The following is a 57,671-nucleotide window of genomic DNA, read 5'->3' as shown; positions in this document are numbered from 1 at the left end:
CAGCAGCCGATCCCGGCGAAGACGTTGATGTAGGCGACCGGAAGGAAGTTGCCGAAGAAGCCGAGCGGACGGCGGGCCTGGATCAGGCCCTGGACGTTCACGTTGCTCATGGGGGGTCACACGCATAGCCCGCTCCTGAACTATGTTGTCCCGCCACATGTGTGCCCGACGCACTAGTTCCTACGGTGTGCCGACACATATCTGTCGTCCCCACCGCACACGAGGAAGTGGCACACATGGCCTCAGCATCATCCGCTCCCCCACCAGCAGCCAACCTCAAGCGCATTGTCACCGCCAGCCTCATCGGCACGACCATCGAGTGGTACGACAACTCATCCGATCAGAGCTACGACCTGTGGTTTTGCAGCCATTGACCCTCCGACGTCAGCACCAATCCAGCACCGGAAAATCTCGTGCTGGGTGGGGAACGAGGACATGCCCGATCGGGCTGACTGCGGTCCTGGCGACGGGTACCAGAGATCGTCACTCACCGTAGTGCCTCGCGCCGCATCAGCGCTACGCAAACTGGCTGACTACCGACCGCCGCAGCGAGTCTTGGGCGGCCAAGCCAAACGGGTGGTGCCCGCAGCCAGTCGTCTGGCTGCGGGCACCACCCGTTCAACAGATTTTCGTTCAGGCCGCCTCGACCACTGCCTCGAACTCGAGAGGCAGGTCGAGCTCGGTCTGCAGCGTGAAGACGGCATCCATGAGAGACCTCAGTCGCTCCGGAGCATCGGGCATCACATGCGCGTAGGTCTGATGGGTGATCCACGGGTCACGATGCCCCAGCCACTCCGCCATGTCCGTTACCGGAACTCCCTTCGACAGGCCGGCAGAGGCGAAGAAGTGGCGCAGCCAGTGCGTGGTGATCCTTCGCGAGATGCCCGCCGCCTTCTTGGCGTTACGCCAAAGCCGGTCGACGAGGGAGTACATGAGGATGTTGGTGCGCCCGATGTCGGAGAAGGGGTAGTCCCCCTCCAGGCGGTTGAGACCCTCCTCTACGCGAAAGGTGCCGTACAGGCGGACATGCTCCTGCACCTTCGCGGCGATGGTGGGCGGCACGGGTACCACTCGACCCTCGTCAGATCACGCCACTTGAGGTGGCGGATGCAGTGGGCACGCCCCCTGCCTTTCGTAATGGTCTTCTGGACTGCGGTCTTGGGCTCCTCGTTCTCCCCGTCCTACGTGACCTGGCGGTCGACGTACAGAGTTCCGCTCTCGAAGTCGAACTGCTGCAGCGTTATGGCGCACGCCTCACCGATGCGCAGTCTGCACCCAGCCATGAGCCACACGAGCAGCTTGTATGGTCCGCTCGATCGCCTCAATCTCCGCCGGGTCGGCAGAGAGCCCGGCCGTTCCCCGTCATGGCCGGGCGGCTCCACCGCGCCCGGAGGGACAACACCGTGATCATGACAGCCGCCAGATCTACCGCCACAGGTGCGCCGGGCTACAGCGAAACCATGCCGTGTGAGCCGGAGTCGGCACACCACGCCCGCCAGCTCGTCGCCATCGCCCTCAGCACCTGGGGCATAGGGGAGTTGGCTGACATCGGAAAGCTGATCGTCTCCGAACTGGTCAACAACTCTGTCAACCACACCAATTGCCGCACGATCCGCGTGCTCATCCGTTGGGAGGCGCGCGACATGGGTCGCATCGGTGTTGCCGACAGGAGCCGGGACGTTCCCGTGCTGGGCAAGCCCGACGACGAGGCGGAGGAGGGGCGCGGCCTGCTTCTGATTGACGCCATGAGCCAGAAATGGGGCTACGACAGGAAGCACTGGGGCAAGGTTGTCTGGGCCCAATTGCGCGCCACACCCGCTGGCACGGCTTCCGCGAACAGGAGTGCCTGATCGCCCGCCACGCGAAGCGCAGCCGCTTCTTCCTCACCTTTCGCGCCCGGCCCACTGCCGGCGGCCAAACCGATTCGTCTGACCGATCGCCGAGTGCCGGGCGCAGCGTGCGACCACCAGCCGGTCGACTTGGTCACCGCCGCCCTGGAGAAGACGGACGACGACCTCCTTCGCCAGTTCCTTGGAGCCCTGCGGCGCTGGCAGGTAGTAGAGGAGTCGGACGAGCCGGTTCGCATCACCCGCGAGACGGTCCGCACCACGGCCGACTACGTACTCAGTAGCCACTTCGATGCGGTGACCGACGCCGAAACCGGGCACACGGTCACCACCCTGCGCGGATTCCTGGCTGCACTGGCCGACGCCGCCGAGGCCGATCTCGATACCGGCCGGGTTGTGGTCCGTGAGGTGATCCGGCGCGCACGATCCGTCTCCAGCACGGACTTCCACGCATCGAAGGCGAACGCGCGACATGCGGCTGAGACTGCGCGCGACATATTCGCCCTCCTGGAGCGGGAGGGCTGGAGCGCCACACCGGAGGTAGCGAAGGAGGCCGCCAGTGCCTGAGCGAACCCTCGCCCATCCCAGCGTGATCCCGTACGTCGCCGCATGGGACAGCGAATCCGCGGGGCCGGTGAGCGACCTGACCTACGAATACCACCGAGGCCGCCCTCGGCTGGCCGACAAAGGCCCGCCCCGTGACGAGGACCGAGACACCAGCGGGGTTCTACGGGCGCGCGTATCGCGCTCCCCTTACGTCGGTGAACCCGTTCTCGGTTACATGCACTCCGGCCGCCAGTACGAGTGCATGTTCGCCTTGAAGTGCCAGATTTGCCCTTGCCCCGCGAGCAAGAACGACAACGGCTACCTGTACCGGGGTGTTCGGTTCGCTGCGCCAGCTCTCGGCGAGGGCACCGATGTCCACCACGTCGTAGCCGAGGATGTCCAGCAGCCGGGCCGTCTCCGCCTTCGCGGCCGTGTCGTCCACTGCGATGCGCAGTGCGCTGCGGTCGGGGGCGCCGGAAGGTCGGGCGAGGGGCAACAGCAGGTTGAAGCCGATTCTGTTGGCAGCTTTGACCACGCGGGAGGCGGTCAGATGTCGCTGTACCCTTCGACAGCGGCGGCCGGTCGTAGGGGGCCGAAGGTTCGTCGCCGATGAGCGTGACCCTCGCCGGGTACGCGCGCTTCGCCACGCGGCTCAACCACGTCCTGCAACGCGTCGGGCTCGCGCTCGCCGTAGCTCCGTTTCCTGTCGGACTTCCGACGCTGTGGTTCAGCCCTGTGCGGCGCGGGAGACATGTTCCCAGTCGGCCCAGGTCTGCAGCCGCTGCGCATACAGGCCCTTGACGATGTCGACGGGCTGGCTGCCGAACAGGACGCGCAGCGGCGGCTGTTCCGCGTCGACGATCTGCAGGAGAGCCCGGCCGGCAGCAGCTGGGTCTGCGGGCTGCCTGGTGTCGCGAAGGGCCTCTAGGGCCGTGTGGAGTTGCTTGTAGGCGGGGTTGGGCGTGGCCTGTACGGCGGAGCTATCCACCCAGTCGGTGTCGAAGCTGCCTGGTTCCACGAGGGTGACCTTGATGCCCAATCCCTGGACTTCCTGGGCGAGGGACTCACTGAAGCCTTCCAGCGCCCACTTGGAGGCGTTGTAGCCACCGATGAACGGGAATGCGGTGATGCCGTTGACGCTGGAGATCTGGATGATGTGCCCCTGACCCTGCGCTCGCATGAGCGGCAGGACGGCCTGTGTGGCCCAGAACGCACCGAAGAAGTTGGTCTCCATCTGGGCGCGCAGTTGCTGCTCGGTCAGTTCCTCGATCATGCCGAAGAGGCCGTAGCCGGCGTTGTTGACGATCACGTCAAGACGACCGAAGTGCTCGTGTGCGGCGTTGACCGCTGCGGTGACTGCGGTCCTGTCAGTCACGTCGAGCGGTAGAGGCAGGACAGCGTCGCCATGCAGTTCGGCCAGGTCGTGGAGGGTCTGCGGGTGGCGAGCGGTGGCTGCGACCTGATCGCCACGACTGAGCGCGGCCTCGACGAACGAACGACCGAGGCCGCGGGATGAACCGGTGACGAACCAGACTTTGGTCATGGAGTTCTCCGTTTCTCGGGTTCCGGGCGGGCGGGCGCACGCCACGGTGTGAGGGCTCGATTCGTGTGGCCCGTCGGCTGCTGTCCTTCCGTGCGGTGGGCACCGACAGTGCCTCTTTCGGGGTCGTTGCCTGTGGGCGATTGGTCAAGCCGGGAAAGCCATACAGCGGGTACCGCTGTGGCGCTGTCGGCGTGCCGATGTCCACTGGTCGTAGCCGCCGATGTCGAGCGCAAGGGGGGCCCGCAGCTTCGCGGCGTCGTCCCCCGCGATGCGCGGTGTGTGGTGGTGAGGGTTCGCACGCGGGCGCCGGTATTGGTCCGCTCTTGCCCGCCAGAGCGACTGGGGATGGCCGCCGCGACCGCGGCGCCGGACCTCGGCCGCCTCTGTGGGCGTAGCCGCTCTGGCTCGGGGGCGCTGCTCGGTGACAGGCCCGGCGGGTTTCTGCGGGTCGGAGGAGTCGCTTGGAACGGACCCGCTGGGACCGTTGGCCAGCGACCTGACGGGCAGCCGTGTCAGGCCGCTCGCGGGATGCCGGTGGCGCGGGAGATGAAGGCGTCGAAGGCGCGGTCGGGGAGGATGCGACGGAGTGTGATCATGGGGCGGGCGCCGAAGCCGGTGGCGTAGCGGGTCTTGGGGCGGCGCGCGGTGGCGGCCTTGGCGATGGCATTGGCGATGACCTGGGGGGAGGACAGGCGCTTGGCGTTTGCCTCGGAGGTGAGGGAGTTGGCGACGGCGTCGGCCTGCTTGACGTAGGCGCCGTCGCTGGATGCCTTGCGCAGGGCGTCGGCGGCGATGGCCCCCCATTCGGTCTTGATACCGCCGGGTTCGATGACGACGACGTCGATGCCGAAGGGCTTGACCTCCATACGCAGGCAGTCGCTGAGGGCTTCGAGGGCGAACTTGGTGCCGTGGTACCAGCCCCCCAGCGGGGTGTGGATCTTCCCGCCCATGGAGGTGACGTTGATGATGGTGCCGGAGTGCTGGGTGCGCATATGGGGCAGGGCGAGTTGGGCCAGGCGCATGGCTCCGAAGACGTTGACCTCGAACTGGTAGCGGGCCTCGTCCATCGGTACGTCCTCGATGGCGCCGTAAGAGCCGTATCCGGCGTTGTTGACCAGGACGTCGAGGCGCCCGCTGTCGGCGACGACGCGGTCGATGCCCGAGCGCATGGAGTCGTCATCGGTGACGTCCATGGCCAGGGGACGAATGCCGCGGTCGGCCAGCTTCTGGAGGCGGTCTGTGCGGCGGGCCGCAGCGTAGACGGTGTAGCCGAGGGCGTGCAGCTTCAGGGCGGTGGCCTCGCCGATGCCTGAGGAGGCGCCGGTGACTAGGGCGGTCTTGGTGGTCATCATGTGTCCCGGTCTAGGTAAAGTGAACCTTGATTCAAGAACTACTATGAACCTAGGTTCAGGTTATGGCAAGTCCGGAGCCCCGGCATCTGCATCTGGAGAGTGAGTCCCCATGGCCCAGGCCCGCGCGCCGCGCGCCGACGCGGTCCGCAACCGCAAGAAAATCCTCGACGCCGCACGTGAACAGATCACCCTGCACGGGCCCGAAACAGGGATGGACGAGATCGCCACCGCCGCAGGCGTGGCCGTGGGCACCCTCTACCGGCACTTCCCCACCAAGACGGACCTCGTCGCCGCCGTCATCGCCGAATACACCGCCCTCGTCGCCGACGACGCCGAAGCCGCCCGCGAACGCGCCGCCAACGGCTCCAGAGCCCTGGACGAGATCATCGGCTTCCTCGGTCTCGTCGTCGAGGCCACCGCCACCAACCATGCTGTCAAGGCCGCCGCCCGCACCCTCGGCGCCCGCCCTGCCGACACCGCCACGGAAACACGCGCCAGCGCCGCACTCGCAGCCCTCATCCAGCTCGGCAAAGCCGAAGGAGACATCCACCACGATGTCACCATCGACGACATCTACCTCCTCATCTCCACCGCCCCAACCGACCAGCCACCCACCGCCCGCGCCCGCTGGCTCACCCTCGTTCTCACAGGCCTCACCACCCACACCCGCACCACAAGCACGCACCACGGCTGACGATCTGCACGGGGTCCGGGGGCCTGCTCACGGAAGGTCCGTCTCGGGCAGCCCAACACCGGGCAGACCAGGAGCACAGCGGCCGGCATCCCGCACATCGGGCACGGCACCGCCCCCTGCCGGTGGCGCACCGGCACCGGCGGGCGACTTGTGCAGGACTGATCACGCGACCTGCCTGATCGTCGCCGCCAAGTTCGAGGGAATCGTCAGTCAGGTTCGAGGCTGATTCTGCGGGATGCCAATAGCCCGGCTGATCAGGGCGTCAAAGGCGCGGTCCGAGACAATGCCGCGGAGGGCGATGAGGGGGCGGGCCCCGAAACCGGCGGCGTAGCGCGTCTTGGGCTTGCGTGCGCTGACGGCCGTGGCGATCGCGTCCGCGATGACGGATGGCGGGGACTCTCGCCGGGCGTTCGCCTCCGAGGTCAGTGCAGCGAGCACGGCTGCGGCTTGGGCGGCGTAGGGGCCTTCACCGGAGGCCTCCCGCAGTTTCTCGGCCGTCACGCTGCTGCCTTCCGTCCGGATGTTGCCGGGCTCGATGACGACGACATCGACCCCGAACGGCCTCGCCTCCATCCGCAGGCAGTCGCTCAGGGCTTCCAGGGCGAACTTGCCGGCGTGGTACCAGCCGCCCAGCGGCGAGTGGAATCGGCCACCCATGGAGGTGACGTTCACTATCTTTCCGCTGCGCTGCTCGCGCATGTACGGGAGGACCAGCTGGCTCAAGCGCATGGCGCCGAACACGTTGACCTCGGCCTGACGGCGAGCCTCGTCCAACGGGACGTCTTCCACGGCACCATAGGAGCCGTATCCGGCGTTGTTGACGAGGACGTCCATCCGACCCATCTCGGCAATGATCCGCCCGACGCCCGCCCGCATCGACTTGTCGTCTGTGACATCCATGGTCAGCGGGAGGACGCCGGCCCGGGCGACGCGAGAAAGCCGGTCGGGATGTCTCGCGGCGCCATAGACGGCGTAGCCGAGCTCCTGCAGCTTGAGGGCCACCGTTTCGCCGATGCCTGACGAAGCGCCGGTGACCAGAGCAGCCTTGGCACTCATAGCGACCTCGCAATAACGTGAACAATCACTCACATTTATCATGAACCGCGATTCACGTTTGTGCAAGTGCCGCCATGCTCAGAGGGAGGCGCGCGGCGGCCCGCGCCGAGCCGAATACACCGAGGAGAGTCCTCGCCGTCACCTGCCGACAAGCCGGCCACGGACGGTCGGAACGCGGGAACCGACTTCCAGGTCCGCTCCCCCGAGGAGGTCCGGCGATCCGCCCATGTAGCAGGCCTGGCAGTGCCTGCCCCGCCGAGGATCTGCGCAACCCGCGAGTAACCCTGGTTATCCTCTGCTCAGGAGGCAGTTCGGGATGCTTCGCCGCCCGCCGTCCGAGCTTCGCTCTCGACGGGCGTGGTGGAGCGCAGGTGCTGTCGCAGCCACTGTTCGGTGTTGCTGACGTGCAGGAGCGCGGCGGCCTGGCTGAGGGCGGAGTCCCGTGCGGACAGTGCCGCGTAGATCGCCTCGTGTTCCGCGAGTGTCCTCCCCGCGGCCTGGTCGTCGACGAGGCCGCGCCAGATACGGGCGCGGAGGGTCCGCCCGGAGATGCCTTCCAGGAGGGTGAGCAGCGATTCGTTGCCCGTGGCCGAGGCGACGGCTCGGTGGAATGCCGCGTCGTGCGAGTTCAGCCGCTCGACGTCGTCGCGCGCCTCCCGCATGGCGTCCAGATGACGCTTGACCTCGGCCAGCCCGCGGTCGGTGATCCGGGTGGCGGCCAGTGCGGCGACGGAGGGTTCGAGCAGCCGCCGTACCTCCATCAGGTCCAGCAGCGCACTTGAGTCGCTCTGGAGCAGCTCGACCGCACCCCCGAGAGCCTCCAGGAGCAGGCTCGGCTGAAGGCTGGTGACATAAGTGCCGTCGCCCCGCCTGACTTCCAGCACGCGGGCGACGGCCAGCGCCTTGACCGCCTCGCGGGCCAGATTGCGGGACAGGCCCAGCTGCACGGCGAGTTCTGGTTCGGGGGGCAGCTTCGAGCCCGGGGGCAGCGCGCCGGTGCGGATCAGCTCACGGATCTGCTCGATGGCCCTGTCCGTCAAAGACAACGCGAACTCCTTCCGTGAGCGTTCTACGCGGGCACGTCCGGCCTGATCAGGCCCTGGGCTCGAAGATCGTCCCAGAGGCCGTCAGGGATGTGCCGCTGGTGGAGCTCGACGTTCCGTGCGACCTGCTCCGGATTCCGCATCCCGAGAGTGACGTTGATGATACTGGGATGGCCGAACGGGAAGGCCACCGCGGCGGCCGACAGGGTGGTGCCGTGGCGTTCGCAGGTTTCCGTGATCGCCAGGGCCCGCGCGACGAGGTCCGGCGGCGCGTCCCGGTAGTCGTACTTCAGGCCCTCCTTGGGCCGGTCGCGGGAGAGCAGGCCCGAGTTGAAGACGCCGACCGCCACCACGCTCTTGCCCAGCTCCCGCGCGGCAGGCAGCACGTCGTCCAGCGCCGACTGGTCGAGGAGGGTGTAGCGGCCGGCCAGCATCACCACGTCAGCGGCGGTCTCACGGAGGAACCTCGCGAGCATGGCCGACTGGTTCATGCCGGCCCCGATGGCGCCGACGACCCCCTGGTCGCGCAGGTCCGCCAGAGCGGGCATGGCCTCGTCGGCGGCCTGCCGCCAGTGGTCGTCGGGGTCGTGCAGGTAGACGATGTCCAGGCGGTCCAGTCCGGTGCGCCCCAGTGTCTCCTCGATGGAGCGCAGCACTCCGTCGCGGCTGAAGTCCCACTGACGGCGCAGGTCGTCCCGTACTACGAAGCCCTCGCTGTCGACACCGCGCGGCCGCTCGTTGGGCACGAGCAGCCTGCCCACCTTGGAGGAGACGACATAGGCGTCCCGTGGGCGGTCGCGCAGGGCCGCGCCCAGGCGGCGCTCGGAGAGGCCCAGGCCGTAGTGGGGGGCGGTGTCGAAGTACCGGACCCCCGCGTCCCAGGCCGCGTCGACGGCGTCCGTCGCGTCGTGGGCCGGGGTGACCCGGTACAGGTTGCCGATGACGGAGGCGCCGAAACCCAGTTCGGTGAGCTCGACCGTGGTGTTCGTGATCTTCCGGTGACGCAAGACGTGCTCCTCGGGGAGGCGAGTGGTTCGTCGGCGGCTCAGCGTCTGACGGCGGCGCTCGCGCCGGCCATCAAGGCCTCGACCTCGTCGAGCGAGACCATGGACACGTCACCGGGGGTGGTCATGGTGAGCGCGCCGTGTGCGGTGCCGTAGGCGAGGGCGCGCTCCAGGCCGACGGCGGTGAGCAGCCCGTGGATCAGGCCCGCGGCGAATCCGTCGCCGGATCCGATGCGGTCCAGGACGTGCAGACCGGGCATCCGGGGGCCGGTGACGACGCCGGTCTCGGGCGACCAGGCCGCCGAGGACCAGTCGTTCACGCCGGCTGAGGGCACCTTCCGCAAGGTCGTCGCCAGCACCTTCGCCCCGGGCAGCCGCCCGGCCACCTCCGCGAGGGCGTCCGGTACCTCTTCGTCGCCGATGCGCGCCACACCGCCGGAGGACCTCCCGGCCAGGCCCAGGGCGCCCACCACCACGTCGGCGTGCCGGGCGAGCCGCAGGTCGGTCTCGCGGGCACGGTCGGCGCCGCCCCGGCCGTCCCAGAGGCTGGGACGGTAGTTGGGGTCGTAGGACACCGTCACTCCGTGGTGTCGGGCCGCGGCCATCGCCTCGTCAGCGATGTCGGCCGTGGTGTCCGACAGTCCGGCGAAGATGCCCCCGGTGTGGAACCAGCGGGGGCCGGCCGAGAACACGGCGTCCCAGTCGAGTTCTCCGGGCCGCAGCTGGGACACGGCGGTGTTCGCACGGTCGCTGACACCCAGCGCGCCCCGGATGCCGTAGCCGCGTTCGACGAAGTTCAGGCCGTTGCGGGCGGTGCGGCCGATGCCGTCGCCGGGGACCCATCGGATCAGAGAGGTGTCGACTCCGCCCTGCAGGATCAGGTCCTCGACGAGTCGGCCGACCGCGTTGTCGACGAGGGCGGTCACGACGGCGGTACGCAGTCCGAAGCAACGGCGCAGTCCCCGTGCGACGTTGTACTCGCCGCCGCCTTCCCACACCTGGAACGTGCGGGCGGTGCGGATGCGCCCCTCTCCAGGGTCGAAGCGGAGCATCACCTCGCCGAGGGCCATCACCTCAGGGCCGTGCGCGGTCACCGTGTGCTCCTCTCCATTGCCTCGGCGGTCAGCCGTCGGTTCTCGGCACAGTCGCCACATGCCAGGTGGGCGGCGCTCGCCATCCAGGTGCCGCCGACGGCGAGGAGCGCCGGGTGGGCGAAGTTGGCGGGCAGGTCGGCGGGCCCGACGCCACCGGTCGGCAGGAACCGGACCCAGGGCAAGGAGCCGCCAGCGCGCGAACGGCCTCGATGCCGCCGAGGGATGCCGCGGGGAAGAGCTTCACCGTGTCCAGCCCGACGCGGAGGGCGCGCATCAGCTCGGTGGCGGTGGCGATGCCGGGCACGACGGGAACGTCCAGCTCCCGGCATCTGTCGACCACTCCCTGGCCGTAGCCAGGCGACACGACGAAGCGGGCGTCCGCCGCCACCGCGCGCTCCGCCTGTTCGGACGTGAGGACTGTGCCGGCACCGATCGTCAGCCCGCCGTGTTCGGCCATCGCCTTGACCACTCGCTCGGCATCCGGCGTGCGGAAGGTGACTTCGGAGCACCGCGCACCGAGCACCGCCCTCCACGAGCGCCTCCGCCAGCGGTACGGCCGTGGCGGTGTCCGGCACGGTCAGTACCGGCAGGATCGGTGCGCCGTCCAGGACGCCGGCGCAGTCGGTCGTGGTCATCGGCCGAGCCATCCGCCGTCGACGGGCAGGACGGTGCCGTGGACGTAGGCGGCGGCGTCCGAGGCCAGGAACACGGTGGCGCCGGCCAGGTCGTCCGCGCTGCCCCAGCGTCCGGCGGGGATGCGCTCCAGGATCGCCTTGCTGCGCGCCGGATCGTCGCGCAGGGCCTGGGTGTTGTCGGTGGCGATGTAGCCGGGGGCGATGGCGTTGACGTTGACGCCGTGCGGGGCCCACTCGTTGGCCAGCGCCTTGGTCAGCCCGGCGATGCCGTGCTTGGCTGCCGTGTAACCCGGCACCGTGATCCCGCCCTGGAAACTCAGCAGCGACGCCGTGAAAATGATCTTTCCCCGGCCGCGGGCCACCATGCCCTCACCCACCGCCCGGGTGAGCGCGAACTGGGCATTGAGGTTGACCTGGAGGACCAGCTCCCAGTCCGCGTCACTGTGGTGGGCGGCCGGGGTACGGCGGATGGTGCCCGCGTTGTTGACCAGGATGTCCACCGGCCGCTCGCGCCCCGCGAGATCCGTGCCCAGAGCCCGTACGGCCTCGGGTTCGGCGAAGTCGGTGCGGATCGCCTCGAAGGCACGTCCTGCGGCGACGACGTCCCTCTCCACCTCGCTGCCGGACTCCTCCAGGCTCGCGCTGACGCCGATGACGTCCGCGCCGGCCTCGGCGAGCGCACGGGCCATCGCCCGGCCGATGCCCCGCCGGGCCCCGGTGACGACGGCGAGCCGCCCGGACAGGTCGAAGCCGTTCCTCGCGGTCATGCCGGGGCTCCCGTCGTGTCGTTGCCGCAGTCCACCAGGATCTTCATCACGTCGCCGCCCGCCTCCAGCGCCTCGAATGCGGAGGGTGCCTCGGTGAGCGGGACCACCTTGCTGATCAGCAGTTCGGCGGGGACCGTGCCGTCCGCCACCAGCGTCACAGCCCGCTCGAAGTCGGACCGGTCGTACAACCGGGCCCCGACCAGGGTGAGTTCACGCCAGAAGAAACGGTGCAGGTTCACCTCACGCGGCCGGGGGTGGATGGCCACCAGACAGAGTCGGCCGCGCACCCCCAGCACCTCGACGGCGGTATCGACACCCGCCGCCGCGCCGGACACCTCGAAGGCGACGTCCGCGCCCGCGTCGCCGGTCCATTCCTGCACCAGGTCCGGCACGCCGACGGCGGCCGGGTCCCAGGCGGTCAAGCCCGCCTCCTCTGCCAGCAGTCTGCGGTGGGCGCTCAGTTCCACGACACGTACGTCGGCCCCGGCGTCCCGCGCGACCAGCGCGATGAGGATGCCGACCGGGCCGCCGCCGACCACGACGACCCGTTCGCCGGCGCGCACCCCGGCCCGGCCGACGTCGTGCACGGCCACCGCCGTGGGCTCGACCAGCGCGGCCCGTTCCAGCGAGACGGACTCCGGCAGCCGTACGAGCGTCGAGGCGGGCACGGTCCAGCGCTGCTGCATCGCGCCCGGGGAGTCGATGCCGATGAAGTCGAGATGCCGGCAGATGTGCTGATGCCCGGCGTGGCAGGCGGGGCAGGTGTCGTCCCAGCGCAGCGGCATCACAGTCACCGCGTCGCCGGGCCGCCAGCCCTCCACGCCGTCCCCGACACGGGTGATCCGTCCGGACATCTCGTGTCCGAGGACGGCGGGCGTGGTCACCCGGGCGTCCATGTCGCCGTGGAAGATGTGCAGATCGGTGCCGCAGATACCCACGTAGGCGGGCGCCAGCTCGACCTCTCCAGGGCCGGGCGGCGAGTTCTTCGAGGGTGCCGTGTCCAGCGTGCGGGCGGCGATGTAACGGACGGCGAGTGTCATCGTGATCCCAAGGTCCCTTCAGCGCGGACGCCGATGGTGAGCAGCAGATTGGCGTAGGTGCGGATGTCGGCGGTGACGATCGCCAGCGCCAGGTCGGGTGAGCGGGCGGCGTCGTAGAAGTCGAAGCGGCCGAGCGTCTCGACCGGTACAGGCGCCAGCGACGAGCGGTACTCGGCGATGGCCGGGGGCTCCGGCTCGCCCTCGGGCGGCACCATCACGTGGGCTGTCTCCACGGGCAGCGCCCGGAGCAGGACGTCCAGCACGGTGGTGACGTCCAGCAGGCCCGGAGCCAGGTTGAGGTGCACGGTCCTGGCGTGCTCGCCGGTGGCCGTGCTCGCGGGGTAGTGGCCGTCGGCGAGCAGCACACGGGCGCCGTGGCCCGCCCCGGCCAGGGATTCGAGGATGCCGGGGTGCAGCAGTTCGGTCAGGAGCACGCGGCGGTTCCCTCCTCGGTCTCGTGGGCCTCGTGGGCCTCTTGGGTCCTGCCGGGCCCGGCCTCGCTCCCTGCCCCGGCCCCGGAGATCCGGTAGAAGGCGGTCGCCGTGCCGGCGAGGATCGCCTCGGTCTCGCTCTCGGAGCAGCCGTGCAGGAGTTCCTCGACGGTCGCTGCCCAGCGGTTCCAGCCGCCCGCGAGGACACAGACCGGCCAGTCCGAGCCGAACATCAGCCGCCCGGCGCCGAACCCGGAGAGCAGCACGTCCCACACGGGCCGGATGTCGTCGAGCGTCCACGCGTCGTGGTCGGCCTCGGTGACCAGCCCGGACACCTTGCACCGCACGTGCGGGTGGCCGGCGAGCGTCCTCACCTGCCTCTCCCAGTCGGCCAGGCCGCGGCCGGCGATGGGCGGCTTGCCGGCGTGGTCCAGGACCAGAGGCAGGTCGGGAAGGCGTTCGGCGAGGCGGATCGCCTGCGGGAGCTGGTGGTCGCGGATGAGGACGTCGTAGCCGAGGCCACGCTCCTGGACCGCGCGCAACCCCCGCTCCACTGGCGGCCGTTGCAGCCATTCAGGATCCGGCTCCCCCTGCACGAGGTGCCGCAGGGCTCGCAGATACCCGCCGCCGGGACCGTCCCGCAGCGCGTCGAGTACGTCCCCGATCGCTGGGGAGGTCAGGTCCGCCCAGCCGACCACGGCCCCGACCAGCGGGTCCTGTTCGGCCAGGGCAAGGAGTTCGCGGGTCTCGGGCTCCGACGGCACGCACTGGACGACCACCGTCCTGGTCAGTTCACGCCCGGCGATGGGCCGGGTCGCGGCCGAGCGCAGGTCGTCCGGGGTGAAGGTCCGCCGGATCCGTTCGTGTGCCGGTTCGTCGAGCCAGGGCTGGGGCCGGTGGTCAAGGTCCCACACGTGGTGGTGGGCGTCCACCAGCGTCCGGGGCTCAGACACGGGCGGTCCACACCGGGCCGTCGGGGTAGGCGTACTCCTTCAGGGACGCCGGGTGCATCTGCGCGCTGAGGCCGGGAAGGGCGGGCGCGAGATAGTGGCCGTCGGCGATGCGCACCGGGTCGGCGAAGTGCTCGTGCAGGTGGTCGACGTACTCGATGACCCGGTCCTCGACGGTGCCGGAGACCGCGACGTAGTCGAACATCGACAGGTGCTGGACCATCTCGCACAGGCCGACGCCGCCCGCGTGCGGGCAGACCGGCACGCCGAACTTCGCGGCGAGCAGCAGGATGGCGAGGTTCTCGTTGACGCCTCCGACCCGTGCCGAGTCGATCTGCACGATGTCCACGGCGCCGGACTGGAGGAGCTGCTTGAAGACGACCCGGTTGGCGATGTGCTCGCCGGTGGCGACCTTGATGGGGCTCAGCGCCTTGCGGACGGCGGCGTGGCCGAGGATGTCGTCCGGGGAGGTGGGCTCCTCGATCCAGTACGGGTCGTAGGGGGCCAGGGCGCGCATCCAGTCGATGGCGGGCTGGACGTCCCATCTCTGGTTGGCGTCGACGGCGATGCGGATGCCGTCGCCGACCGTCTCGCGGGCGGTGCGCATGCGCCGTACGTCATCGTCCAGGGACGCGCCCACCTTCAGCTTGATCTGGGTGAAGCCGTCCGCGACGGCCTCGCGGGCCAGGCGCGCCAGCTTATCGTCGGAGTAGCCGAGCCAGCCGGGGGTGGTGGTGTAGGCGGGGTAGCCGCGTTCCAGGAGGCGGGCGATGCGCTCCTCGCGGCCCGGTTCGGCGCGGCGCAGGATGTCCAGCGCCTCCTCGGGGGTGAGGGCGTCGCTGAGCCAGCGGAAGTCGACCTGGGCGACCAGTTCCTCAGGCGACATCTCCCCCAGGAAACGCCATACGGGCTTGCCGGCCCGCTTGGCCGCCAGGTCCCAGGCGGCGTTGACGACCGCTCCGGTCGCCATGTGGATGGCGCCCTTCTCCGGGCCCAGCCAGCGCAGTTGGGGATCGTGGACCAGGCTGCGGCTGAATGTTCCGAGGTCCCCGCACACCTCTTCCGCGGTCAGGCCGACCACGTACGGGGCGAGAGCCGCGATGGCTGCGGCCTGCACGTCGTTGCCGCGTCCAGTGGTGAAGGCCAGCGCGTGGCCCTCCAGTCCGTCGGAGGCGTCGGTGCGCAGGATCACATAGGCGGCCGAGTAGTCGGGTTCGGGGTTCATCGCATCGGACCCGTCCAGGTGCTCGGACGTCGGGAACCGCACGTCCAGCACGTCCAGGGCGGTGATGCGGGCGGACGCCGATGGCGGGGACACAACAGGCATGAGGGAACTCCTGTGAGGGGCAGGTGGGCGCACGGCCCACTGCGACGGAATCTACGAGGCTGCGGTCGGCGTTCCGGCACCGTCGCCGGTCGGTTCAGTCCTGGACCTTGCCGCCCGTGATGCGTGAGATGCAGAGGGCGACCAGGATGATCAGGCCGTTGAGGGCCCCGATCCACTGGGCGGGGACACCCGCGAGGGTGAGCACGTTCTGGATCATGAAGAGCAGCAGGATGCCGGTGAACGCTCCGAACATCGTGCCCTTGCCGCCATTCAGGCTGATCCCGCCGATGACGGCGGCGGCGAAGACGGTGAAGATGTAGCCGTTGCCCTGCGCGGAGGCGACGGAGGCCAGGCGGCCGGACAGCAGCAGCCCGGCGAGGGCGGCCAGCAGGCTGCCGGTGACGATGACGGTCCACAGCACCCGGTCGGTGCGGATACCGGCCGCCTTCGCCGCGTCGACGTTGCCGCCGATGGCGTACAGCGAGCGGCCGAAACTGGTCCAGCCGAGGACGACGATGGCGGCGGCGAAGAGGATCAGGCAGACCCAGATGGAGACGGGCATGCCGAGCCATTCGGCGGTGCCCAGGTAGAGCATGGACGGCGGCAGCTGGAAGAAGGTCTGGCCGCCGGAGATGCCGGTGAGGATCCCGCGCAGCACGATCAGCATGCCGAGGGTGACGATGAAGCCGTTGAGGCCGAAGCGGATGATCAGCAGAGCGTTGATCACCCCGATGAGCACGCCGACCGCGAGCGTCACAGGCACGGCCCATGCCCCGGGCAGCAGACCGAGTCCGTGTCCCGCCCCTGCGGGGACCACGAGCCAGGCGGCCACTCCGGGGGCGAGGCCCATGGTGGACTCCAGCGACAGGTCCATCTTCTTCACGATCAGGACCATCGTCTGGGCGAGGACCAGCAGGGCGATCTCGGACATGGTCTGCAGGACGTTGATGAGGTTGTCCGGCTGCAGGAAGATCGGGTTGACGATCTGTCCGACGATCGCGATGACCACGATGGCGGGGACCAGGGCGAAGTCCCGCAGCCGGGCCAGGGGTATCCGCCCGCCCAGCAGCCGGGGCCGCCCGTCCGGTGGCCCTGTCTGTGGGGCGGGGGCGTCCGCGAGGACGGTTTCAGGCATCGAGGTCCACTCCTTCCATCGCGGCCACGAGGTCGTGGTCGTGCCAGCCGCGGGCGATCTCAGTCGTCATGCGGCCCTGAAACATCACCAGGACCCGGTCGCACAGGCGTAGGTCGTCGAGTTCGTCGGAGGCGATGAGCACCCCGGTGCCGGCGTCGGCGGTGTCGTCGACCTTGCCGAGGAGGAACTCCTTGGAGCGCACGTCCACCCCGGCAGTGGGGTTGATCAGCACCAGCAGCCGTGGGTCGTCGGCCAGCGCGCGGGCCATGACCACCTTCTGCTGGTTACCGCCGGACAGCCCGGAGACGGCGAGTTCAGGGCCCGGCGTCTTGATCGCCAGGTTCTCGATCATGTTCTCGGCGAGCGTGTCGCGGCGGCGCCGGCTGATGAATCCGTTCGGTCCGATCCTGGCCGGCACGGACAGCGTGGCGTTGTCCGCGACCGACATGTCCGGTACGAAGCCCTGGTGGTGCCGGTCCTGCGGGACGAAACCGGCGCCGGCGGCGAGGGCACTGGGCACGCTGCCCGGCCGGGGCCGTGTGCCGGCGATCTCCACGTCCCCGGTGTCGGCAGCCCTGAGGCCCACGACGGTCTCGGCCACCTCGGTCCGCCCGCTGCCCGCGGCCCCGGCGAGCCCCACGATCTCCCCCGCGGCCACCTGGAAGCTGACGTCGCCGAAGGCGCTCGCGCTGCCCAGTCCACGGACGGTCAGGGCGGCCGGAGCGGTGGTGTCGGGGCCTCCGGCCCGCTGCGGCCGGTCGGACACGGCGGCCTCGCCGGTCATAGCAGCCACGAGTTGCGTACGAGGCAGTTCCCCGACCGGGGCGGTCACGATGTGCCGGGCGTCCCGGAACACCGTCACCATGTCGCAGATCTCGTAGACCTCCTGCAGGTGGTGGCTGATGAACAGGAAGGTCACGCCCTGCCGCTGCAGATCGCGGATGCGCTCGAACAGGCGGTTGATCGCCGCCGCGTCGAGCTGGGCCGTCGGCTCGTCGAGGATGATGAACCGGGCCCCGAAGGACAGCGCCCGGGCGATCTCGACGAACTGCCGCTGCTCGACGGAGAGATCACCGGCCGGGGCCTGCGGGTCCACGTCCACCGACCAGGTCGACAGTAGTTCCCGCGCGCGGCGGCGCAGGCTCTGCCAGCTGATCAGCCGGCCGCGTCCCCGGTCGTGACGGTTCAGGAAGAGGTTCTCCGCCACGGTCAGCGTGGGGATGATCGTCGACTTCTGGTAGACGCACGCCACGTGCTGCCGCCAGGCATCGCGGTCCGCGAGCCGCGGCGCGGGCCGTCCGGCGAACGTCACCGTGCCCTCGTCCGGGGCCTGCAGGCCGGTCAGGACGGACACCAGGGTCGACTTCCCGGCCCCGTTGCGGCCGACGAGGGCGTGCGTCTCCCCCGGTCTGACCGTGATCCCAGCGCCGTTGAGGGCCACCGTCGGCCCGAACCGCTTCACCACATCCGTCGCCTGGACGACGGGCGCGGCCTCGGCCGTCGGCCCGTCGTCCTTCCCTGCGGGCGCGGGGTACACCGCTCGGTCCCCGTCGCTCATCTCGACCACCCTTTCTTCCCCGCTCCCTGGTCCGCGGATGGTGCCTCCGGCACCACCGGTGCCGGATCAGTCAAGGTTGTTGCCCCACAGGGACTTGTCGTCGCTCTTGAGGCTGGGAACCCCGCCGTAGGTGCCGCCGTCCGCGGTCACCAGCGGCGCGGAGAGCTGGTCCTCCAGCAGACCGTCACGGACTTGGATGATGGTGCTGTCGTGATCGGTCCTGCCGGGCTTGAACGTCTTCCCGTCGATCGCGGCCTTCAGGTAGTACAGGGCGTACTTGGCGTAGAGGTCGGCGGGCTGGGAGACGGTGGCGTCGATCTGCCCGGCGGCGATGTCCTTGAGCTCCTCCGGAATGCCGTCGTTGGAGACGACGAACACGTGCTTCTTGTTCTCCGGCCCGACCAGCAGGCCCTTCTGCCTGAGGACCTGGAGGGTGCCGGACAGCGCGAAGCTGGACTGCATGTAGATGCCCTTGATGTCCGGGTGGGCGGTCAGCCGCGTCTGGAGTTTCTGCGCGGCGACGGCGCCGTCCCAGTTGGTGGCCTCTGCGAAGACCTTGATGTCCGGGTAGTTCTTCTTCATGCAGGAGTTGAACGCCTCGGTGCGGTCACGGCCGTTGATGGAGGAGAGATCGCCCTGGAGCATGACGACCTTGCCCTTGCCGCCGAGCTTGGTACCGAGGTACTGGCAGGCCTTCTCGCCGTAGGCGCGGTTGTCGGCCCGGACGACCATGTAGACCTTGCCGGTGTCGGGGCGGGTGTCGACGGTGACGACCGGTATCTTCTTGGCCTCCATCTGGGCCAGGGTCGGGGCGATGGCCGCAGTGTCCTGGGGGGCCATCGCGACGCCCTTCACCCCCTGGCTGATGAACGTCTGCGCGTTGGCGGTGAGCTTGGCGACGTCGTTCTGCGAGTTGGTGGTCTTCAGCTCCAGGCCGAGTTCCTTGCCGTACTGCGGTGTGTACTTGATGTACGAGTTCCAGAAGTCGGTGTCGGAGCGCGGGTAGTCGACGCCCACCAGCGGATTGCCGCTCACCGCGGACCCGGACCCGGAGCCGGAGCCCTCGCCACAGGCGCTGAGCAGCGCCAGGGCCGAGAGGGCGGAGGCTGCGGAGCAGAGAGCAGTTCTGAGTCTCGTCATTGTTCCTCGCACTGATCTGGTGGACGGCGGGCGATGTTGCGCCTACGTGAAGGGATGGGCCACACCCCTAGAGAGATGGGATGTATATATAGATCGAAGTCGAGGTCGGTGTCCAGACTCTTGACGAGATTGCGATAACTCTGCAGTTCCAAGCCTCTTCCAGGCAACCAACAGCCCTCATGGGCAGGGAATCCATCCCATCAATGCCAGCGGGTCGCCGATGCGGCACCGGCCGCGCGGGAACCGGGGTTGAGCCCTGCGGACGACACCGGCCGGACCGGCGGCAACTCGGCCGTCAAGGCGGCTCACGCATCGTCGGGGCGGCGTTGGCGGTGACCACCAGGCCCACCCACCGCGGAGAGTGACCGCGCGCAAAACCCCAGGTCGCCAACCCGGCCGGACTCAGCGCCCAATTGACCGGCCGATGCGATGAGACGCCGTACACCACGCCCGTGGACGCGACCTCAGGCCTTCCCCGGGCGGACAACAGACATGTGATGTCTGAAGCGAAACGGATGCGAGACAAGCGGTCGAATCTTGAGCAAATCACCCAAGCTTCATGAGGATTCATCCATGCAGGAGGGTTGACCGGCGCAACACACCGATGAGATTCATAGGACGCATCCGCCCCTTGCCCCTCACGAGTCTCTTGGGGGGAGGGGACCCCGCCCCACTCGCGGCGGCACGACAGACTGGGAGTGACAAGTGTCAGGACGACTGTCCCGCAGACGGTTCATGGGTGTTGCCGGCAGCGCCGCCCTCGCGTCAACACTGCCCGCCATTCCGGGCATCGGGCAGCTGAGCCACGCCGCGGCCGCCACTGCGCAGGACAATCTGAGCAGGCTGGTCGACCTGCGTTTCGGCATGTTCAACCACTTCAACCTCGGTACGTTCACCGACGAGGAGTGGGCGGCACCGCACCAGGACCCCGCGCTCTTCGCTCCGACGGCCGTCGACTGCGCCCAGTGGGCCGCCGCGGCCGCGGCGGCGAAGATGAGCTACGGGGTCCTCACGACCAAGCACCACGACGGCTTCTGTCTGTGGCCGACCGCGTACAACAAGCAGAACGTCGCCCACAGCCCGTACAAGCACGACATCGTCGCCCAGTACGTCGACGCGTTCCGGGCCAAGGGCCTCCGCATCGGCTTCTACTTCTCCATCTGGGACCGCACCCACACCGTCGAGGCCTACGACTCCCGCCACGGCGTCGGCAGCGACGAGGCCATACAACCCGCCGACCTCACCTACATCCTCGGCCAGATCACGGAACTGCTGACGAACTACGGCACCATCGACATGCTCGTCATGGACGGCTACGCGTGGCAGATGGGCCAGCAGGCCGTCTCCTACCAGCGCATCCGTGAGCATGTGAAGTCGCTCCAGCCGGACATCGTCATGGTCGACCACGGCGCGCTGTCCGTGCCCTTCCTCGGCGACGCCATCTACTTCGAGGAGCCGCTCGGCATCACCGCGCCCGCGGGCAACACCTACGCCGCGCTGCAGGGACAGACCATCAGCAACGGCTGGTTCTGGCACCCCTCCACCCCGACCGAGAGCCTCATGAGCAAGTCGGCGATCCTCTCCCACCTGGCCGACCTGGAACCGAAGTACACCTCGTTCGTCCTCAACTGCCCGCCCAACCGCGACGGTCGGCTGGACACCAACATCGTCAACCGGCTCGCCGAGGTCGGCTCCGCATGGAACCCGGACCTCTCCCGGCCTCCCCTGCCCGCGCAGCCCCTGCGCGTCGAACGTCCCGTGAACCCGGTGAGCGCCTACGCCACCGGCTTCCACACCGGCGAAGGGCCACTGAACGCGATCGACGGACTCAGCGACCGCGGCTTCGAGACCTGCTGGTCCACGTGGAGTCTGTCGCTGCCCCAGTCGATCACCATCGACCTCGGCGGGGTCTGGAGCAACGTGTCCTGCCTGGAGTACCTGCCCAAACAGTGGAACCGCACCGGCTCCACCGACGGCGACATCACCTCCTACTCCATCTCCACCAGCACCGACGGCACCACCTTCACCCAGGTCAAGGAGGGCACCTGGGCCGCGGACCGCACCCTCAAATTCACCGAATGGCCCGCCCGGAACGCCGGCTTCGTCCGCATCCAGGTCAACGCCGCCAGCGGCGACTACGCCAACATCGGCGGCCTCCGCATCGGCGGTCGCACCACCAAACCGAAACTCCGGTCCACCACCCTGCCCGGCAACAGCACCGCCTACCGACTCGTCGCCCGCCACAGCGGCAAGGTCGCCGACGTCGCCGGCGCCGCCAATGGCACCAAGGTCCTCCAGTGGTCCTGGAAGAACACGGCGAACCAGAAGTGGACCTTCACCAGCACCGGAGACGGCTACTACAAGATCCGCAACGTCAGCAGTGGCAAACTCCTTGAGGTCGCCGGCCTCTCCCGCGCCGAAGACGGCAACGCCGACATCTGGACCGACGCCAAGGCACCACAGCAACACTGGGCCATCACACCCACCGGCGACGGCCACTACCTCCTCACCAACCGCTTCAGCGGCCTCTCCCTCAACGTCCACGACGCGCTCACCGCCGACGGCACCGCCGTCGGACAGCGGACCTACATGTCGCAACAGCAACAGCAGTGGCGGATCATCCCCTCCTGACCGTCGGCCCGTCACCGGGCCCGGCCATGCCATCACGCGGCTCCCCGCCTCCGAGTGAGGCGGGGAGCCGCACACCTTTTCCCGGCGAGAAGCCTTGTCGTCCCGCACACGGCAGAAGCCGCCAGCAGTTCAAACACCTGGCCGACGGCGCCGCCCGGGAGCAGATGTCCCATCGCTCAGACCCGATGCAGCCGACCCGTGAGCGTGTTGAATCGCTGGTATGTGGGGAACCTGGGAGCAGGCGGGATCAGCCTTGGGCGCGCGGAGGAGCCAACCAGCAGCGTCAAGCCCGCGCAACAGTGACGATCAGGCGCCAGGTACCTTCCGATGTGCCGCTTCGAGCTTCGTGTGCGGTGGGTACCGCAGTGCTCTCGTCCGGCTCGGGGAGACCGGCCAGGAACAGCGTCACGTCGTCGTCATGGGCTGCCAGGTCGGGCATGAAGGCCCCCGACCAGGCAGGACGACGGCCTGATCGAGGAGCTCCGCGTCCACAGGAGCGCCCTTCAGCACGGCGGTCCCGGCAGTTTCACGGGCGCCCGCCCACCGCGGCGGGTGGCGCAAAGGGCCGACTCGAAGGCACAGTCTTCGGTGGTGAGGACAGGCGCCACGCACCCGGCAACGGCCCGGCCGCCGCGACGGCGGTCACCGCGTCCGGACCGCCGATCGCCGCTCAACTTCTGCTTCGCCGCCTACGACTTGCCGCCGGTCGTGGCGACGCCCTGGACGAAGAATTTCTGCGCGACCAGGAACAACAGGATCACCGGAGCCACGGTGACACAGCTGGCCGCCAGCAACCTGCCGTAGTCGGCGGCGTACAGACTCTGGAAGAAGTTGATGGCCACGGGCAGCGTGAACTTCGAGGCGTCGGTGAGGAAGATCAGGGGTCCGAAGAAGTCGTTCCAGGAGGCGACGAACTGGAAGAGGGCGACAGTGATCAGGGCCGGTCTGGACAGGGGCAGCGCGATGAAGGCGAACTGGCGCAGCCGGCCCGCGCCGTCCATGCGGGCCGCCTCGAAGAGCTCCCTGGGGATGCCGAGGAAGAACTGTCGCAGCAGGAAGATGTAGAAGGCGCAGCCCACCCCCAGGAAGCTCGGCACGGTCAGGGGGAGATAGCTGTCGAGCCAGCCGAGCTCCTGGTAGATCGCGTAGGACGGGATGAGGGTGATGAACGGCGGCAGCATCATCGTGGCGAGCAGCGCCGCGAAGAGCGGGCCGCGGGCACGTGAACGCAGATGGGCGAAGGCAAAAGCGGTCATGGAGGAGCACACCAGGGTCCCGATGGTGGAGACGACGGCCACGAACAGCGAGTTGCCGAAGTACCGCCACATGGACACCCCGGCAGCGGAGGCGGAGAAGTTCCGGCCGTCGATGTTCTCGGGCCACAGCCGCGGGGGGTAGGCGGCGATCTCGCCGGCGTCCTTGAAGGCACCGGAGAGCATCCACAGGAAGGGCAGGATGAAGAAGAAGGCAGCGATGCACAGGGGGACGTAGAGCGGGACGAGAGCTACGCGGCCGCGGGTGAGGGGCAGCCGGAGCGTGCGAGCCGAGGCGGCGCCCGGGTCATTGCCCGGATCCGCGTTCGCCGGCGTTCCGGTGGCTGTCGCGGGCGCCCCGGCGGATGTGCGGATGTCTGACATGGTCCGGTGCCTTTCAGGAGCCGAGGTAGTGGACGTGGCGGCGGGAGAACCGCAGCACGGCGACCGTGAGCACCACGACGATCAGGAACTGCACCCAGGCGAGCGCGGAGGCGTAGCCGACGTTCGAGTACGAGAACGCTTCCTTGAAGAGGTACAGGCCGAGGAAGTAGGTGGAGTGCTCGGGTCCGCCATCAGTCATCACAAAGGGCTCCGCGAACACCTGGAGCGAGGAGATCAGGCCCATGATCACGTTGAACAGGATGACCGGGGACAGCAGCGGCACGGTGATACGGATGAACCGCTGCCACCAGCCGGCGCCGTCCACGAGGGCCGCGTCACGCAGTTCCACGGGGACGTCCTGGAGCCCCGCGAGAAAAATGATCATCGCGCCCCCGGTCGCGGTGAGGCTCATGAAGACCAGTGCGGGTATCGCCCAGGTAGTGCTGGAGAGCCAGTCGGGGCCGTCGATCCCCACCGCGCCCAGCAGGTAGTTGAGGATCCCGGCCTGGGGGTCGAACATCCACTGCCAGACCACGAAAAGCGGCACGCCGGTGACGATGGCGGGCAGGAAGAACACCGTCCGGAAGAACGTGCGTCCGATGACACGGGTGTTGACCATGGCCGCGAGGGCCAGAGCCACCACGGTGCCGAGGACCACCCGGGCCCCGGCGTAGAGGAAGGTGTGCCCGAGCGAGGGCCAGAAGTCCAGGTCCGTGGTGAACAGCACCCGGAAGTTCTGCAACCCGATCCACTCCGACGCGGTGACCCCGTTCCACCGGGTGAAGGCCGCATACAGCGAGAACAGCATGGGCCCGAGGGTGAGGCCGAGGAGGCCCACAAGCCAGGGCGTCAGGAAGAGCCAGAAAGCCGCGGACTCCGAGTGCCGCAGTCTCCGCCAGCGTGTCGTCACGATCATGTCTCCGCTCACTCAGGCACGCAGGATCTGCGTGCCCCGTTCCTGCAGCACCTGAAGTACGTCCTTGACCGGAACTCCCCGGCTCTCCATGGCCTCCACCTGCTGAGTCAGCAGGTCCCAGACCTTGTTGAACAAGCCACCCTGGAAGGCCACGACCTGCTGCTCCATGCCCTCGATCATCCGGTCCCAGGGCAGCGCCCGGTCGGAGGCGGACAGGTTCCGCTGCCACTCCTTCGTGGCAGTCCGCAGCGCCGGGGTGCCGAGCCGTCCCAGGAGACGCTGGACCTCGGGGTCGGTGGCCATGAAACTGGCGAAGTGCCAGGCCTCTTCCTTGCGCTCCGACCCCTCGAAGACCGCTACGTTGTTGCTCTGGAAGGTGCCCTTCCACTCCTTCGGGTACGGCGCGACCCCCCACTCGAACCGGTCGCCGATCTCGCGGTTGAGGCCGGTGAGCGAGTACCCGAGGAAGGTGTCCATCGCGAACAGGCCGCTGGAGAACCCCGCCGCGTAGTCGCCGCGTCCTGCCGCGGGCATCGCGCGCCGGGTGCGGACCAGGTCGTACATGAGGTGGAACGAGGAGACCATGCGGTCGTCCGTGGCGGTCATCTTCCTGGTGACCGGGTCGAAGGGAAGACCGCCGTGGACGGTGGGAACGTCGTAGATCAGCGGGTCGGCGAACCCGTTGCGCATGCCCCAGGTGCGGCCGTTGCCGTAGCCGAATGTCGCCTCCGTGGCCATCTCGACGAAGTCGCGCTCGCGCCAGCCGTCCTGCGGCGGGCCGATACCGAGCTTGTCCAGCAGGGTCTTGTTGTACGTGACGCCCTTGGGGTAGACGACCAAGGGCAGGCACAGCACCTTGTCGCCGATCCGGGCGGGATTCAGCGCACCGGGCACCCACTGCCCTTCGTCGACGCCGTCGCGCCGGATGAACGACGAGAGGTCGGCGTAGGCGTTCAGCTCACTCAGCCCGGACACCCAGCTCTCGGCCACGATCATCACGTCGGGCGCGGTGCCGGCACGGAACATCAGCGGTAGCCGGCGGAAGAAGCCCGAGGGGTCGGCGTAGGTGTAGCTGATCCGCCTGCCGGGGTTCTTGCGGCGGTACTGGGCGACGATCTGCCGGAATATGCCGATGGAGACGGTGTCGCCGTGGAAACCGAAGACCAGGTCGCCCTTGCGGCGGGACGCGCCGCAGGCCGTCATGCCCGTGGCAGCCGCTGCCGACATTCCCAGTGCGGCACCCGCGCGCAGCAGCTTCCTTCGTGTGACCGTGGACATATTCATCTCACCTCGATGGCCAGGCAGCTGACGTAACGTGTGGGGGCTCGGTCGGGCAGGTCCACCACCAGTTCTCCTTCCGGGTAGACCTGGTGGTGGTCGACCGGTCCCGCGCCCAGCAGCCGCACGGACGCGATCTCGGTGTCGGGGCCGAGACTGCGCACGATCGCCCGGCGGTCGCCGGGCCAGGCCATCTGGAAGGCGTAGACGGTGTTCCCCCGCCGGGTGAGGCGGTAGTCGGCCTCGGTCCACGCCACACGTTCCTCGCGGAAGCCGTCCACCACGACGGCGCTGGGCCCTTCGGCTCCGTCCTGGAACGGCCTGGTCCCGTGGACCGCCTCGCCACACACGTCCATCCACACGGCGAGTTCCTTCAGCAGGTGCCGGCACTCGTCGTCGATGCTGCCGTCCGGCAGTTGGGGCACGTTCAGCAGCAGACTGCCGTTCTTGGCAACGATGTCGACGAGGAGTTCGATGACGTGGGCGGGGGTCTTGTAGACGGAACGCACGTCGTAGAACCAGCCGCCGAGGCAGGTGTCGGTCTGCCAGGGCACCGGGGAGACCGAGGATTCCTGGCTGCGCTCCACGTCCAGCACCCCGATCCGCCGAATCTCTCCGTGCCGCTCCTTGTGGGTGTAGACCGCCTGGTTGCTGCCGTCGTGGCGGGCCGCACTGCTGTTGTACAGGTGCGCGGCCGCCCGTAGTCCGGGGGCCATGCCGGCCGTCCCGAAGGGAGGTGCTCCGTCGGAGTAGAGCAGGTCGGGCTCGTACAGATCGATCATCTCGGTGACCAGATCCAGCCAGCGCTCCTGCCAGCCTGCGTCGGCCGCGTACCAGGGGACGACCGGATCAGGGCGTCGGCCGGGCACGAAGTGTTCGTGGTTACGCAGATAGAGGTCTTCGAAGGCGGGGTCGGTGCCGTCGTAGGGGACGCCGGCATGGGGTCCGGTGGTGTCCGCTCCCTTGTTCACCGACCACCAGCTGAACGCGGCCCCGAGGTGTTCGGACAGACCGAAACGCAGCCCCCGCCCCCGTGCCGCCTCACGCCACAGTTTCACCACGTCCTTGCCGGGACCGACCTCAGCGGAGTTCCAGCGGTGCAGCCGGGAGGCGTAGTTGAGGAAGTTGTCGTGGTGGGAGGCCAGGGCGACGAAGTATCGGGCGCCGGCCCTGACGTAAAGGTCCATCAGCTCGTCGGGGTCGAACCGCTCCGCCTTCCACAGGCCCACCAGGTCCTTGTAGCCGAATTGGGAGGGGTGGCCGTAGGTCCGGACGTGGTAGCGGTACTGAGGGGACCCCTCAATGTACATATTGCGCGCATACCAGTCGCCGTAGCGCGGCACGGACTGTGGTCCCCAGTGGGACCAGATGCCCAGCTTGGCGTCCCGGAACCAGTCCGGGCACTCGAACGTCGACAACGATTCCACGGTGGGCTGGAAGGGGCCCGTCGCGACTGGTCCTTCGGGCATGGCGAGATCACCTCGACGAGAGCCGTCCTGGTTGGTTTCGGAGGAATGTAGAAGGCCTCCGACACCAAAGCCAATGGTCAGAAGTTGATTTCGCTGGTCTGTTCTCACCTTCCGGTTCGAGATCAGAACTTCGCTCGCATGCCTCTGGCCGGACCTCGCCGACGCTGTGTAGCGTCGCCCCATGCCGGATCGGAAGGCGTCCGCCTGGAAAGTGCCCCTCACACATCCGCCCCTCATCGCGGACCTGGGCATTGGTCTGCACGGCGTGGACAGCCCCGTCGACGACTGGTGCCTGCCCGACCTGTGGTCCCTTCACCTCTACGGGTACGTGGGCGAGTTGGAGGTGTGCGGCGCTGCCATGGCGATCGCGCCGGGCCTTGTCAGCCTCGTCCCACCGGGAGTCGCCACGCGCTACCGCTACCGGGGAAAGTCGCGCCACTTCTTCGCCCACATCCGGCTGCCTGGACTCCCGGACGAGGACTCGCCCGAGCTGCCCGTGATGCTGGACTGCGGAGCCGATCTGCATCGTGTCCAAGAACGGTTCCAGACGGCACTTGAGGCCCGTACCCGATTCCCTCAGCTCGCGCAGGCCGAACTGTGGAGCCTGCTTCACTATCTGGCGGCCCGTCAGGCATCTCGCTACAACGAGGCGTCCGGCCTCCACCCCGCCATCCGCTCCGCGCTCGCCCACATCGAGGCACATTTGACCGAACCGATCAGTGTCGCATCACTCGCCACAGAAGTGGGGGTATCGCACAACCACCTCACACGGCTCTTCCGCGCCCAGCTCGGCACCACTGTCGTGGCCCACATGAGGAAGCGCCGGATGAACCGTGCCCATCACCTGCTGACGCGTACGGCGCTCCCGGTCAAGACCATCGCCCCGATGGTCGGGTTCAGGGACCTGCAGACTTTCAACAAGGCGTTCCGCAAGGTGTACGGGATCGCCCCCCGGTTCGCCCGGGACCACGTCGTGAGCCAGACCTCAAACCAGGACGACACACGTACGACGCGCCTACACAACGCCGTCACGGACCTATGAGGTGCCAGGCCCCGGCCGGTCCCTCTTGACCAGCGAGGATCAAAGCGAGGATTCGAACGAGCGCGGCGACCTTGTCGTGAGTGGCGGCCCGGTCGGCGCTGTGACCGCCGGACCACCACCCAGTACGAGACCTGACCGGGCGGTCCAGCGGGCAGCCGCTCTCCTCGCCGCCGCCTTCGCGATCCCGCTCGTGGTGTGGCTGGTGCGGCCGACCGCGCCCCGAGCCTGGCCAAGGACATCCACCCCGGGTTCGTCGGCCTGATCCTCGCCACGTCCGCCGTACTCCTGGTCACCCTGTGCCGCGCCCGGACGCACCGTAACTGAGAGAGGAAGAACCACCATGCTGAACACCACGCCATCGGGCACCGACCGCCCATCCCGACGCTCCGAGCACCAAGGCCGACCGCATAGGCCGGGGCCTGCTGGTCATCGACGCCGTCGCGACCGTCGGCGCCCTCGTCAACGGCATCGTGATGATGACCGACGCCGCCGATGACCGCATCGTCATCGAGTCGTGGCGGACGTTCGAGTACGTCGTCTTCGCCGGGCTGTGGACCGTCCTCGCCCTCTGGCCGCGCAGGATCCCCGGTCTCTTCGAACTGGTGCTCTTTCAGAAAACCGCCGTGACCGTACTCGCCTTCGCCGTCTGGGGCGTCCCCGAAAGCCGGGTGCCCGATAGGGCACAAGGGCGCATTCGGGCCTGCGCCGGGAGCTCAGACACCAGCGCAGGCCGACTGTCGCGGCATCTGCTCGGCCCATAGCCGAGCAGAGCCGTCCGGGGGCACGCCAGGATCGCCATACCAGCTTGCGAGGGTGTTCCGTCTTCACGACCTGCTGCAGTCGGCCGTTGGCGACGCACGGCTTTCCTCCACACACCCTCATCCCTTCCGGAAACCACTCCAGGCGTCGTCGTCCAGCCGCGCACACCTGGGCATGCTGCACACGCAGTGCATCCACCGCCGCCGATACGGGGCCGAAGCGCCGCGGACGATCGAGACGGGTCCACGCTCCGTCAGGGCCGCGCTCGTGTCCGGTCCGGAGGGGCCGCCCAGCTCCGGCGGGCGCGCCCAGACCGGCGGTCCCGGAGGTGACCGGCCCGCCGGCGAGCCGCTTCGCAGCGGGAAAGCCAAAGCCGGAAGGCATGCACGACTCTTGACGGGTGCGCGAAGAGCAGCATAGCGTCAAAACACCTGGACTTGAATCGTTTCAATTCATGAAGTGCAGCGGTGGAACCTCTTCTCGCAGCCGGTGCCGGACGCCCCTGAGTCACGCCTCCGCCCCTTCACCGACGAGCTGTACCGAAAGAGCCGCACCAGCATCCTTCTCCGCAAAGGCTGAACATGAGCAACAGACTGAGCCGCCTCGCACCACGTGCACCTCTGTCCGGACTCGCCGCCTGCACGGCGGTCCTGGCTCTCACGGCCGGCACACTCGCGGCCAGTACCCCAACGGTCGCCCACTCGGCGCAAGAACCGGCGCCCACTCCCGTCCGGCACAGCGCTGACGGCGGAAACTTCGCGAACCCGGGCATGGCGGAAAGACCGTTGTACCGGTTCTGGGACACCGGCGGCCTGATGACCGAACAGTCGATCAAGGAACAGGTGCGGCAGATGAAGGAGTCGGGCGCCGGCGGCCTGGAGGCCAACCAGCTGACGCAGGTACTGGAGAAGGCGCCGGGCTACGACCCGAAGACCATGAGCTGGGGTACTCCGGCGTGGACGCGCGCGCTGACCGAGTTGCTGCGGGCGGGCAAGGCGGCGGGCCTGCGCGTGGACCAGATCTACACCCCCGGCTGGTCGGCAGGCACCCAGACCGTCACCCCTGACGGGCCCGGGTCCGCCAAGGAGATCACCTTCGGCCGCCAGTGGCTCGATCCGGGTGAGACGTTCACCGGTCCCGTCCCCGCCTCCGCGCTGCCTGCCGGGGTGACCGAGCGGGACCTCCAAGCGGTCCTCGCCTACCGGTGCGTCGACAACTGCGCCGCGTCGGGGGAGGCCGTGCCCGTCCTGGACCCCGACAGCGCCGTGGAGCTGACGCGCCACGTCGCCAACGGCCAGGTCTCCTGGACGGCCCCTCAAGACGGCCGGTATGTCATCGTGGGCGCCTGGATGGCCGGTACCGGCCAGACCGTCGCCCTGGCCTCCACCCCGTCGACCACGTACCTCGTCGACCACTTCTCGGCGTCCGGCTTCAGCGCCGTCAAGGACTACTGGGAGAGCAAGGTACTCACCCCCCAGCTCCGTGCCGCGATGAAGAACAGCGGCGGTTCCATGTTCTTCGACTCGCTCGAACTCAACCGCGAGGGCGAGCAGGTCCGTTCCTGGACCGCTGACTTCCTGCGGCAGTTCCACAAGCGCCGCGGCTACTCCCTAGTCCCCTACCTGGCGGCCGTCGGGACCAGTTCGCCGGCGTTCGACTTCTCCAAGGGCGTGGGTGAGCGCATCCGCGAAGACTACAACCAGACCTTGTCGGACCTGTTCCGCGACTACCACCTCAAGCCCCTCAAGACATGGGCCGCCGGTCTCGGACTGACCTTGCGCGGCCAGGCATACAGCTCCTGGGGGCCGACCTCCCTGGACCCGGCGGAGATGGCGACCGTCCTCGACATTCCCGAGGGCGAAGACCTGTCGTTCAACGACGGATTCAACGGCGGATACATCACCACCACGGGCTCGGACGTCTGGCGCTCCCTGTCCGGCGCGGCCGCCCAGGCGGGCAAGAACGTCGTCTCGACCGAGTGCTGCGCCCTGATGCCGAACGCCGCCATTCCCCGCCAGACCCTACTCGCCCACGTGAACCAGCAGTTCTCGGTCGGTGTGAACCAGATCGTGTGGCACGGCTGGGCCGACCAGTCACCCGGCGCGGCATCATCCTGGCCCGGCTTCTCCCCCTTCGGCTCACTCATCTCCGACGTCTACGGGCCGCAGAACCCCACCTTCGACGACGACAAGAAGACGAACGACTACGTCGGCCGGCTGCAGACCGTTCTGCGCAGAGGCGGCCTGCGCAACGACGTCGCGATCTACCGGGACGACTACGGCCACAACGCCGGCGGTGCCAACAGCCTCTACTTCACCGACCAGTCTCTGGCCAGGGCCGGCTACACCTACGGCTTCATGAACGACACCCTCGTCACCGACCCGGCAGCACGGGTCACGGACGGTCGCCTCGACGCCTCCGGGCTTGGCTACAAGGCCTTCGTACTGGACAACACCGCCAACGCCAACACCAACCCGACCCTGGACCTGACCAGCGCACGCCGCGTCCTCAGCTGGGCCAGGGCCGGTCTGCCCGTGATCGTCGTCGGCGACATCCCCAGCCGGGTACGCGGCAACCACCCCGCCCAGGACGCCGCGCTGCAGACCGTCAGCAGGCAACTGCTCGCCACCCGAGGGGTGCGGCAGGTGGCAGAAGAGAAGGACGTACTCGCCGCCCTGCGCCGCGCAGGCGTGCAATCCTCAGCGACGTTCGCCCAGCCCGCACCGCTGGTCACGCTGCACCGCAGCACCGCCGACACCGACTACTACTACCTGTTCAACTCCGGCGGCTCCACCGTGACCACGGACGTCACCCTGAAGGGCCACGGCAAGCCCTACCTCTACAACGCCTGGACCGGAACGGTAACCCCCATCGCCGAGCACACCATCGCCAAGGGCGCGACCACAGTCAACGTGAAGCTGAAGTCCGGCGACAGCACCCTGATCGCCGTCACCCGCGGCAACAGCGACACCCCGCGCACCCCTCGCACGGCCGCCACGTCCACCACCGCCGACCAGGTCCTGTACGACAGCCAGGGCCACCTCGTCGTCCGGGACACTCAGCCCGGCACCTACACCACCCGGCTGGACGGCAACCGGACGGCGAAGGCCGCCATCCCCCGCGTCCCTGCCCCCTCACCCCCACCAACTGGACACTCGACGCGACCTCCTGGCAGGCAGGCTCCAGCCCCAACGACACAGACAAAACCGCCCTGGCCCCCATCAGCCTCAGGACCGACGCCCAGGGCAAGCTCCCCGACTGGCAGCACATCACCGGCCTGGACAACAAGTCCGGAACAGCGACCTACACCACCACGATCGACATCGGCCCCGGCTGGACCGGAGGAACCGGCGCCTACCTCGACCTGAACGACATACGAGGACTGGCATCCGTGACCTTCAACGGACGCGCCCTCCCCCACCTCGACCAGATCGACCCCAACGGAATCGACCTCCAGGGCTACCTCCGCCCTGGAAAGAACATTATCCAGGTCCACCTGAGCACCCTGATCGGCAACGCCGCCTACAACGGCCACCAGTCCTACGGCCTCCTCGGACCGATCACCGTGCGCCCCTACGGGCAGACCGACCTCCGCGTTCACACGGCCCAATAGACCTACAGGCCGAGCGCCACGAGTGGCCGTGTGACAGGCCGTGCACTGGGGCAAGCACGTTCCCGGTGCAGGAAGTCCGAGGCGATCGCCGTCTGCTGCCGGGCCAAAGTCACGCGACAGTACATCGAACTGCCCTCGCACTGGCCGCAGTACCTCGCTGACCAGGCCCGCGCCGACGGCTTGTCCGCCGACGGCGACCTGACGTATGTGCGACCGACGAGCGGCTGCGCGCCAGACGGAGGCCTACTTTCCTCGTCCACTACGGTCGGGCCGTTCCGGTGGCGTGCTGGTGACCAGCACGCCACCGGAACGGCCCCCGCTGCGTCCGGCTGGTGGTTGCTGCTCGACGGCACCGAGCGTGTGACCGGAGTCAAAATACTCCTGGATGCGGGAATGGCGGTGGTTCGCTTTACCCGGTCACGAAGGTCGTCACGCTTCGAGCGGGAAGCTGCCCTGTGAAGGAGCCGTTCGACATGGTGATCCTGCCCTGGGACGCGAGGTTCCTGCCTGCGTCCGTCAACCAGGACGTCACGCCGGACGAAGTGTTGTTCCGCAGGGTGAACTGCTGACTCACCTGCGAGGCCCCCTTGTTGATGGTGACGATGACAACCCGAGAGCCGCTGCCCCTGTACGCCGAGACGTAGACGTTCGACTGGGGATTCGATGTCGCGTCGATCCGCACATGCCCTGGGCGGACGAACTTCGAGAAGTGCGCAATGCTTGCGCCGCGCTTGCTGATCTGCCCGTCCTCCCGCATGGGGCCGTAGCCACGCCGGATGTACCACCACACGTACGCCTGGAACTCGGCATCCACCATGGCCCGGTGGATGTGTTCTCCAACGTCGAGCGCCTGGGGCCAGAGGTCGGCCGAATCACTGCTGTTGGGGTAGTAGACCTCGGTCATCCACAGTTCTTTACCCCCGCCCTTCTGCTTGAAGAGGGGGTAGGGGAAGTTCTGGTACGGCGTGCCGTAGAGGTGCGCCCCGAGAATGTCCAGGTTGGCGAGCGCTTGGGAATCGTTGAGGATCGGGTCCGAGAAGCTCTTCACGTACTGGAAGGACTCCGGGGCGATGACCTTGGTACTGATCGAGTTGGCGTTCTCCCGCAGGAACCGGATCATCTCGCTCGGAGTCCACCACGTCCAGTCATGCGCGTAGTCGGGCTCGTTCTGCACCGAGATGGCATACAGGTTCACTCCGTTGGTCCTCATGAATCCGACGAAGTCGTTCAGGTGCTGCGCATAAGCGCCGTACATGTCATATCGGAGGCGCCTCGCGTCGGCCTGATTGCCGCGGACGAAGGTCTCGACCATCTGAGCGGGGGGATTCCACGGCGATGCGATGACGGTCGCCCCGTGCTCGATCGCCCGCCTCGCCGTCGTCACCTCACGGCTCCAGTTGGCCCGGTCCTCGTGGACGGGGATTCTCAGCACGGAGAGCCCCAACTGCCCTTCGCCATTGCCGAATGCCGTGTCCCTCTGGGCAGGTGTCAGGTCGTTGATCCAGACCGTGTGGTTCATGCCACCGAAGCCCCGAATCGTCTGCCGCGCCGCCGACGGGTCGACGATCACATCGGCAGCCGCCGCGGATGGTGCTCTGGATGCTCCGACGGCCGGCGTCGCGGCCGCGAGGACCGGTAGGGCACTCATCGTCGCCAGAACGGACCTCCGGCTTGGAGATTTCGGCTCTGTGCCCATGGATTCATTTCGGTGTGACGTCATTGTTCCTCCTTCTGGACGTTGTCGTTGACCTGCGCTGTCCCGGTCGACCGGTCTCGGAACCACATCGCTTCACCTCGTCTCGCCAGGCCTGCCCACGCCCCGGCCAGGCCTGGCCATGAGGAAGAGGAGCTCTGGGGCGGGGATGTTGAGCCCTCGGGAACTGAGCGCTCAACGGGAGAACTGCCACCAGTTCACGTTGAAGAGGCTGCCGCTTCCGCCGCTGAACCGGAGGTAGAGATCGCGTGTTCCGGTGGCCCCGCTCACCGGGCAGGAGATGTTCACCCAGTTCTGCCAGCCGCCGGTGCCGGGAACGGCACAGGTGCCCACCAGCGGGCCGCCTGGGCCGTCCGTGCGTAGTTCGATGGTTCCGCCGCTGGCCGCGGAGGCCACTCTGGCGCTGAAGGAGCTCGCTCCGGTAGCGAAGCTGGCGCCCTTGACCTTGATCCAGTCTCCGTTGTCGATGTAGCCGAGGTTCATTCCGCCTTCGCTCGACGGCTCCGTCTCGACCCCGGAAGCCCAGGCGTTCGTCTCCGCCTCCTGGCGGACGAACGGGTTCAGCGTCCCCACCTGCGGCGCCCCGACGCTGGTCATGTTGATCGTCGGGAAGGTGCCGTCGGCGTTGTACTGAAACCTCTCCACGGCGACCGAGCGGGTGAAGCCGCTACCTCCGGGCAACGCCCCGTTGTGGTAGAAGAAATACGAGTTTCCGCGGAAGTCGATGACTCCCGGGTGGTTGGTGAAGCTGCTGCCCTGTGCGGGCATGATGGTGCCCCGATAGGTCCAGGGCCCAGTGGGGCCGGGGGCCGTGGAGTAGGCGATGGACTCCGCGCAGCAGTTCGCCGCGAACACCATGTAGAACAGGCCGTTGCGCCTGTAGACCCACGGCCCTTCCTCATAGAGGGTGGGGCGGTCCGGGTTCCCGGTGCGGCGTCCGAATCCCTCGACGGTGAGAGGTATCCGGGTTGGGCCGCCCAGGTAGGAGACCATGTCGGAGTTCAGTCTCACGTACCAGAGATTCGGATTGCCCCAGTAGAGGTAGGCCTGGCCGTCGTCGTCGATGAACACCGCGGGATCGATCTCGCCGTTCTCGACCAGCGGATGCCCCAGGGCGTCCCTGAAGGGGCCGGTGGGGCTGTTCGAGACGGCCACCCCGATGGCCATCCGCCCCGTGGCCCGGTTCGTCACCGGCACGTACCAGTAGAACTGGCCGTTCCTGGCCACGACGTGGCCAGCCCAGGCGTTGGCGCTGGCCCAGCTGAAGGCGGCGAGGCTCAGCGGCGAGCCGTGATCGGTCCAGTTCACCATGTCCGAGGACGAGAACACCCGCCAGTCCCTCATATTGAACCCGGTCGAGCCGTCCTCGTCGTGGCCCGTGTAGAGGTACACCCGGTCGTTGTGAACGATGGGCGCCGGGTCGGCGGTGTAGATGGTCTGGACGATGGGGTTGTCCGCCCGCGCCGCACCGCCTTGGAACAGGGTCATGACGAACAGCAGGCTCATCAGCCAGGCGACGGCGCGGGTGGATGTCGGGCGGGCCAGGAGCGGCGGTCTCGATGTCATGATCACTCCTCACGTGGTGGGTTCTCGCCTTGCCGGAGATGTGACGCGCGACTTGGCGCACGTTGGCTCTCCCCTCACTCGCCCACGGGCCGTCGGGACAGCGCCATCTCCCGGTGGACGGTCGACAGGGGCCGTAGCCGGTAGCTGTAGGTGTAGTCCCGGTCGGCGAACAGCTCGTACGCGTCGAGGGTGTGGGCGCCCCAGCTGCCGTTGCCGCCGACGCCCATCTGCCGGTGGTTCAGCCGCAGCACGACCTCCTGGTGTGGTGTCAGCTCGCCTTTCTGTGGCGCCCCACGCGCGAGGCATGCGGCTGCGCCGCGGATCAGCCCACCCAGAGGCGGGCTCGCATCTGAGGAACTCGCCCGGCAGCCGGGACGCGCGCTACCGAGCCCCCGCACCGTCGCCCTCCGCCCCACAAGTCCGGCTTCGCAATGCGAGTCATGCGAGCGTCCGGGGATGGAGCCCGGTAGTGAGCCACCCCCGGGTGCTCCTGCCGTGAGGCTAGAACTGCGTGAAGAACCTCCACGTCTCGCCGGGCAGCCAGGTTCTGGAGCCGCTGTCCCCGGGGGCTCCGTCCTGTGGCGCGGCGATGTGCCCGCCGTCGAACGCGGCCCAGACGACCGGACGGCCGGCCGCACATGACGAGTAGGTCGTGGAGATGTGCCTCAGGCTGCCCTGCTGCGGCTCGGGCGGGTTCTGGGCTGTGCAGCCGTTGTTCCTGACGAACCTGTCGCGAAGCGATCGTCCGCCGGCGATGTTGTCGCTGACGCCGTGCGCCGCGAAGTACGCGACGCCCCCGGTGCCGCCGGCGCACCCGCTGATCTGCCCGGGGGCGCCGTAGACCGCGACCGCGCGGAAGACGTTCGGTCGGGAGCAGGCGAGCGAGTAACTCATGGCGCCGCCATAACTGAAGCCCAGGGCGAACCGCCGCGTCGTGTCGGCGCAAAGGTCTCCCTCGACCCTCCTGAGGACGTCGTCGACGAAGGTCACGTCCTCGCCGCCGGCATTTGCCCAGGCGTTGTTGAGGCCCTGGGGTGCGACGAAGATGGTGCTGTTGTTCGCCAGCCGCTTGAGCCCGTAGTAGGCCCAGACATCCCGCTCCACGGTCTGCCCGGTAGAGACGTCGGTGGCGGTGCCGCCCCACCAGTGGAATCCCAGGACCAGCCGGTAGGGGCGGTTGCGGTCGTAGTTGTCGGGGACGTCCAGGATGAAGCTGCGGTTCTTGCCGCCGCTCTGAATCGTGTGCGTGCCGTCCTGGAGCGTCGGGGCCTGGCCGCACCCGGCGGCCGCCGACGCGGTGCCGGCGTGCGTGGCAGACGTGCCTTCGCCGTGACTGCTGCTCACCGCCGGGCCGCCCGTGGCCATGACGAGCGCCGCCGCGAAGGCGACAGGAGTGAGTAAGAGCTTACGCAGCGACATGACGTGACTCCGTATGGTGTTGAGCGATGGGCATGGGCATGTACTTCTCCCTTCATCGGGATGGAAAGCATCGTCGGACGTCTGAACTCGACGAGCCCGCGGTCACGTGAACGTCCGGCCGGGATCACCGGCGGGCGAACGCGTTCAGGGCGCGGTCAGTTCGAATCGACTGACGGTGACTGAGCCGCCGAGGGCTTGGGTGGCGTGGTTGAAGATGGCGTAGCGGTACCCCATGAAGAACTGCCAGGCGTTGTTCAGGGTGAAGGCGGGGCCGAGGGTGGTGTAGGTGGTGCCGTTAGTGCTGTAGGAGAAGCGGGCTTGGCGGCCGGTGCCGGGGCGGATGTCGGCGTTGGCGCGGAGCCAGATCCGGGTGCCGGTGATGGCCGTCGTAGCGCGTTCGGTGCCAGTGCCGGTGGTGTTCCAGTTGCTGTCCATGGTGAGGCCGTCGACCATGATCAGTCGGGTGGTGCCGTTGTCGCGTTTAAGGCCGATCCAGGCGGAGGAGTCGCGGAGCAGGGCGAGGCCGGCTCGATCGCCGTCGCGCATCTGGGCGTGGTCGAGGGCGATGGTGGCGGTGGAGGTGGGGCCTTGGATGCGGTGGGTGAGGGTGTTCCTGGCCCAGTAGAGGTCGTTGGTGATGGTGGCGGTGGTCAGGCGTAGGCCGTTGTTGACGGACCATCGGGTGTTGTCGGGGTTGTGGTTCCATTCCCAGGCGGGTTTGAGCGTGGTGCCCTGGAAGGTGTCGACGCCGGTGAGCGGTTCGACCTGGCGGGGTGGTGGGGGGAGGTCGGGGATGGTGTAGGTGGTGCCCCAAGCGCCGTTCACGAGTTGCAGCTGGGGCCAGCCGTCGGAGGTCCAGGTGACGGGCGCGAGGGCGGGGACGCGTCCGCCGGGATAGGCGTCGACGAAGGCCATGTAGTACCACTGACCGTACTGGGTCTGGACGAGTCCGCCCTGGTGGGGGACTCCGCCGCCGGGGACCGGTCCTGGCAGGTTGAGGAGCACCTGGCGCAGGGTGTAAGGGCCGAACGGGCCGGAGGTGGACTTGAGGATGTACTGGCCGTTGGCCGGGCGGGTGAGGAAGATGTAGTAGCTCCCGTTGATCTTGTAAAAGCGGGAGCCCTCCAGGGTTCCAATGCTGGAGGGGGTGGAGAACACTTGCTGGGCGCGGACCTGACTTCTGCCGTCGGGGGAGAGTTGGGCGACGCTGATCTGGGTGTTGCCGTAGGCCACGTAGAGGGTGTTGTCGGTGTCGACGAGCAGTCCGGCGTCGTAGTAGACGTTCGTCAGGTCGGCGTGCCGGGTCCAAGGGCCCTCGACCGATGTGGCGGTGTAGATGTAGGTGCGGGCGTAGTCGATCTGGCCCAGCCAGTAGAAGGTCCGGTTGCTCGGCCGGTAGGCCAGCGACGATGCCCACACGCCACGGACGTAGCCGCGGCCGCCGTTGAGGTCGTACTTGGCGCCGAAGTCCAGGCGCGGCACCGAGTGGCCGGCGAACTCCCAGTTGACCAGGTCGTAGGAGCGCAGGATGGGCGCGCCCGGCGAATAGTGCATCGTGGAGGCCGAGTAGTAGTACGTGTCACCGACCCGGATGATGTCGATGTCGGCGAAGTCCTGCCAGATCACCGGATTCGTGAACGACGCGGCGGCACCCGGAGGCTCCTGGGTCGCCGCACGAGGTGACGCCGCGTATGCCGACTGTGCGTTGACCAGCGGCATCGCAGCCCCCGCGACCAGTCCGGTGGCGGTCGCCAGCATTCCCCGGCGGCTGGGGAGGTACGGCTGTGCGGATGCGGACATGAGGATCACTCTTCTCGGCGAGCGGGATGGAGGGCTGGGAGATGCGCATGTGGCGCGGTTGATGCTCTCGGTGCCTGGCCGTCTGTCTCCACTGGGTGCTCACTTCGGCGTCCGTACCGTGAGCTCGGTGGGCGTACTCGTCATGGCCGTGGGGTTCGTCAGGTTGACGGCGGACAACAGCTGGAGCCCCGAGACAGACATGGGAGCGCTCCCATACGAGTGCACGCAGAAAGATCCCTCTTCATCGCGGGCTCCTCAGCGAATGATTTTGGGGAGTTCTACCGATCGTTATGGCGGTGAGAGGACCGTAGAAGCACCCCCTTGCATCGTCAAGCCCTGCGATCGCCCTTGTTGCGCGGCAGGGGTAACCTCTTCGAAAGAATCGGAGCGCGCCAGTACACTGCCTGTATGTCCTCAGCCGACGGCCGCCAGGGCGAACCGCTGACCATTGCACAGATCGCAAAGCGCGCCGGGGTCTCCGTGGCCACGGTCTCCAAGGTCGTAAACGGCCGTGCCGATGTTGCCCCCGGGACCCGCTCACTGATCGAGGACATCATCCGCCAGCACGGGTACCGGCGGCAGAAGACGGCGGGGCCCGCCGCCCTGCTCGAACTGGTTTTCCACGAGGTGCGCGGCCCCTACCCCACCGAGATCTTCCGCGGCGCCCAGCGAGTGGCCGCGGAACACCAACTGGCCGTGGTGGTGTCAGAGCTGCGGGGTAGCCACACTCCGGAGCAGGGGTGGGTCAAGGGCGTGCTGGCCCGCCGTCCGACCGGCGTCGTCTCGGTGTTCTCAGGGCCCAGTGACGAGCAGGCCGAACAGCTGCGCACCCGGGGCATACCGTTCGCACTCCTCGACTGGACCGGGGACCCCAACCACGACGCCCCGTCGGTGGGCGCGAACAACTGGGGCGGCGGCCTGTCGGCCACCCGGCACCTCCTGGAACTCGGACACCGGCGCATCGCCGTCATCACCGGCCCCGAACACATCCTGGCCAGCCGAGCCAGGCTGGACGGCTACCGGGCCGCCCTCGACATGGCCGGCATCCCGGTCGACCCTGACCTCATCCGCGTCGGCGACTTCCAGATCCTGGACGGGCTCAAGCACACCCGGGACCTGCTGCGCCTCCCTGAGGGGCCACCGACTGCCATCTTCACAGGCAACGACGGCCAGGCGCTGGGCGTGTACCGGGCGGCGGCCGAGGCCGGGCTACGCGTTCCCGAGGACCTGAGCGTCGTCGGATTCGACGACCTCTTCCCGAGCCAGTGGCTCACTCCGCCACTCACAACTGTGCGCCAACCGCTCGCCGAGATGGCCGCCACCGCCGCCGGCATGGTAATCACCCTCGCCCAGGGCCAGCCGCTTGAGTACGCACGCGCGGAGCTCGCCACCGAGCTCGTCATCCGCGACAGCACCGCTCCTTTTCGGGGCTGACAGTCGAATCCTGTCGGGAGTATTGACGCCGTTTGTGCTCTGCCTATCATCCATACTTGTCTGACACATCGACAGAAGTTCGGCATATCGAACACCGTTGTTGTGGGTGGATCGGTCCCTGCAGACCCCGCAAGCCGCCGCACCACCGTGTCGCGCACCATTTCACGCCGTACTCCATCCCGTTCCGGTATGGCTGCACCCAGGCGGCCCAGGCAGCGAGCCGTCCGAGGGCCGGGCGTCGCCGTGTGGTGAGCCCGCCGGCCGACCTCTGGGGTATCCATGCCTGCCGCACACCCTCCAAGCGCGTCTGCGCGCCGCACGCGCGGCCGTGGTTCTCTGGTTCAGCCGCGGCAGCCGCCCACTCGTCACTCGGATCTTCTACCCGCCACCAGCGCACGGGGCGGCAACCCGGAGAGCTACGCACCGCTGGACCGGCCCACTTTGCGGCCGGGGTTCGTCGCCGGAGCCGGCATTCCTCACAACCTCCAGGCACCCAGGCCAACAACCAGGACGTCTGCGCGGAGAACGCCGGTGCCGTCCCCGCTCACCCATCGCACGGCGATCGGCCCCCGTGGAGTCGTTCGACCTGATCACCGGCTGTTCCCCAGGGGAACAGGTTCGCTCCTCGCCAGCCCGCCAGAAGGGACGAAAGATGGATCACCCGATGCGGACGTGCTTGTGGCTCGCCCCGTTACGCCGACTCAGGGCGTTGGCAAGGCTGCTGGCCGCCGCGCTGATCGCCTCAGGGACGATCATCGCGTTGGCGGGCGCCGCCGAGATCGGCACCACGCTGGGCACCTCGGCGGCCGAGAGCGGCCGCTAATTCGGCGCAGCCATCGCCGCGAACAAGCTCAGCCACAGCGTGTGCACGACGATCCTCAATTGCGGGTTCAACAGCGTCACAGCCGAGAGCGAGAGGAAGGTGTGGGGCATCCGGGACAGCGACTCGTGGCGGACCGGCCAGAATCCGCCCTCAACAAGGGCACCACCCCGCCCCCACCTGGCGGGATCGACACCAACGCCTTACGAGCTGGTGAACCGCAACAGCGGCAAGGCACTTGACGTGGACAACCTGGCGACGAGCGACGGGGCGCGCGTCACGCAGTGGTCGCGAAACGACCAGGCGCAGCAGCAATGGCAGTTCGTCGACTCGGGCAATGGCCACTACCGGCTGCGGTCCAGACACTCCAACAAGGTCCCGGACGTCCACAACTCCTCGACGGACGACAGCATCGTTCAGAGGGCGGACAACAACGCTGCCAACCAGCAGTTCCAGCCCCACGACTTGGGCGGCCGCTGTCTGCAGCTGATCAACCGCAAGAGCGGCAAGGCCTCGAAGTGCAGGGCGCCGCCACCAACGACGGCGCCGGCATCGTCCAATGCCGCGGCTGGGACGGCGCCGACAGCAGTGGCAGCAGGTGCGCGTCAGCTGACGCGAGCGGTTCTCCCCTGCCGTTGTCTTCCCGCCCGCTGGCGGCACCGGCTTCCCGGTGAGGACGACGACCGGAGCGCCGGCGACCGAAGGCAGGATCTCTTCCCGGCGGCCATGCGCGCGGGCAGCGTGGTGTGGCCCTGACAATGAAAAGGAGCATCCCCATGGACGGGGCGAACGACTCCTCGACATCCGCGCCGCGAACATCGGCGACCAGGCTGTCGCGCCGCTGGTTCCGGCGGCGTGGCCGACTCGGCACCACGATCGCGTTCGTCGTGGCCTCCCTCCTGGCGGGCCTGACGACCATCGTCGGCGCCGCCCCGGCCTCGGCCGCGACGGTCGACACCAGCGCCTGGTACGTGTTGGTGAATCGCAACAGCGGCAAGGCGCTTGAGGTGTACAACCTGGCGACGAGCGACGGGGCGCGCATCACGCAGTGGTCGCGAAACGACCAGGCGCAGCAGCAATGGCAGTTCGTCGACTCGGGCAATGGCCACTACCGGCTGCGGTCCAGACACTCCAACAAGGTCCCGGACGTCCACAACTCCTCGACGGACGACGGTGGGAGCATCGTCCGGTGGGCCGACAACAACACCGCCAACCAGCAGTTCCGGCTCGCTGACTCCGAGGGCGGGTATGTGCGGCTGATCAACCGGAACAGCGGCAAGGCACTTGAGGTGCAGAACGCTGCGACCAACGACGGCGCCAACATCGTCCAGTACGCCGACCGGGGCGGCGCCAACCAGCAGTGGCAGCTCGTGCGCGTCGGAGACGGCAGCACGCCGCCCGCGTCGTCGTTGCCCTCCTCCCTTCAGTGGAGCTCCAGCGGTGTGGTGGCCGGTCCGAAGTCGGACGCGAGCCACGACATCGTCGCCATCAAGGACTACTCGGTGGTCTGGCACAACAACAAGTGGCAGATCTACGCCACCACCGCCAGTCGGAGCGGCGGCTGGAACCTGGTGCACTTCGCAGCTCCCGACTGGTCCCAGATGGCGGGGGCGCAGCACACGTTCCTGGACACCGCCTCCGGCGTCGGCTCCGGCTACCGGGCCGCGCCACAGGTGTTCTACTTCGCACCGCAGAAACTGTGGTACCTGGTCTACCAGACCGGACTGCCGTCGTACTCCACCAGCAGCGACCCCAGCAACCCCAGGTCGTGGTCTACGCCGCGCAACTTCATGAACAGCGTGCCGGACATCGTCACGCAGAACATAGGAAACGGGCACTGGCTCGACTACTGGGTGATCTGCGGCACGGCCAACTGCCACCTGTTCTCCAGCGATGACAACGGCCACATCTACCGTGCCCAGACCTCCCTGGCGAATTTCCCCAATGGGTTCAGCAATACCGTCATCGCCCTGGAGGACTCCAACCGCTTCAACCTCTTCGAGGGCACCGCGGTCTACAAGCTCGGGAACAGCAACAAGTACCTGCTGCTCCAGGAGGCCATCGGTTCCGGCGGCCGCCGCTGGTACCGGTCTTTCACCTCCGACCGCATCGACGGCCAGTGGACCCCGCTGCACGGGACCGCTTCCAACCCGTTCGCCAGCTCCAGCAACGTGATCTTCCCGGCGGGCACTGCGGCATGGACTCAGGACTTCAGCCACGGTGAGCTGCTCAGGTCGGGCGACGACCAGACGATGACCATCAACCCGTGTCGCCTGCAGTTCCTCTACCAGGGGATGGATCCGGGCGCGGGCGGTGACTACGGCCAGCTGCCGTGGCGCATGGGCCTGCTCACCCAGACCAACCCCACCTGCTGAGCGTTCCGCCAAGCGATGGAGGCTGCCCGAGCCGCGCACCAGGCGTCCCGGGCAGTCTTCGGTGACCGGCCGGGGCGGGAGACCGACAGCGCCCCGCCTCAGACCTGCGCAGACCGGGGGGCGCAGCACTCATACCTCATCCTCGATATCGCAGAGGGGCGAGTCCCGGCCAGCCATGTCAGCCTTTTCTGCCTGCGGTGGCGATGCTATGGACGAAGACAGCGCTGAGCGAGGAGGAACAGCAAGAGGACAGGCGCCACGACGAGGCAGCCAACGGCCAGCAGAGTGCCACAGTCGGTGGAGTACAGCATCTGGAAAAGGCGGATACCGGGGCAGCGTGAACTTGGCGGAGTTGGAACTGCCGGCCTCGGCGTCCGGCATGTCGAATGCCATACGTCTTCTCGAAGGGCACCGGTGGGTGAGAGTGGATGGGGTGTCAATGGTCGCCACCCCTCCTCCAGTCGGGCCGCAGGCGACCGGCCCGCTCCGCGCCCTGGGCGTGCCGGTGGCGAGGCGGTCGTGGCGCGCGGACCGCGCCTGGTTCCGGTGGCCCTCCTGGCCGATGGGCCCGATCGTACGTGGCGGACCGATAGCGGGACGACCATCCCCGGGCGGGAATGAAGCCTTGTGTTATCGATAACTTATCCCTAGGGTCGCTGCCGCAAGCGCTTGCTCTATCGCGGAGGAGCCGCATGTCCTCTCCCCCATCCCGTCTGCGTACCGCCGTCGTCGGCACGGGCGGCATTGTCACCGGCAATCACCTGACAGCCCTTCAAGCTCACGCCGACCGGGTCGAGCTGGTCGCCGCCGTGGATGTCGACCAGGTCAGGCTCGGCACCTTCCAGGAGGCGGCCGGGGCGGTCGGCATGGACCCGCGGGGCTTCGACGACCTGGACGCCATGCTCGGCGAGGTCCACCCCGATCTGATGCTGATAGGCACCCCTCCCGCGCTCCACCGGGCTCAGACGGTCGCCGCGCTCAGAGCGGGCGCGTGGGTGCTGTGCGAGAAGCCGCTGTGTCTCTCGCTCGCCGAGTACGACGAGATCGCCGCCGCCGAGGAGAGGGCCGAGGGCTATGCGTCCGTCGTCTTCCAGCACCGCTACGGCTCCGGTGCCCTGCACGCGCGTGAGCTGATCGCCGGCGGTGAACTCGGCGCCCCGCTCGTCGCGCACTGCCAGACCACCTGGTACCGCGACCGTGAGTACTACGCCGTGCCGTGGCGTGGTCGCTGGGCCAGCGAGGGCGGCGGCCCCACCATGGGTCACGGCATCCACCAGTACGACCTGCTGCTCCACCTGCTCGGCGACTGGACCGAGATCCGCGCCATGGCGGCCCGCCTGGTGCACGACGTGGAGAGCGAGGACGTCTCCACCGCCCTGGTCCGCTTCGCCGACGGCGCGCTGGCCACCGTCGTCAACAGCGTCCTGTCTCCCGACGAGGTCAGCCGTCTGCGCATCGACTGCGCCGAGGCCACCGTCGAGTTGACCCACCTCTACGGTCACGGCAACGGCGACTGGACCTACACTCCGCGCCCCGGCCTCGACGACGAGGCCCGCGTGGCCGCCTGGCGCACGCCGACCGGGGACCTGCGCAGTTCGCACGCGGCGCAGCTCGGTGCCCTGCTGGACGCGCACGACCGGGGCGAACGGCCGCCGGGGAGCGGGCCCGATGCGCGGCGCACTGTCGAATTCGCCGCCGCTCTCTACAAGTCGGCCTTCACCGGCCGGCCAGTCCTGGCGGGCGAGATCACCGCGGGTGACCCCTACTACACGGCCATGCACGGCGATCACCAGGACTGGAGCCCCAAGCGATGACGATTCAGGTCAGCCATATCCTCGGCGAGCGGATCGACATCGTGGCGGGCGGCGTCGAGCTGATGAGTTACGTCTACCGCCCGGATCCGGACCCGTTCGAGTCCCGCAAGCCCTACATCCACCCTCTGCGCACCTTGGCCGGCAACCTGGTCTCGGGCTACCGCCCGAACGACCACCGCTGGCACAAGGGCCTGCAGATGACCGCGAGCCACCTCTCTCAGCAGAACTTCTGGGGCGGCAACTCCTATCTCGGCCCCGATCGGGGCTACCAGCGCGTCGAGGAACTGGTCGGCTCGATGCGGCACGACGGCTTCGCCGAACTCGTTGCCACCGACGACCGGTTCCACCTGGCCGAGGAGCTCACCTGGGTGGCGAACGACGGCGCCGAGTGGGCGCACGAGCGGCGGGGCATCACCGTCCACTCCGTCGACCCCGCCTCCGGCTCCTGGGCGCTGGACTGGACGATCGACCTGACCAACGTCCGCGACGAGCCGCTTTGCTTCGGCTCGCCGACCACCGCGGGCCGGGAGATGGCCGGCTACACCGGTCTCCAGTGGCGCGGCCCGCGGGACTTCACCGGCGGGAAGGTCCTGGGCCCCGAAGGAGAGGCGGAGCAGGAGAAGCTCATGGGCTCCCAGGGCCCCTGGCTCGCCTTCACCGCCGTGCACGACGACGTCGACGCCGGCTCCACACTCGTCTTCGCACACGCCCCAGCAAATCTGGACCCGGCGCAGGCCGCACACGAGTCCCACTGGTTCGTGCGCAGCACGCCGATTCCGACCGTGGCGTTCTCCTGGGCGTTCTTCGAGGAGTTCGAGCTGGCCCCGGGAGCATCGTTCGCCTACCGCTACCGGATGCTGATCGCGGACGGCACCTGGGACCGCGACCGTGTGACCATCCGTCTCGGAGAACTCCCGTGGTGAGCCCCCCACCCGCTGACGGTGGGGGGAGCGCGCGGGACCGGCCGACGTCCCGGGGATGGGGGCGGCCCAACTACCTGACGGCGGCGACGACCTTCGGCACGACACCGCCGTCGATCCACGGCGGCTGCGGCATGTGCGGCCATCGCGACGGACCCGAACCAACAGGCCTCGCACAGCCGAGGGCCGCCACCTGACGGGAGCCCGAGCAGGTCCTGGTCGCTGCCCTCCCCCGGGCGGCCAGGGTCAGTCGCGCCGCGCCGGGGCGGGCCCTGGGCGCGGCGGTCCGACGGACTCGCGCGGCACCAGCTGGTTGATCGAGCCCACGCCCGGTTCCGGCACCGGTTCCCCTCGAACGGCCGCGACGAGCCGCAGCATCGCGTCCCGGCCCTGCGCCTCGCGGTCTATGGCGATGGTCGACAGCGAGGGGGTCGCGAAGCGCGCGATCTCGTCGTCGTCCCAGCCGAAGACGCTCAGGTCGCGCGGAACCTGCCAGCCGCGCTCCAGCGCGCCCCGCACCACCCCCATGGCCACGGTGTCGTTGACGGCGATGACAGCCGTGACCTCGGTGTCGTCGGGGAGGCTGCCGACGGCGTCGTAGCCGGACCGCGCCGACCAGTCCCCGTCGACCACACCATGCGACCGGAGGCCGAGCCGTTCGATCGTCTCCATGTAGACCACCTTGCGGTTCCGCGCCGAGGCCCACGTCTGCGCCCCCGCTACATGGAGGAAGTCCCGATGGCCCAGGGAGACCAGGTACTCGATGATGTCGACGACCGGCGAGCCGTCGGCGAGCAGGCCGAGCCCTCGCATCTTGTCGTCGTAGTCTCCGGTCGTCAGCACGGGCACCGACGCCCTGGACGCGATGTCCGCGTCCAGGGAAGCCAGCGACAGGATCCCCTCGACACGGCCGGACTCGGCCAGCTCGCGCACCCGGTCGGAACGAGCCTCAGGGCCGCCCTCCACGCTGACCAGCTCAAGCTGGTAGTCGGCCTCGTGCGCCGCGGCCGACGCAGCGCCGAGCAACCTGAGGGGGAACGTCTTGGGCATGGGCAGGACTACCGCCAGCCGGTTGGTACGGCGCGTGCGCATGGAACGGGCCAGCTGATTCGGACGGTAGTCGAGCGCCTTCACCGCCGCGTCGACCCTTTCACGGGTTGTCGGCCTCAGACGTTCGCCGCGCAGGTAGCGCGAGACGGTCTGGTGCGAGACCCCGGCCAGACGCGCCACCTCGTACATGGTCGCTCGTCGTGGCGGCTCAGGCGTGGTCACTATCCCCTCCGGCGGACGGCGCGACGTACGGACTGGCGCATGCAGAGCTGTTGACATCCCAAAGTGGGCGCTCCTACGGTAACGCCAGCGAACTTTATCGATAACAATTATCGGTAACACCCTACGGGACACGGCGCCTGCGGCGGACATCACACGCCCCGGCGGCGACAACCAGCAAGTCGCGAGCGCGCCATTGTGCGCAGGAGCCAGCCGGCCCGCGGGTACAGCCAGGATCGCCCGTACCCCACGCCCATCGGCACGTACTCGAAGAGGAGCACGCGTGCATCCGCCAACTACGTTCCCGGGTCCCCTCTCGTGAGCGCCTTGGAAGAGTTCCGCTCGCTGAGCCACTCCCGCCGGCGGCCGGGTTCGCTCGGGAGTCGTGCGGAGACCAGCGACGGGAAGGCCGCTGCAGTCTTCCTCGCGCCATGGCTGCTCGGCCTGCTGGGCATCACGGTCGGCCCGATGATCGCGTCGCTCTATCTCGCGTTCACGGACTACAACCTGCTACAGGACCCCAAGTTCACGGGCCTGGACAACATTCGGCGGATGCTGGAGGACGACCGGCTGGGGCAGTCCCTGAAGGTCACCTTCACCTACGTGACCGTCTCGGTGCCGCTACAGCTGGCAGTGGCCCTGGGCCTCGCGCTGCTACTGGACCGTGGCATCCGTGGCCTGTCGCTGTACCGCTCGATCCTGTACCTGCCCTCGCTGTTGGGCACGAGTGTGGCCATCGCCGTGCTGTGGCGGCTGGTCTTCGGCGCCGAGGGCATGGTCAACGCGTTCCTCCAACTCTTCGGGGTGGACGGACCGGGGTGGGTGGCGGATCCGGACACGGCGCCGGGCACACTGATCCTGCTGCACGTGTGGACGTTCGGCGCTCCGATGGTGATCTTTCTTGCCGGGCTGCGGCAGATCCCCCGGGAGCTGTACGAGGCCGCGTCGACCGACGGCGCCTCACGGGTGCGGCAGTTGGTCACGATCACGCTGCCGCTGCTGAGCCCGATCGTATTCTTCAACCTGGTGCTGGGGCTGATCGGCAGTTTCCAGTCGTTCACCCAGGCATTCATCGTCTCCAACGGGACGGGCGGGCCGAGCGATTCGACGCTGTTCTTCTCGCTGTACCTCTATCAGGAGGGCTTCACGAGTTTCCGGATGGGCTACGCATCGGCTCTGGCGTGGCTGCTGCTGATCATCATCGGAGCCTTCACGGCGCTGAACTTCTGGGCCTCGAAGTATTGGGTTTTCTACCATGACTGACGTTCTGCGGACCGCCCCACGCAGGACGCGGCATGGCCGACGGCGAGTGACCAGTGTACTCAAGCACACCTGCCTGATCGCCTTGTCGCTGATCATGCTCTATCCGCTGCTGTGGATGGTGGCCAGCTCCCTGCGGCCGAACGACGAGATCTTCACCCAACCCGGACTGCTGGTCGACACCTTCGACTTCGACCACTACCCCAACGGCTGGTACGCCCTCAGCTACCCCTTCAACACCTATCTCCTCAACTCGGCGCTGGTGGTGCTGGGTTCGGTGATCGGGAATCTGATGTCCTGTTCGATGGCCGCCTACGCCTTCGCCCGCCTGCGGTTCCGCGCGCGGCGACTGGCGTTCGTGCTCATGCTGCTGACACTGATGCTGCCGATCCACGTGCTGATCATCCCGCAGTACGTCTTCTACGCCCAGCTGGACTGGATCAACACCTATCTCCCGCTGATCCTGCCGAAGTTCCTGGCCACCGATGCCTTCTTCATCTTTCTGATGGTGCAGTTCATCCGGGGCATCCCACGCGAGCTGGACGAGGCAGCGCGGATCGACGGCGCCGGGCATGCCCGGATCTACGGGCAGATCATGCTGCCGCTGATGGCCCCGGCCCTGGCGACCACGGCGATCTTCACGTTCATCTGGACCTGGAACGACTTCTTCACCCAGCTGATCTTCATCACCAAGCCCGACCTGTACACCGTGCCGGTGGCCCTGCGCTCGTTCATCGACGCCCAGACCACCTCTGACTTCGGCGCGATGTTCGCCATGAGCGTGGTCTCGCTGGTCCCGGTGTTCCTGGTCTTCCTGTTCGGCCAGCGGTTCCTGCTCCGCGGCATCGCCACGACCGGCGGCAAGTAGGAGCGGTCAGAGAGGAAAAGGAGAAGAACGACATGACCCACCGTGTGCCCCACGGCCCGCATGCCGCCCTGGCCCTCGCGACCGCCGGCGTGCTCCTTGCCGCCTGCGGCGTCGGCGCCAACCCCGTCGACAACCCGCAGCTCAGCGGCGACGAGGTCACCATCACCTTCGCGTGGTGGGGTGCCGACGCCCGAGCGAAGTTGACCCTCAAAGCCATCGAACTCTTCGAGCAGGAGCATCCGAACATCGACGTGGACCCGCAATACGCCGACTGGCCGGGCTACTGGGACCGGCTGGCCACCACCACGGCGGCCGGCGACATGCCCGACGTCTCACAGTTCGACCAGGTCTATCTCGCCTCCTACGCACAGCGGGGCGCCCTGCTCGACCTCTCCACGGTCGACAACATCCTCAACCTGTCGGCCCTCGACGACGACATCCTGGAGACCGGCCGCGTGGACGGTACCCAGTACGCGGTCCCCCTCGGCGGCGCGGCCAACGGCGTCGTCATCAACACCTCCCTGTTCGAGGAGTACGACATCGAGCTGCCCGACCTCACCACCTGGACCTGGGGCGACTTTACCCGTGTGGCCGAGGAGCTGACGGAGGCCTCCGACGGCAAGGCGCGCGGCGTCACCCCCTTCTCCAACTCGTTCGACCTCGGTGTCTGGGCCCGCCAGCAGGGCTCGGAAGTGTTCGATGACGAGGCCGTCGTCCTCGACGCCGATGCCCTCGCAAGCTACTGGGAGCGCCAGCTCGACTGGATCGGCAGCGGGGCCGCGCCCTCGGTCGAGCACCTCATCGAGATGACCGATGTGACGCTGGACCAGGTCGACGTGGTCACCGGACGGACCGGCATGGCCTTCATCCCCGCCGGCGCGTTCACCGCCTACCAGTCGGCCGCGCCCGACTTCGACTACGACCTGGCCAACTGGCCCTCCGACAGCACCACCCCGCCCGGCTTCCAGTATCTCAAGCCGACCATGTACTGGTCTGCCGCATCCACCTCCAGCCACCCCGCCGAGGCCGCTCTGCTGATCGACTTCCTGTCCAACGACCCCCGCGTCGGCGAGATCTTCGGCCTCGACCGCGGGGAGCCGGCCAACCCCGCCTTCAGGAAGGCACTGGTGCCGGGCCTGGACGCCACCGGCAGGGAGACGTTGGCCTTCTCCGAGGCCATGGTCGAGGAGGTCGGCGAGCCTGCTTCCATCACCCCGAGCGGAGGCAGCGCCATGGACGCTCTGTTGAAGCGCTACACCCAGGACGTGCTGCTGGGCGAGGCCTCTCCCCGCGAAGCGGCGGAGGGCTTCATCAGCGAACTCCGGGACAGCGTCACGGCGGCGAACTGAAGAGGCGGGCCCGCTGTGCCGAACGCCCAAAGTGCCCAACGGAGGTCATCGACAGCAACCATCGAAAGGACAGCCTCGTGAACCGAACGATCCGCGCGGTCGTGGCCGGCACCCTGGCCGCGACCCTGCTGCCGCTGGCTTCGGCGTCCGCCGAAGCCGAGACCTCAGGTCGCGTGCCACACGTCGCCGGGAGCGTCGACTTCGGCGAGAAGCGGCAGCTCATCGACGGCTTCGGTATCTCGCAAGCCTTCCAGCGCGCCGCCATCATGAACGGAGCGCGCGGCCTGACGCCGGAGCACCAGCGGGAAATCCTCGATCTGTTATTCGATGCCGAGACCGGGGCCGGTCTGAGCATCCTGCGGCTCGGCGTCGGTTCGTCCGCCGACGAGGTGTACGACCACATGAAGTCCATCCAGCCCACCGATCCCGGCGGCCCCGACGCCCAACCGAGGTACAAGTGGGACGGATACGACGGCGGTCAGCTGTGGCTGGCCAAGGAAGCCCAGAAGTACGGGGTCGAGCGGTTCTACGCCGATGCCTGGAGCGCACCCGGCTACATGAAGACCAACGGCGACGACGCGAACGGCGGCACACTGTGCGGACTGCCGGAGGCCGAGGGGTGCGCCGGCGGCGACTGGCGAAGGGCCTACGCCGAGTACCTGGTGCAGTATGCCCGTTTCTACGCCCAGGAGGGCCTTGAGATCACCGACCTCGGGTTCACCAACGAGCCGGGCTGGGTGACCGACTACGCATCCATGGACATGACACCGAAGCAGGCGGCCGACATGGCGAAGATCGTCGCCGACGCAGTCGCGGATTCGGAGCTGTCCGACATGAACGTCGTCTGCTGCGACACCGTCGGCTGGGCCGCGGACAAGGAATTCACCGAAGCGATCGAGGCAGACCCGGAGGCCGCCGCAGCGGTCGACATCCAGACCGGCCACCGGTACGGGGACCCGGCGCGCAGCCCCCTGCCGACCGACGACCACACCTGGATGTCGGAGTGGAGTCCTCCGGGCCCGGACTGGAACGAGGCTTGGGACGACGGAAGCGGCTACGACGGCTTCACCGTGGCAGAGGACATCCTGGGCACCCTCACCCAGGCCGAGGCCAACGGCTACGTCTACTGGTTCGGCGCCTCGATCAACGCCACCCGTGCCCTGATCCGGATGGACGGCCCGGACTACCACGTCTCCAAACGCCTGTGGGGAATGGCCGCCTTCAGCCGCTTCATACGGCCCGACGCGGTCCGGGTGGGTGCGGACTCCGACAGTGAGGCCGTGCGCGTCGCGGCTTTCCGGAACACCGGCGGCAGCAACGTGCTGGAAATCCTCAACACCAGCACCGGCTCAGTCCGCCAGACCTTCGACGTCAACGGCCACACCGACAGGAGCGGCGCCGTCTACCTCACCGATGAGTCCCACGACCTCCAGCGCACCGGTAGGGCGCGCGTCGCGGGCGGCCGTCTCTCCGTCGACCTGCCTCCCCGCTCGCTGACGACTGTGGTGTTCGACTAACGGTGTTTTGTCAGGGCGAGGTCGTGTAGCCGTCAACCAGCTGCGGACGGCGCGGAGGGTCTGGCGCCAGCGGGGCCGTTGGGGCGGTGGGGCGGTGGGGTGCCCTCCTCTCACGGCTGGCCACTTCGGCACACTGGTACATCGCCCTGCCTTCTGGCCCATGCCTTGGATGACGCTGGCCAGTGCCGTAGCCGGTGTCCTGATCGCGACCGCTTCCCCGCCCTGCTTGACGGCAGCCGCGGGTGTCGCGAACAGGACGACCGCCTTATCGGCGACGCCGCGTCCTGCTCAACGAATATCGCCTCCTCCCCCCAGACCCACCATGGCTTCCGCAACCTGGCCCGGAACCCGACCTGGACCCCGCTGTGCAAGGGCTCCTGTACGAGCGTCGGCCAGTTGGCCCTGCTCAAACGACCAGCAGGTCTCGAGTCCGTACCGGGCCCCCGGACTCGAAAGACCGGTTCGCGGCCAGGCCTGTGACAAGTGAGCGCGCACCGTCGACAGCGTCCGCCGCCCGCCCCAGTGGATCGCTCACGGGTTCACCGAAGAGGTCCGCCAGCATCCGTACGTCGCCGCCACCGTGTCCGCCCTCGCCCGTCTGGACCTTCAGTGCGCGTGGCGGTTCCCAGAACCGGCGCAGCATCAGCTCGGTACGTCCTGCCGGGTCGCCCACCGACTCCCCGTGCAGGACGGCGCTGTCGCCCCGCAGCTGCACGTCGGACCGGGCCCAGGTGGACTCCTCGACCAGCAGCTCAAGGCGGCCTTCGCTGCCGTTGAAGGAGACCCGGTAACCCTCCCAGGGGGCGTACGCGGTCAGGTGGTAGGTGAGCGTGGCGCCGGATGCGTAGCGGACCAGTACCGCCATGTCGTCCTCGATCGTCACCCCCGACCCGAACACGTTCTGGTCGCGGTGGTAGCCGTCTGCGGTTTCCGCGTCGAGGTACAGCGCGGTGAGCAGCGGCGAGTCGGCCAGCCGTATGGCGAAGGGGTCGTCCGCCGCCGCCGGGGAGCCGTGCGCCCGGGCGTAGTCACGGGCCAGGCCGCGCCGCGCGCCCGCCTCGTCGCCGTAGAAAAACAACCCGCCCTGTGCGTACACGGTTTCGGGTTCGGTGCCCAGCCACCAGTTGACCAGGTCGAAGTGGTGGGTGGCCTTGTGCACCATCAGGCCGCCGGAGTTGGCCTTCTCGCGATGCCAGCGCCGGAAGTAGTCGGCGCCGTGCCGCAGGTCCAGCAGCCACTCGAAGTGCACGGAGCCGACCTCGCCGATCTCCCCGGCCGCGATGGTCTCGCGTACGGCGGCGTGTACCGGGTTGTAGCGGTAGTTGAACGCGACCCGCACCTCTCGGCCGGTGCGCCGCTGGGCGTCGAGGATGCGGCGGGCGCGGTCGGCGTCCGTCGTCATCGGCTTCTCGGTGACCACGTCACATCCGGCCTCAAGGGCCTGGACGATGTAGTGGTCGTGCGTGCGGTCCACGGTGCACACCACGACGAGGTCGACGCGTTCGCGGCGCAGCATCTCCGTGAAGTCCTCGGCGGCGTATGCCGGTACCGAGGCGCCGATCCACTCGTTGTGCACGGCCATGCGGTGCGGGCTGACATCGCAGAAGCCGACCAGGTCGATCCGGTCCACGTAAGGGCCGGCCAGCGCCTTGGTGAAGAGCCGGGCGCGGGCACCCAGTCCCACCACGGCGCAGCGGCGGCGTGCGGTGTCGGAAGGCATGCGGTCTCCGTTCAGTTCGAGGACGCCTCGGGGGAGGTCCCGAGGGATGACAGCGACAACGGTCGCCAGGCGTCGGCGGCGGTGGCGGCGAGGGCCAGCGGCCCGAGGACGACGATCAGCAGGACCGGGGACATGGCCAGCAGCGCGGCGGCCGCGACGCCGGACCCCGCCAGCAGTACGGGCACGAGCGGCCGCTCCGGCATCGAGCGGAACGCCGCCACGACGACCGCCCGCCAGGCGGCCCCGTCGCGCCACCCGGCGGCGCACCGCAGTCCCATCGCTGCCACGCCCGCGCTCGCCGCGGCGACCGGTACGCCCATGCCGGGCCCGTGTGCGTCAAGGGCCACGGCGTCCAGCCACAGCAGGGCCAGCACTCCGGTCGGCACCAGGCAGGCGGCGGGGCCCGAGGAGCGCAGCACCCGGCGCAGTGCGGCCACCAGGGTCGCGGGGGTCACGCCCGGCCCGCCATGGGCCTGTTCGCGCAGCACCGTGCAGCCGGCGACGAGCGCAGGGAACGCGGTGACCACGGGGAGCGAGCAGACCAGCAGGAACACGCCGAGGAGCAGGCACTCCGCGAAGAGGTGGAACCATGAGCGCCGCATGTGGCCGCACCTATCCCTTCAGTCCGGACGTCTGGACTCCCTCGACCAGCAGGCGCTGGAAGGCGAGGAAAAACAGCACCACCGGTATGAGGGTGAGCACGGACATCGCGAACATCGGTCCGAAGGCGGCGCTGCCGGCCTGGTCGACGAACATCCGCAGTCCCAGCTGAAGTGTGTAAGTGTCAGGGTCGGCGAGATACATCAGCTGGGGGAGGAAGTCGTTCCAGCTCCAGATGAACGAGAAGATCGTCGTGGTGACCAGGGCGGGCTTGAGCAGCGGCATGATGACGTACCAGAAGGTGCGGTACGGGCCGCAGCCGTCGATGATCGCGGCCTCGTCGAGCTCGCGCGGCAGCGAGCGGATGAACTGGACGATGAGGAAGACGAAGAACGCTTCGGTGGCCAGGAACTTCGGCAGGATCAGCGGCAGATACGTGCCGACCATGCCGAGGTTCTGGAAGGTGACGTACTGCGGGATCAACACGACGTGCAGCGGCAGCATGAGCGTGCCGACCATCAGCGCGAAGTAGAGACCGCGGCCTCTGAAGCGCAGCCGCGCGAAGGCGTAGGCTGCCAGGGAGCAGGAGAGCACGTTGCCGAGGACCGTGCCGGCGGACACCAGTAGTGAGTTGGCGAACATCCGCCACAGCGAGATGCCGCTGACCCCGTCGGCCGCGTTCGAGTAGTTCTCCGGGGTGAAGACCTTCGGGACGGGGCTCAGGTTCGAGATGATCTCGGTGCCGGACTTCACCGACGCGGTGAGCAGCCACAGCACCGGATAGAGCAGCACCAGGCCGATCGCCACGCAGACGATGTGCCACAGCGTCGAACGCAGTGGTCCCGCAGCCGTGTTGGAGGCCGGGGCGGAGACCGGGGGTGGGGGTGCCGTAGTCGTCACGACGCGTCCTCCTGACCGTAGTAGACCCACATGCGGGAGGTGCGGAAGACGATCGCCGTGACCAGCGCGATGACGATCAGCAGAACCCACGCCATCGCGGAGGCGTAGCCCATGTGGAAGTTGGTGAAGGCCTGTTCGTACAGGTAGAGGGAGTACAGGAGCGTCGAGTCGGAGGGGCCTCCGCTGCCGTTGCTGATCACGAACGCGGAGGTGAACGACTGGAAGGAGTTGATGATCTCCAGGACCAGGTTGAAGAAGAGGACCGGGGACAGCATCGGCAGGGTGATGGAGACGAACGTGCGCACCCGGCTCGCTCCGTCGAGCGAGGCCGCCTCGTACAGCTCCCTCGGGATCTGCTTCAGCCCGGCGAGGAAGATGACCATGGGGGCGCCGAACTGCCAGACGGTCAGCGTGATCAGCGGGTACAGGGCGTAGTCTGGATTGTCGGTGAAGCCGCCGAGATGGATGCCGAGCGAGCCCAGGGTGCGGTCGGTGAACCCGTCTGTGGCGAACAGGGACCGCCACACCAGGGCAACACTGACGCTCGCGCCGAGCAGTGACGGAGCGTAGAAGGCGGCGCGGTACAGGCCGACGCCGCGGCGGGTGCGGTTCAGCAGCAGAGCCACGGCGAGTGCGGCGGCGAGCTTCAGCGGGGCACCGATGAGGACGAACTTCAGGGTCACGCCGATGGAGGCGAGGAACCGGTCGTCCTCCAGCATGTAGCGGTAGTTGGCAAGGCCCACCCACTTCGGAGTGGTGAACAGGCCGTAGTCGGTGAACGACAGGTACAGCGACGTGAGCATCGGGCCCAGGGTCAGCGCGATCATGCCGATCAGCCAGGGCGCGAGGAAGACGTGCGCCGACAGGGCCTGCGAACGGCGGTGCGGGACCGGGGGGTTGGAGTCGGTGGCGCCGCCGTGCGGGCGGGGCAGAGGTCGGGGCGGGGCGGTCGCCTGAGCCATCGTGGGCTGCTCCTCCACACTGAGGACGAATGACGGCGGCAACGTTTGCATGCGATTCTCTCCACCACAAGAGGGAGACTCAATCTAAATCGTCCGTCGTGATCAGGAACTTCCCATTGACTTAGGTCGACGGCCGAGCGTAGCTTCCGGGCCAGTTGGAAACAGAGTGGGATCGTTTGCAGTCCCTCTCTCCACCACTCGACACGCCGAGCGAAGGGCCGCCGATGTCCCCCATGCGCCGACCCCCTGTTCCGTTCTCGCCCTCACGCCGCCGGGTGCTCGCCTCGCTCGGAGGGCTCGGTCTGGGCGCGGCCGTCGCAGGGTGCGGTACCGAAGACGCCTCGGCCGACGGCACGGTGGAACTCAACTTCCAGTGGTGGGGCGGCGACGAGCGCAACGTGGCCACCCAGAAGGCTGTGCGGCTCTTCCAACGGCGCCACCCGAAGATCAAGTTGTCGGTCTCGTTCACCGGGTACGACTCCTACTTCCAGCGGCTCGCCACCCAGGTGGCCGCGGGCACCGGCCCCGACGTGCTGCAGATGGACTACTACCAACTGCGGTCCTACGCCGCCAACGGGTTGATCGCCAACCTCAGTGGGCCCGAGTTCTCCGGCATCGACCTCGACGCCGTTCCCAGGGCCTACGTCGACGCCGACCGCCTGGACGGCAAGCTGTGGGCAGTGCCAACAGGTATCTCCACTCAGGCCCTGCTCGTGGACCCCACGATCTGGCGCAAGGCGGGCGGCTTCCCCAAGCCCGGTTGGACCTGGGACGACCTCAGCGACGACGTGGGCCCCGCCCTCAGGAAGGCGGCACCCGACCGGTCCCCGCTCACCGACTTCGGCCGCTACAGCGAG

The 57,671-nt window shown here is 68.3% G+C and carries 49 protein-coding genes and 2 pseudogenes (2 of these 51 only partly in view); 19 read left to right on the top strand and 32 right to left on the bottom strand.

What is annotated here, in order from left to right:
• Both E0500_RS39805 and E0500_RS39800 read right to left on the bottom strand, forming a co-directional pair.
• Nucleotides 1-110, bottom strand: partial view of a hypothetical protein gene (locus E0500_RS39805; protein ID WP_165934828.1) — the 5' portion only. The gene continues 34 nt to the left of window position 1, outside the view; 110 of the gene's 144 nt are visible here — the first part of the coding sequence; it begins with the start codon at nucleotides 108-110; the stop codon falls past the left edge of the window.
• A 523-nt stretch (nucleotides 111-633) separates the two neighbouring features.
• Entirely contained in the window at nucleotides 634-1,062 is a 429-nt protein-coding gene (locus tag E0500_RS39800) for a tyrosine-type recombinase/integrase (RefSeq protein WP_131558104.1), read from the bottom strand.
• 347 nt (nucleotides 1,063-1,409) lie between these two features.
• On the opposite strand from E0500_RS39800, the gene E0500_RS39795 reads away from it, so the two are divergent.
• Together E0500_RS39795 and E0500_RS39790 are read left to right on the top strand one after the other, a co-directional pair.
• Nucleotides 1,410-1,850 carry an ATP-binding protein gene (locus E0500_RS39795; RefSeq protein WP_131558246.1) on the top strand — a complete coding sequence of 147 codons (441 nt, stop codon included), beginning with the start codon at nucleotides 1,410-1,412 and terminating at the stop codon, nucleotides 1,848-1,850.
• A gap of 93 nt (nucleotides 1,851-1,943) precedes the next feature.
• Nucleotides 1,944-2,414, top strand: coding sequence for a DUF6415 family natural product biosynthesis protein (locus E0500_RS39790; protein WP_131558103.1), 471 nt, complete (start codon nucleotides 1,944-1,946; stop codon nucleotides 2,412-2,414).
• Nucleotides 2,415-2,574: 160 nt separating this feature from the next.
• Here E0500_RS39790 and E0500_RS45235 read toward each other — a convergent pair whose 3' ends face one another.
• From E0500_RS45235 to E0500_RS39775, 3 genes are all read right to left on the bottom strand, one after another.
• A complete protein-coding gene (locus E0500_RS45235; protein WP_309505302.1) occupies nucleotides 2,575-2,928 on the bottom strand; it encodes a hypothetical protein in 354 nt (117 codons plus the stop codon).
• Nucleotides 2,929-3,120: 192 nt separating this feature from the next.
• On the bottom strand, nucleotides 3,121-3,936 hold the full coding sequence (locus E0500_RS39780; RefSeq protein WP_131558244.1) for an SDR family NAD(P)-dependent oxidoreductase: 816 nt from the start codon (nucleotides 3,934-3,936) through the stop codon (nucleotides 3,121-3,123).
• A 512-nt stretch (nucleotides 3,937-4,448) separates the two neighbouring features.
• Complete coding sequence (locus tag E0500_RS39775) at nucleotides 4,449-5,285, bottom strand: oxidoreductase (RefSeq protein ID WP_131558242.1); 837 nt, start codon at nucleotides 5,283-5,285, stop codon at nucleotides 4,449-4,451.
• 112 nt (nucleotides 5,286-5,397) lie between these two features.
• Here E0500_RS39775 and E0500_RS39770 point away from each other — a divergent pair, with 112 nt between their 5' ends.
• Entirely contained in the window at nucleotides 5,398-5,982 is a 585-nt protein-coding gene (locus tag E0500_RS39770; protein WP_131558101.1) for a TetR/AcrR family transcriptional regulator, read from the top strand.
• 210 nt (nucleotides 5,983-6,192) lie between these two features.
• On the opposite strand, the gene E0500_RS39765 is transcribed toward E0500_RS39770, so the two are convergent.
• From E0500_RS39765 to E0500_RS39705, 13 genes and pseudogenes are all read right to left on the bottom strand, one after another.
• The gene (locus E0500_RS39765; RefSeq protein WP_131558099.1) at nucleotides 6,193-7,038 is read right to left on the bottom strand and encodes an oxidoreductase; all 846 of its coding nucleotides are present in this window, start codon (nucleotides 7,036-7,038) and stop codon (nucleotides 6,193-6,195) included.
• Between the two features lie 299 nt (nucleotides 7,039-7,337).
• On the bottom strand, nucleotides 7,338-8,084 hold the full coding sequence (locus E0500_RS39760; protein ID WP_131558097.1) for a FadR/GntR family transcriptional regulator: 747 nt from the start codon (nucleotides 8,082-8,084) through the stop codon (nucleotides 7,338-7,340).
• 23 nt (nucleotides 8,085-8,107) lie between these two features.
• Nucleotides 8,108-9,088: an aldo/keto reductase gene (locus tag E0500_RS39755; protein ID WP_131558096.1), complete on the bottom strand. Its 981-nt coding sequence runs from the start codon at nucleotides 9,086-9,088 to the stop codon at nucleotides 8,108-8,110.
• Between the two features lie 38 nt (nucleotides 9,089-9,126).
• The gene (locus E0500_RS39750) at nucleotides 9,127-10,155 is read right to left on the bottom strand and encodes a sugar kinase (RefSeq protein WP_258573954.1); all 1,029 of its coding nucleotides are present in this window, start codon (nucleotides 10,153-10,155) and stop codon (nucleotides 9,127-9,129) included.
• Nucleotides 10,156-10,175: 20 nt separating this feature from the next.
• Nucleotides 10,176-10,636 (bottom strand): annotated as a pseudogene (locus tag E0500_RS39745) (bifunctional 4-hydroxy-2-oxoglutarate aldolase/2-dehydro-3-deoxy-phosphogluconate aldolase).
• 174 nt (nucleotides 10,637-10,810) lie between these two features.
• On the bottom strand, nucleotides 10,811-11,581 hold the full coding sequence (locus E0500_RS39740) for an SDR family oxidoreductase (protein WP_131558092.1): 771 nt from the start codon (nucleotides 11,579-11,581) through the stop codon (nucleotides 10,811-10,813).
• Nucleotides 11,578-12,621 (bottom strand): zinc-binding dehydrogenase, encoded by a 1,044-nt coding sequence (locus tag E0500_RS39735; RefSeq protein ID WP_131558090.1) that lies wholly within the window; start codon nucleotides 12,619-12,621, stop codon nucleotides 11,578-11,580. Before E0500_RS39735 ends, E0500_RS39740 begins: the two co-directional genes overlap by 4 nt.
• The gene (locus E0500_RS39730; protein WP_131558088.1) at nucleotides 12,618-13,055 is read right to left on the bottom strand and encodes an RbsD/FucU domain-containing protein; all 438 of its coding nucleotides are present in this window, start codon (nucleotides 13,053-13,055) and stop codon (nucleotides 12,618-12,620) included. Before E0500_RS39730 ends, E0500_RS39735 begins: the two co-directional genes overlap by 4 nt.
• Nucleotides 13,046-14,005 (bottom strand): amidohydrolase, encoded by a 960-nt coding sequence (locus E0500_RS39725; protein WP_131558087.1) that lies wholly within the window; start codon nucleotides 14,003-14,005, stop codon nucleotides 13,046-13,048. Before E0500_RS39725 ends, E0500_RS39730 begins: the two co-directional genes overlap by 10 nt.
• A complete protein-coding gene (locus E0500_RS39720) occupies nucleotides 13,998-15,329 on the bottom strand; it encodes an L-fuconate dehydratase (RefSeq protein ID WP_131558085.1) in 1,332 nt (443 codons plus the stop codon). The genes E0500_RS39725 and E0500_RS39720 overlap by 8 nt, the downstream gene beginning before the upstream one ends.
• Before the next feature lie 94 nt (nucleotides 15,330-15,423).
• Complete coding sequence (locus E0500_RS39715) at nucleotides 15,424-16,464, bottom strand: ABC transporter permease (protein WP_131558083.1); 1,041 nt, start codon at nucleotides 16,462-16,464, stop codon at nucleotides 15,424-15,426.
• Nucleotides 16,457-18,022 carry a sugar ABC transporter ATP-binding protein gene (locus tag E0500_RS39710; protein ID WP_131558081.1) on the bottom strand — a complete coding sequence of 522 codons (1,566 nt, stop codon included), beginning with the start codon at nucleotides 18,020-18,022 and terminating at the stop codon, nucleotides 16,457-16,459. The genes E0500_RS39715 and E0500_RS39710 overlap by 8 nt, the downstream gene beginning before the upstream one ends.
• A gap of 66 nt (nucleotides 18,023-18,088) precedes the next feature.
• Nucleotides 18,089-19,162, bottom strand: a complete 1,074-nt coding sequence (locus E0500_RS39705; RefSeq protein WP_131558079.1) for a sugar ABC transporter substrate-binding protein — start codon at nucleotides 19,160-19,162, stop codon at nucleotides 18,089-18,091.
• 735 nt (nucleotides 19,163-19,897) lie between these two features.
• Here E0500_RS39705 and E0500_RS39700 point away from each other — a divergent pair.
• Entirely contained in the window at nucleotides 19,898-21,793 is a 1,896-nt protein-coding gene (locus tag E0500_RS39700; protein WP_131558240.1) for an RICIN domain-containing protein, read from the top strand.
• Between the two features lie 689 nt (nucleotides 21,794-22,482).
• On the opposite strand, the gene E0500_RS39695 is transcribed toward E0500_RS39700, so the two are convergent.
• Genes E0500_RS39695 through E0500_RS39680 form a run of 4 tightly spaced genes read right to left on the bottom strand, consistent with a single transcriptional unit; the run spans nucleotide 22,483 to nucleotide 27,093 of the window.
• The gene (locus tag E0500_RS39695) at nucleotides 22,483-23,430 is read right to left on the bottom strand and encodes a carbohydrate ABC transporter permease (protein WP_131558077.1); all 948 of its coding nucleotides are present in this window, start codon (nucleotides 23,428-23,430) and stop codon (nucleotides 22,483-22,485) included.
• A 13-nt stretch (nucleotides 23,431-23,443) separates the two neighbouring features.
• Complete coding sequence (locus E0500_RS39690) at nucleotides 23,444-24,346, bottom strand: carbohydrate ABC transporter permease (protein WP_131558076.1); 903 nt, start codon at nucleotides 24,344-24,346, stop codon at nucleotides 23,444-23,446.
• A 12-nt stretch (nucleotides 24,347-24,358) separates the two neighbouring features.
• Nucleotides 24,359-25,624 carry an extracellular solute-binding protein gene (locus tag E0500_RS39685; protein WP_165934829.1) on the bottom strand — a complete coding sequence of 422 codons (1,266 nt, stop codon included), beginning with the start codon at nucleotides 25,622-25,624 and terminating at the stop codon, nucleotides 24,359-24,361.
• Nucleotides 25,625-25,626: 2 nt separating this feature from the next.
• The gene (locus tag E0500_RS39680; protein ID WP_131558072.1) at nucleotides 25,627-27,093 is read right to left on the bottom strand and encodes an alpha-L-fucosidase; all 1,467 of its coding nucleotides are present in this window, start codon (nucleotides 27,091-27,093) and stop codon (nucleotides 25,627-25,629) included.
• Between the two features lie 181 nt (nucleotides 27,094-27,274).
• Here E0500_RS39680 and E0500_RS39675 point away from each other — a divergent pair, with 181 nt between their 5' ends.
• The 5 genes from E0500_RS39675 (at nucleotide 27,275) to E0500_RS39660 (ending at nucleotide 32,507) form a co-directional block, all read left to right on the top strand.
• Nucleotides 27,275-28,135: an AraC family transcriptional regulator gene (locus tag E0500_RS39675; protein WP_131558070.1), complete on the top strand. Its 861-nt coding sequence runs from the start codon at nucleotides 27,275-27,277 to the stop codon at nucleotides 28,133-28,135.
• Between the two features lie 195 nt (nucleotides 28,136-28,330).
• Nucleotides 28,331-28,459, top strand: a complete 129-nt coding sequence (locus E0500_RS44635) for a hypothetical protein (RefSeq protein WP_258573774.1) — start codon at nucleotides 28,331-28,333, stop codon at nucleotides 28,457-28,459.
• 149 nt (nucleotides 28,460-28,608) lie between these two features.
• Nucleotides 28,609-28,896 (top strand): hypothetical protein, encoded by a 288-nt coding sequence (locus E0500_RS39670; RefSeq protein WP_131558068.1) that lies wholly within the window; start codon nucleotides 28,609-28,611, stop codon nucleotides 28,894-28,896.
• Nucleotides 28,897-29,475: 579 nt separating this feature from the next.
• Nucleotides 29,476-32,262 carry a glycosyl hydrolase gene (locus tag E0500_RS39665; protein ID WP_181587382.1) on the top strand — a complete coding sequence of 929 codons (2,787 nt, stop codon included), beginning with the start codon at nucleotides 29,476-29,478 and terminating at the stop codon, nucleotides 32,260-32,262.
• A gap of 23 nt (nucleotides 32,263-32,285) precedes the next feature.
• A complete protein-coding gene (locus E0500_RS39660; RefSeq protein ID WP_181587381.1) occupies nucleotides 32,286-32,507 on the top strand; it encodes a hypothetical protein in 222 nt (73 codons plus the stop codon).
• Between the two features lie 409 nt (nucleotides 32,508-32,916).
• Here E0500_RS39660 and E0500_RS39655 read toward each other — a convergent pair whose 3' ends face one another.
• The 5 genes and pseudogenes from E0500_RS39655 to E0500_RS39635 all read right to left on the bottom strand — a co-directional run bounded on the left by E0500_RS39655 (nucleotide 32,917) and on the right by E0500_RS39635 (nucleotide 39,006).
• Nucleotides 32,917-34,227 (bottom strand): glycoside hydrolase family 30 beta sandwich domain-containing protein, encoded by a 1,311-nt coding sequence (locus tag E0500_RS39655; RefSeq protein ID WP_131570898.1) that lies wholly within the window; start codon nucleotides 34,225-34,227, stop codon nucleotides 32,917-32,919.
• Between the two features lie 168 nt (nucleotides 34,228-34,395).
• Nucleotides 34,396-35,787, bottom strand: coding sequence for a glycoside hydrolase family 43 protein (locus tag E0500_RS39650; RefSeq protein WP_131570896.1), 1,392 nt, complete (start codon nucleotides 35,785-35,787; stop codon nucleotides 34,396-34,398).
• Nucleotides 35,788-35,861: 74 nt separating this feature from the next.
• Nucleotides 35,862-36,062, bottom strand: a pseudogene (locus E0500_RS39645) (hypothetical protein); the annotation flags it as partial.
• A 226-nt stretch (nucleotides 36,063-36,288) separates the two neighbouring features.
• Complete coding sequence (locus E0500_RS39640; RefSeq protein WP_165935223.1) at nucleotides 36,289-37,206, bottom strand: PHB depolymerase family esterase; 918 nt, start codon at nucleotides 37,204-37,206, stop codon at nucleotides 36,289-36,291.
• A 144-nt stretch (nucleotides 37,207-37,350) separates the two neighbouring features.
• On the bottom strand, nucleotides 37,351-39,006 hold the full coding sequence (locus E0500_RS39635; protein WP_181587380.1) for a glycoside hydrolase 43 family protein: 1,656 nt from the start codon (nucleotides 39,004-39,006) through the stop codon (nucleotides 37,351-37,353).
• 408 nt (nucleotides 39,007-39,414) lie between these two features.
• Between E0500_RS39635 and E0500_RS39630 the strand changes: the two genes are divergently transcribed.
• From E0500_RS39630 to E0500_RS39610, 5 genes are all read left to right on the top strand, one after another.
• Nucleotides 39,415-40,440: a LacI family DNA-binding transcriptional regulator gene (locus E0500_RS39630; protein WP_131570894.1), complete on the top strand. Its 1,026-nt coding sequence runs from the start codon at nucleotides 39,415-39,417 to the stop codon at nucleotides 40,438-40,440.
• A 1,063-nt stretch (nucleotides 40,441-41,503) separates the two neighbouring features.
• Complete coding sequence (locus E0500_RS45230) at nucleotides 41,504-42,016, top strand: RICIN domain-containing protein (protein ID WP_309505301.1); 513 nt, start codon at nucleotides 41,504-41,506, stop codon at nucleotides 42,014-42,016.
• Between the two features lie 20 nt (nucleotides 42,017-42,036).
• On the top strand, nucleotides 42,037-43,635 hold the full coding sequence (locus tag E0500_RS39620) for a non-reducing end alpha-L-arabinofuranosidase family hydrolase (RefSeq protein ID WP_181587379.1): 1,599 nt from the start codon (nucleotides 42,037-42,039) through the stop codon (nucleotides 43,633-43,635).
• A gap of 692 nt (nucleotides 43,636-44,327) precedes the next feature.
• On the top strand, nucleotides 44,328-45,449 hold the full coding sequence (locus E0500_RS39615) for a Gfo/Idh/MocA family protein (RefSeq protein WP_131564287.1): 1,122 nt from the start codon (nucleotides 44,328-44,330) through the stop codon (nucleotides 45,447-45,449).
• Nucleotides 45,446-46,372, top strand: a complete 927-nt coding sequence (locus tag E0500_RS39610; protein WP_131564285.1) for a PmoA family protein — start codon at nucleotides 45,446-45,448, stop codon at nucleotides 46,370-46,372. Before E0500_RS39615 ends, E0500_RS39610 begins: the two co-directional genes overlap by 4 nt.
• Before the next feature lie 243 nt (nucleotides 46,373-46,615).
• Here E0500_RS39610 and E0500_RS39605 read toward each other — a convergent pair whose 3' ends face one another.
• The gene (locus tag E0500_RS39605) at nucleotides 46,616-47,641 is read right to left on the bottom strand and encodes a LacI family DNA-binding transcriptional regulator (protein WP_131564283.1); all 1,026 of its coding nucleotides are present in this window, start codon (nucleotides 47,639-47,641) and stop codon (nucleotides 46,616-46,618) included.
• A gap of 315 nt (nucleotides 47,642-47,956) precedes the next feature.
• Here E0500_RS39605 and E0500_RS39600 point away from each other — a divergent pair, with 315 nt between their 5' ends.
• From E0500_RS39600 to E0500_RS39585, 4 genes are all read left to right on the top strand, one after another.
• Nucleotides 47,957-48,901, top strand: a complete 945-nt coding sequence (locus E0500_RS39600) for a carbohydrate ABC transporter permease (protein ID WP_131564281.1) — start codon at nucleotides 47,957-47,959, stop codon at nucleotides 48,899-48,901.
• A 46-nt stretch (nucleotides 48,902-48,947) separates the two neighbouring features.
• Entirely contained in the window at nucleotides 48,948-49,766 is an 819-nt protein-coding gene (locus tag E0500_RS39595) for a carbohydrate ABC transporter permease (RefSeq protein WP_309505300.1), read from the top strand.
• A 32-nt stretch (nucleotides 49,767-49,798) separates the two neighbouring features.
• A complete protein-coding gene (locus E0500_RS39590) occupies nucleotides 49,799-51,115 on the top strand; it encodes an ABC transporter substrate-binding protein (protein WP_131564278.1) in 1,317 nt (438 codons plus the stop codon).
• A gap of 77 nt (nucleotides 51,116-51,192) precedes the next feature.
• On the top strand, nucleotides 51,193-52,632 hold the full coding sequence (locus tag E0500_RS39585) for a glycoside hydrolase (RefSeq protein WP_131564276.1): 1,440 nt from the start codon (nucleotides 51,193-51,195) through the stop codon (nucleotides 52,630-52,632).
• A 406-nt stretch (nucleotides 52,633-53,038) separates the two neighbouring features.
• Here E0500_RS39585 and E0500_RS39580 read toward each other — a convergent pair whose 3' ends face one another.
• Genes E0500_RS39580 through E0500_RS44625 form a run of 4 tightly spaced genes read right to left on the bottom strand, consistent with a single transcriptional unit; the run spans nucleotide 53,039 to nucleotide 56,814 of the window.
• Complete coding sequence (locus E0500_RS39580) at nucleotides 53,039-54,352, bottom strand: Gfo/Idh/MocA family protein (RefSeq protein ID WP_131564274.1); 1,314 nt, start codon at nucleotides 54,350-54,352, stop codon at nucleotides 53,039-53,041.
• Nucleotides 54,353-54,363: 11 nt separating this feature from the next.
• Nucleotides 54,364-54,954 (bottom strand): hypothetical protein, encoded by a 591-nt coding sequence (locus tag E0500_RS39575; RefSeq protein WP_131564272.1) that lies wholly within the window; start codon nucleotides 54,952-54,954, stop codon nucleotides 54,364-54,366.
• Between the two features lie 10 nt (nucleotides 54,955-54,964).
• The gene (locus E0500_RS44630; protein ID WP_399120811.1) at nucleotides 54,965-55,852 is read right to left on the bottom strand and encodes a carbohydrate ABC transporter permease; all 888 of its coding nucleotides are present in this window, start codon (nucleotides 55,850-55,852) and stop codon (nucleotides 54,965-54,967) included.
• Nucleotides 55,849-56,814, bottom strand: coding sequence for a carbohydrate ABC transporter permease (locus tag E0500_RS44625; RefSeq protein WP_131564268.1), 966 nt, complete (start codon nucleotides 56,812-56,814; stop codon nucleotides 55,849-55,851). The genes E0500_RS44630 and E0500_RS44625 overlap by 4 nt, the downstream gene beginning before the upstream one ends.
• A gap of 233 nt (nucleotides 56,815-57,047) precedes the next feature.
• On the opposite strand from E0500_RS44625, the gene E0500_RS39560 reads away from it, so the two are divergent.
• Nucleotides 57,048-57,671, top strand: partial view of an ABC transporter substrate-binding protein gene (locus E0500_RS39560; protein WP_165935029.1) — the start only. The gene runs 678 nt beyond the window's last position; 624 of the gene's 1,302 nt are visible here — the first part of the coding sequence; it begins with the start codon at nucleotides 57,048-57,050; its stop codon lies off the right edge, out of view.

Source organism: Streptomyces sp. KM273126 (genome assembly GCF_004337435.2).
Classification (GTDB): Bacteria; Actinomycetota; Actinomycetes; order Streptomycetales; family Streptomycetaceae; genus Streptomyces; species Streptomyces acidicola.
Note: the sequence above shows the minus strand (reverse complement) of the source record. Positions and strands in the feature narration are given on the sequence as shown.

Bases quoted from the DNA above. Each gene is read 5' to 3' on its own strand.
- E0500_RS39795 (WP_131558246.1), top strand. From the start codon at position 1,410: ATGACAGCCGCCAGATCTACCGCCACAGGTGCGCCGGGCTACAGCGAA.
- E0500_RS39780 (WP_131558244.1), bottom strand. From the start codon at position 3,936: ATGACCAAAGTCTGGTTCGTCACCGGTTCATCCCGCGGCCTCGGTCGT.
- E0500_RS39775 (WP_131558242.1), bottom strand. From the start codon at position 5,285: ATGACCACCAAGACCGCCCTAGTCACCGGCGCCTCCTCAGGCATCGGC.
- E0500_RS39770 (WP_131558101.1), top strand. From the start codon at position 5,398: ATGGCCCAGGCCCGCGCGCCGCGCGCCGACGCGGTCCGCAACCGCAAG.
- E0500_RS39765 (WP_131558099.1), bottom strand. From the start codon at position 7,038: ATGAGTGCCAAGGCTGCTCTGGTCACCGGCGCTTCGTCAGGCATCGGC.
- E0500_RS39750 (WP_258573954.1), bottom strand. From the start codon at position 10,155: ATGGCCCTCGGCGAGGTGATGCTCCGCTTCGACCCTGGAGAGGGGCGC.
- E0500_RS39740 (WP_131558092.1), bottom strand. From the start codon at position 11,581: ATGACCGCGAGGAACGGCTTCGACCTGTCCGGGCGGCTCGCCGTCGTC.
- E0500_RS39735 (WP_131558090.1), bottom strand. From the start codon at position 12,621: ATGACACTCGCCGTCCGTTACATCGCCGCCCGCACGCTGGACACGGCA.
- E0500_RS39720 (WP_131558085.1), bottom strand. From the start codon at position 15,329: ATGCCTGTTGTGTCCCCGCCATCGGCGTCCGCCCGCATCACCGCCCTG.
- E0500_RS39715 (WP_131558083.1), bottom strand. From the start codon at position 16,464: ATGCCTGAAACCGTCCTCGCGGACGCCCCCGCCCCACAGACAGGGCCA.
- E0500_RS39710 (WP_131558081.1), bottom strand. From the start codon at position 18,022: ATGAGCGACGGGGACCGAGCGGTGTACCCCGCGCCCGCAGGGAAGGAC.
- E0500_RS39705 (WP_131558079.1), bottom strand. From the start codon at position 19,162: ATGACGAGACTCAGAACTGCTCTCTGCTCCGCAGCCTCCGCCCTCTCG.
- E0500_RS39700 (WP_131558240.1), top strand. From the start codon at position 19,898: ATGGGTGTTGCCGGCAGCGCCGCCCTCGCGTCAACACTGCCCGCCATT.
- E0500_RS39695 (WP_131558077.1), bottom strand. From the start codon at position 23,430: ATGTCAGACATCCGCACATCCGCCGGGGCGCCCGCGACAGCCACCGGA.
- E0500_RS39690 (WP_131558076.1), bottom strand. From the start codon at position 24,346: ATGATCGTGACGACACGCTGGCGGAGACTGCGGCACTCGGAGTCCGCG.
- E0500_RS39685 (WP_165934829.1), bottom strand. From the start codon at position 25,624: ATGTCCACGGTCACACGAAGGAAGCTGCTGCGCGCGGGTGCCGCACTG.
- E0500_RS39680 (WP_131558072.1), bottom strand. From the start codon at position 27,093: ATGCCCGAAGGACCAGTCGCGACGGGCCCCTTCCAGCCCACCGTGGAA.
- E0500_RS39675 (WP_131558070.1), top strand. From the start codon at position 27,275: ATGCCGGATCGGAAGGCGTCCGCCTGGAAAGTGCCCCTCACACATCCG.
- E0500_RS39670 (WP_131558068.1), top strand. From the start codon at position 28,609: ATGATGACCGACGCCGCCGATGACCGCATCGTCATCGAGTCGTGGCGG.
- E0500_RS39665 (WP_181587382.1), top strand. From the start codon at position 29,476: ATGAGCAACAGACTGAGCCGCCTCGCACCACGTGCACCTCTGTCCGGA.
- E0500_RS39655 (WP_131570898.1), bottom strand. From the start codon at position 34,227: ATGACGTCACACCGAAATGAATCCATGGGCACAGAGCCGAAATCTCCA.
- E0500_RS39650 (WP_131570896.1), bottom strand. From the start codon at position 35,787: ATGACATCGAGACCGCCGCTCCTGGCCCGCCCGACATCCACCCGCGCC.
- E0500_RS39640 (WP_165935223.1), bottom strand. From the start codon at position 37,206: ATGTCGCTGCGTAAGCTCTTACTCACTCCTGTCGCCTTCGCGGCGGCG.
- E0500_RS39635 (WP_181587380.1), bottom strand. From the start codon at position 39,006: ATGTCCGCATCCGCACAGCCGTACCTCCCCAGCCGCCGGGGAATGCTG.
- E0500_RS39630 (WP_131570894.1), top strand. From the start codon at position 39,415: ATGTCCTCAGCCGACGGCCGCCAGGGCGAACCGCTGACCATTGCACAG.
- E0500_RS39620 (WP_181587379.1), top strand. From the start codon at position 42,037: ATGGACGGGGCGAACGACTCCTCGACATCCGCGCCGCGAACATCGGCG.
- E0500_RS39615 (WP_131564287.1), top strand. From the start codon at position 44,328: ATGTCCTCTCCCCCATCCCGTCTGCGTACCGCCGTCGTCGGCACGGGC.
- E0500_RS39610 (WP_131564285.1), top strand. From the start codon at position 45,446: ATGACGATTCAGGTCAGCCATATCCTCGGCGAGCGGATCGACATCGTG.
- E0500_RS39590 (WP_131564278.1), top strand. From the start codon at position 49,799: ATGACCCACCGTGTGCCCCACGGCCCGCATGCCGCCCTGGCCCTCGCG.
- E0500_RS39580 (WP_131564274.1), bottom strand. From the start codon at position 54,352: ATGCCTTCCGACACCGCACGCCGCCGCTGCGCCGTGGTGGGACTGGGT.
- E0500_RS39575 (WP_131564272.1), bottom strand. From the start codon at position 54,954: ATGCGGCGCTCATGGTTCCACCTCTTCGCGGAGTGCCTGCTCCTCGGC.
- E0500_RS44625 (WP_131564268.1), bottom strand. From the start codon at position 56,814: ATGGCTCAGGCGACCGCCCCGCCCCGACCTCTGCCCCGCCCGCACGGC.